Origin of the sequence: Rhodanobacter sp. FW104-R8, from assembly GCF_001617365.1 — a bacterium.
Classification (GTDB): Bacteria; Pseudomonadota; Gammaproteobacteria; order Xanthomonadales; family Rhodanobacteraceae; genus Rhodanobacter.
On record NZ_LVJR01000019.1, the window covers coordinates 1 to 57,671 of the forward strand.

A 57,671-nucleotide genomic window follows, 5' to 3' on the forward strand; every position below is an offset into this window, starting at 1 on the left:
GTGCTCCTGGCTGGATCCTGCGGCTGGGACGACTGTACGGCGGCGCCGGACGACACGCGGGGTGCGTCGTCCGGCAAAAACGCGATTATCGCGCAAACCCCGCGGGGTCGCGAACCGGTTGCGTCCCGGTGAAGGCGGTGTGCAGGGCCGCGGGGGCGCCGGCAGGCGGCATCGACGGGTACACTGCGCCGACATTCACGGCGACTTCGCCGCACAGGATGGATCCGATGGCCACCGCACGCAAACGCCTTTGATGACATGCAGCATTCGATGATTTCGATGGGCCTGGCCGCGGTCTCGCTGCGCGACCTCGCGCTGGTGCAGGCGGTGCATCGCCACGGCAGTTTCAACAGTGCGGCGCGGGCGATGCATATCAGCCCCTCCGGGCTGTCGCACCAGGTGCAGAAGGTGGAGCAGGCGCTGGGCGCGCCGCTGTTCGAGCGCGGCGGCCGGAAGATCGTGCCGACCGCAGGCGGCCAGCGGCTGCTGCAGCAGATCGACGCGGTACTGTCTTCCGCCGAACACCTGCAGCAGGTCGCCCGCGCCGGCGAGGTCGCCTTCGGCGGCGAGCTGCGCCTGGGCGTGCCGGCATCGCTGGGGCCGTACCTGCTGCCGCACCTGATCGCGCCGTTTCCGCAGCATTTTCCCGGGGCGCGGCTGGGCATCTCCGAAGGCAAGCCGCGTGGCCTGCTGCGTCGTCTGGGCGAGGGTGAACTCGACGCGGTGCTGGCACCGCCGGCACCGGCGGTCAGCGGGATCGCATCACGTCCGCTGTTCTTCGAGCCGTGGGAACTGATGCTGCGCGCCGACCATCCGCTGGCCGGCCAGGACAGCATCGCGCTGGACCGGCTTGACCCGGCCGAGGCCACGCTGATGGCGGAAAGCCACGCCGACGGCCTGCAGGGCGGGGGCAGCGAGCACGGCCACGTGCAGGACGTCAGCCTGGAAAGCCTGGCTGCCCTGGTCAGCCTGCGCGGCGGCTATGCGCTGGTGCCGGCGCTGGCGCACGAGCGGCTGGCCTCGATGCCGAACATCGCGCTGGCGAAACTCAACGGGCAGGCAAGCGGCCGCGAGATCGCGCTGTACTGGCGCGATGCCTCGCCGTGGCACGACGACCTGCAGGCCTTCGCCGAGCTGCTGCGCAAGCTGGCGCGGCAGCGGCGGGGGCTGCGCGTGGCCGCTGCGAAGGCGAAGGCGGCTTCGCCCTGACGGCACCTCGGGACCGACAGGGCGGGCCGCCGCTACGGCAGGCGCCGGAAGCGCTGCGCGCGATGCGTTGCGATGGTCAGAGTTCCAGATGCGCCCGCAGCGCCACGAAGCGCGCGGGCCCGCGATCGCGGTTGTAGCCGGGGTTGTGCACCAGTTGCAGGTCGGGGCTCAGGGTGAGGTACCTGCCGATCGAGAAGTTGTAGTAGACCTCGAGCAGCCGCTCCCTGCCGTAGCGGAGCGCGCCGTCGCCCAGCACGAACCCGCTGCCGCCCAGCGCGAGGTATTCGCGATGCCCTGGCGAGAGCTCGTTGAGCGCCACACCGACGCCGAGACGGTCGCCGGGCCGGTTCCAGTGCGCGCCCGACAACTGGAAGCCGCCGCTCAGGGTGCGGTCGACCTCGGTGAAGGCGAACGATTCGGTGCGGCCGTCGTTCCAGCCGGCGCGCATGAACAGGCCGGTGTCGCCGTGGTCGGCCAGCGGCAGCTCGCCGTTGAGGCCGAAGCCGTACTTGCGACGGCCGGGGCGGTCGTCGGCCGCGATGTCGGGCACGCTGCCGCTGGCCCGCGCCGTGTCGATGGCCTGCCGGTATACGCCCATCGAGGCGGTGTTGCGGAAGGCCAGCAGGCGCAGCGCCCAGCCATCCGGATCGGGTTGCACGGTCAGTTCGGCCTGCTCGCCGCGGGCCCGGTGCAACGACGACACCAGGCGCTGGCCGTTGGCGTGCAAGGGCATCCGGTAGATGCCGTAGCGCAGGCTCCAGCCGGCATCCACCCAGGCCAGCATCACGCCGTCGGTATAGCCGCGGGTATCGGCGGCGAAATCCCAGGCGGTGTCGTTGAACAGCGTCCAGTTCATGAACTGGGTGCGCGTGCTGCCGGCGTAGCGGTTCTTGTCGAAGTCGTCGCCGACGGCCATCTTGCCGGCCTTGACCTCGACCCGCCGCACGGCTTCTTCACCGGGCAGCTGGTCCTGGGCGCGCTCCACCGCCGAGGTGGCGTCGCCCAACGGCAGCGTCCAGCGCAGGAAGCGGCGGGCCACATAGGGACCCTTGCCCAGGCCGGTGGTGCCGGCGCGGATCACGTCGCCGTTGGTCAGGCCGCCCAGGCCGGTGGCGTCGCTGACGCCGGCGCCCTTGAACATTTCCACATCGAAGTAGAACTGCAGGCGCGCGGGCAGGGCCACGCCGAAGTAGACGCCGAAGGTGTCCGAGCGCCGGGTGTCGCTGCGGGCGTGCAGGCTCAGCGGGCCGGCATAGGGCGAATGCAGCGAAGACTGGTGCTGGTCGACGAAGGTGTATTGCGCGCCCAGCCACTGGGGCACGAACAGGGGCGCGTCGCCGGCGTGGGCGAGCGTGGCGGCCAGCGCCAGCGGTGCGGCGAGGAGGTAACGGGTGAAGCGCATGGTCTCGTTCCGTGCAGGGGCACGGAGCGAGCGGGTCAGACCGGTCCGGCCCCGCTCACGGCCGTGCCGTGATGGTATGGCTGCGGTGGGCATGGCGACGCTGGCGCGTCGGGCTGCCGCCGCGACTACTGGCGGGATCGTCGTTCATCTGGGTTGCGGATATCCGGTGGGGCCTCCCGGGCGGAGGCGCGCGCATGATCGGCGCACGCGACCGGGGTGTCAATGCCGGTGGCGTGTGCCGATGGGTGTTCGTCACGAGCCGCGCGAGGCCCGCTTGCGGTCGTTTTCGGTGAGGTGCTTCTTGCGCAGGCGGATTTCCTTCGGGGTGACCTCGACCAGCTCGTCGTCGTCGATGAAGTCCAGCGCCTGCTCCAGCGAGAACTTGATCGCCGGGGTCAGCTGGATTGCATCGTCCTTGCCCGAGGCGCGCATGTTGGTCAGCGGCTTGGGCTTGATCACGTTCACCGTGAGGTCGTTGTCCTTGGCGTGGATGCCGACCAGCTGGCCTTCATACACGTTGTCACCCTCGGCCGCGAACAGCTTGCCGCGATCCTGCAGCGGCCCCAGCGAATACGCGGGGGTGGTGCCGCCGGCGTTGGCGATCATCACACCATTGAGGCGCTTGGCGATCTGGCCCTCTTCCTTCGGACCGTAGTGGTCGAACACGTGGAACAGCAGGCCCGAACCCTGGGTCAGGGTCTTGAACTGGTTCTGGAAGCCGATCAGGCCACGCGCCGGAATCTCGTAATCCAGGCGCACGCGGCCCTTGCCGTCGGATTCCATGTTCTTCAGCTGGCCCTTGCGCACGCCGAGCCTTTCCATCACCGCGCCCTGGTGCACTTCCTCCACGTCGACCACCAGTTGCTCGATCGGCTCCATCTTCTGGCCGTCGATCTCCTTGATGATCACTTCCGGGCGCGACACGGCCAGCTCGTAGCCTTCACGGCGCATGTTCTCGATCAGCACCGACAGATGCAGCTCGCCGCGGCCGGAGACCAGGAACTTGTCGGCGTCGGAGCCTTGCTCGACCTTCAGCGCCACGTTGTGCACCTGCTCGCGATCCAGACGCTCACGCAGCTGGCGGCTGGTCAGGAACTTGCCGCCGGACAGATCCTTATTGCCGGCGAACGGCGAGTTGTTGACCTGGAAGGTCATCGAGATAGTCGGCTCGTCCACGGTCAGCGCGGGCAATGCTTCAGGTGTATCCAGCGCGGTGACGGTGTCGGAGATGGTGAGGTCGGCGATGCCCGAGATCGCGACGATGTCGCCGGCCTCGGCGCTGTCCTGCTCGATCCGCTCCAGACCGAGGAAGCCCAGCACCTGCATCACCTTGCCCTGGCGCTTCTTGCCATGGCGATCGATCACGGCGACCGGCATGCCCTTCTTCAAGGTGCCGCGCTGGATGCGGCCGATGCCGATCACGCCGACGAAGCTGTTGTAATCGAGCTGGCTGATGCGCATCTGGAACGGGCCATCCGGATCGACGTCCGGCTTGCTCACGTGCTGCATGATCGCTTCGTACAGCGGGGTCATGTCGCCTTCGCGCACGTCGTCGTTGAGGCCGGCATAGCCGTTCAGCGCCGAGGCGTAGACGATCGGGAAATCCATCTGCTCGGGGGTGGCGCCCAGGCGATCGAACAGATCCCACACCTGCTCGACGACCCACTCGGGACGGGCGCCGGGGCGGTCGACCTTGTTGATCACCACGATCGGCTTGAAGCCCATCGCGAACGCCTTCTGCGTCACGAAGCGGGTCTGGGGCATCGGGCCGTCCATCGCGTCGACCAGGATCAGCACCGAGTCCACCATCGACAGCACGCGCTCCACCTCGCCGCCGAAGTCGGCGTGGCCGGGGGTGTCGACGATGTTGATGCGGTTGCCCTGCCAGGTGATCGCGGTGTTCTTGGCCAGAATGGTGATGCCGCGTTCCTTTTCCTGGTCGTTCGAGTCCATCACGCGCTCGGCCAGCACGGTGCGCTCGTTGAGCGTGCCGGACTGCTTGAGCAGGCAATCGACGAGGGTGGTCTTGCCGTGGTCGACGTGGGCGACGATGGCGATATTGCGCAGTTTTTCGATGGACATGGGATTGACTCGGGCGACTCGGAGGCCGTCACGCAGGTTTTTGAAGGGCGAATTGACCGATTATACGGACTTGTGTGACAACTTGCCCGTCATTTCTTCGGTCCGTTCATCCCGCCTGCAGCCCGCGATCCGCGGACGCCGCCGTGGCTACACCACGCCGAGGAGATAGTACGCGGCGATCACCACCAGCACCGCCAGGGTCTTGACCACGGTGATGGCGAAGATGTCCTTGTAGGACTGCCGGTGGGTCAGTCCGGTCACCGCCAGCAGGGTGATCACGGCGCCGTTGTGCGGCAGGGTGTCCATGCCGCCGGAGGCCATCGCCGCGACCCGATGCAGCACCTCCATCGGGATGCCGGCGGCGTGCGCGTTGGCGATGAAGGTCTCGGCCATCGCCCCCAGCGCGATGCTCATGCCGCCGGAGGCCGAGCCGGTGATGCCGGCCAGCGCGGTGACGGTGACCGCCTCGTTGAGCAGCGGGTTCGGGATCGTGTGCAGCGCATCGGCGACCAGCTTGAAGCCGGGCAGGGCGGCGATCACCGCGCCGAAGCCGTATTCCGAGGCCGTGTTCATCGAGGCCAGCAGCGCGCCGCCGACCGCCGCCTGGCTGCCGGCGGCGAGATGTGCGGTCACCGCCCGCCAGGCGAACGCCAGCACGCACAGAATGCCGGCCAGCAGCGCGCCCTCGACCGCCCAGATCGCAGCGACCTTGGACACCTCCTGCACCACCGGCTTCGCGCTGCCGACCACGCTGGGCAGGAACGATTGCGTTTCGCCGTAGAGGCGCGGGATCAGCTCGGTGAACAGCTTGTTGCACACGCCCACCAGCACCAGCGGCAACAGCGCGACCAGCGGGTGCGCCAGCCGGCCGCCCTCGAACGGGGCCGGCTCGTTGACCAGGTCGTCGCCGTAGCCTTCGCCGGCCGCGGCGGCCTGGCGCCGGCGCCAGTCCAGATAGCCCAGGCCCGCGATCAGGATGAATACCGCGCCGATCGTGCCCAGCCACGGCGCGGCCCAGGTGTTGGTGCCGAAGAACGACGTGGGGATGATGTTCTGGATCTGCGGCGTGCCCGGCAGCGAATCCATGGTGAAGGTGAACGCGCCCAGCGCGATGGTGCCGGGGATCAACCGCTTCGGAATATCGGACTGGCGGAACAGTTCCGCGGCGAACGGGTACACCGCGAACACCACCACGAACAGCGACACGCCGCCATAGGTCAGCAGCGCGCACACCAGCACGATCGACAGGATCGCCCGGCTGCGTCCGACCAGGCCGATGGTGGCCGCCACGATGGCCTTGGAAAAGCCGGACAGCTCGATCAGCTTGCCGAACACCGCGCCCAGCATGAATACCGGGAAGTACAGCTTGAGGAAGCCGACCATCCTGTCCATGAACAGGCCGGTGAACATCGGTGCCACCAGCGACGGATCGGTCAGCAGCACCGCGCCCAGCGCGGCGAGCGGCGCGAACAGGATGACGCTGTACCCGCGATAGGCCGCGAACATCAGAAAACACAGTGCGGCCAGCACGATCAGAAATGCCATCCGTGAATCTCCCCCGAAGTGAGCCAGATCCGCGACGATGGTCGGGACATTGGCCCGAGTATCCGCACCGCCGCCGGCCGCCGGCACTGTACGAAGGTACAAGTGCCGGCCCCCCGATGGGTATCTAAGCTCGTTCCGTCAGCATCCGTTGCCGGTGGCCGCGTCCACTGCCGGTCACACCACAGGAAAGGGGAAGGGGAAACCATGAAGCGCACGTACCTGAGTCTGGCGATCGGCCTAGCCACCGGGCTGCTGTCCGCGGCACCGTTGCATGCGCAGCAGGCCACCGACACCGGCGGCAAGGCGGCGAAGACCACCAGCGTCAAGCAGCTCGACCAGATCACGGTCACCGCACGCAAGCGCGAGGAGACGCTGCAGGACGTGCCGATCGCGGTCAGCGCCTTCACCGCGCAGGCGCTGGAAAGGCAGAACGTGCAGAACCTGGCCGACCTGCAGGGCAAGGTGCCTTCGCTGCAGATCTACGCCGCCCGCGGCTCCAACACCACGCTCACCGCCTACATCCGCGGCGTCGGCCAGGCCGACCCGACCTGGGGCTTCGACCCGGGCGTGGGCATCTATCTGGACGACGTCTACCTGGCGCGTCCGCAGGGCGCGGTGCTGGACGTGTTCGACGTCAGCCGCATCGAGGTGCTGCGCGGCCCGCAGGGCACGTTGTACGGCAAGAACACCATCGGCGGCGCGATCAAATACGTCGCCAACCCGCTGCCGGTGAAGACCGAGGGCTCGGTGGAGGCGACCGTGGGCACGCATGGCGAAAAGGACGTCAAGGCCAGCCTCGGCGGCGCCAGCGCGGACCAGGTGTGGCGCGGGCGCATCGCCTACGCCAGCGGGCACAACGACGGTTTCGGCAAGGACATCCTCACCGGCAGCCGCAACGGCAACAAGAACAGCAATGCCGCACGCGCCACGTTCGGCTTCTTTCCGTCCAGCCAGTTCAACGTGCAGCTGTCGGTCGACGGCGTGCGCGACAACTCCAACCCGCGCGGCGCCAAGATGCTCACGGTGAACAAGCTCGACCCGGCCTACAAGCCGCTGTCGAGCGATTTCGACACCCGCAGCGGCTTCGCCCAGGTCAACCACACCAAGCTGTACGGCACCGCGCTGACGATGAACTGGATCGCCAGCCCGAACTGGTCGCTGAAATCCGTGACCGCCGTGCGCGGCTCCTCGACCGACACCAACATCGACTTCGACACGCTGCCGGAGAAGATCGCCGACGTGAACGCGGTCTACAAGGATCATCAGTTCAGCCAGGAATTCCAGGCCAACTACGACGCCGGCGGCAGCCTGCACGGCGTGTTCGGCGCGTACTACTTCGACGGCCATGCCGACGGCGAGATCCACAACATCTTCCTCGGTTCGCCACCGTACTCCACGCTGCACCTGTCGCAGTACGGCAGCACCGGCGGGCGCATGGGCACCAAGAGCTATGCGGGCTACGGCGATTTCACCTGGGACATCAACCCCAGCTGGAGCCTGGACGTGGGCCTGCGCTACACCCACGAGACCAAGACCGCGCTGATCCAGAACTTCGGCTTCTCGGACGAGACCTTCACCACGCGCACCAGCACGCTGGCCAACTTCAGCGGCTCGCACGCGACCAGCAACGTCTCGCCGAAGGTTTCGCTGGACTGGAGCGTGAACGACCAGGTGAGGCTCTACGCCAGCTACTCGGAGGGCTTCCACTCCGGCGGCTACAACATCCGCGCCAATTGCGTGGCGGTGCCCAGCTCGTGTCGCCCGATCGACGACGAGAAGGTGCAGTCGTTCGAGCTGGGCAGCAAGATGACCTTCCTGGACGGCGCGCTGATGATGAACACGGCGCTGTTCCACAACCTCTACACCAACATCCAGCTGTCGGTATTCAGTTCCTACACGCTGCCCAACGGCAGCCAGGGCTTCTTCGGCGACTTCACCAACGCCGGCAAGGGCCACATCGACGGCCTGGAGGAGGAGTTTGCCTGGAAGCCGGCCGAGAACTGGACCCTGCGCGGCAACGTCGCCTACCTGCACACCAAGTACACCGAGTACATGACCCGCGGCGTCAACATCGCCGACCAGCAGAAGTTCACCAACGCGCCGAAGTGGTCCGGCGGCCTGTCGCTGGAGAACACCACGCCGCTGGCCAGCGGCGGCAGCGTCACCGCGCGGGTGAACTACACCTACCAGAGCATGGTGTACCCGGAAACCACGCTGTCGCCGCTGATCGCCCAGCCCGCGTATGGCCTGTGGAACGCCGGCGTCATCTGGCAGGTCAACCAGCCCTGGTCGCTCAGCCTGCAGGGCACCAACCTGGCCAACAAGTCCTACCGCACCACCGGCTACAATGTCGGCGCGCTGGGCATCTACACAGGCTTCTACGGCGCCCCGCGGATGGTCATGCTGAGTGTGAAGTACCGGTTCTGACGATGGCGTTTCCCCATGCCCCGCGGGAGTCGCCGGTGGGCTCCCGCGGGGAGTTTTGGTCCGGATCCTGCCGGGGCCGGTCCGGCTACCATCGCGGTTCCGGCCGGGCCTGGTGGCGGCATGAGGCCGGCTGCCGGACGCCGGGCCGCCAGCGGAGAGAATCCATGCGCAAGACCCTCGGTTTCCTGACCCTGCTGCTCGCGGCTACGCTGGCCCGGGCCGCCGCTGCGCCGCCGCTGTCCAGGCTGAAGATCGATGCTTCGCGCACTGCCGTGGTCGGCCTTTCCTCCGGCGCGTACATGGCCGGCCAGGCGCAGCTGGCGTACCCGGAGCTGTTCCCGAACGCGGCCATCGTGGCCGGCGGTCCGTACGGCTGCGCCGGCGGCAAGCTGGACGTGGCGCTGGGCAGCTGCATGAAGGGCGTGCCGGCGCCGGATGTCGGCGCGCTGGTGGCCAGCGCCGGCAGGCGCTCCGCCAGCGGCGAGATCGGCGCGCTGAAGAACTTGGCCCACGCCCGCGTCTACCTGCTGCACGGCAAGGACGACGTGCTGGTGGCGCCCGCGGTGGCCGAGGCGGGCGCGCAGTTCTACCGGCAGCTGCGCAACGGCGTGCCGGGATTGAAGGGCATGCAGGTGCATGACGACGGCCAGCGCGCGTTCGCGCACAACCTGCCGGTGGCCGCCGGCGGCGACGACTGCGGCAAGTCGGTGCCGCCCTACCTGGGCCACTGCGGCTTCGACGCGGCGGGCGAGATCTTCGCGCAGATGTTCGGCAAGCCGCCGCGCGCGGCGGGCAGCGCGCAGGGTGAACTGCGCCGCTTCGACCAGGATGCGCTGCGCCCCGGCGGCGCCGATGCATTCCTGGCCGACACCGGCTACGTCTACCTGCCGCCGGCCTGCCTCGCCGGCAAGCCCTGCGGCGTGGTGGTGGTGTTCCACGGCTGCAGGCAGAACGCCGCCGCGGTGGGCGAGGCCTTCGTCGAGGACGCCGGCTTCAACCGCTGGGCCGACGTCTACGCCGTGGCGGTGCTATATCCTCAGACCCGCGCAAGTTTCGCGCCCTTGAATCCGCAGGCATGCTGGGACTGGTGGGGATATTCCGGAGCCGACTACGACAGCCGCCAGGGTGTGCAGCTGCGCTGGCTGGTGAACGCGGTGCGGGCGCTGGGAATGCCAGCGGGGCATTGATGGCGGGGCGCCGCCGTCCGCGTCTTTGTCCGACTGTAGGAGCGCACCCTGTGTGCGATGCTCTTGCTTCATTCGGAGCCAAGGGTTTCAGAGCAAAGAGCTTTCGTCCTCCTGCGGAGGCCGAAAGCTCTTTGCTCCGGACCATCGGCGAAGCGACAAGCGCATCGCGGTTGCAGCCGCACCCAGAAGCCCAGGCACCATGCTGAGCACCACCCTCATCGCCATCGCCGCGCTGTGCTGGCTGGGCCTGCTGTTCGGCGTGGCGCTGCTCGGCGAGCGCCGGCCGCACATCTTCGAGAAGCGCTGGGCGATCGTGTACGCGTTGTCGCTGGCGATCCACTGCACTTCGTGGACGTTCTACGGCACCGTGACCCAGGCCAGCCGTTCGGGCTGGTGGCTGCCGCCGACCTTCGTCGGGGCGATCCTGATGTACCTGTTCGCGCTGGGCTTCCTGCGCCGGATGGTGCGGCTGGTGCGCGAGTACAACGCCGGTTCGCTGGCCGACCTGATCGCGGTGCGGCTGGGGCGGCACCCGGGACTGGCGGCGCTGGTCACCGCGGTGGTGGTGATCGGCATCGTGCCCTACATCGCGCTGCAGCTGAAGGCGGTGGCGATGAGCTACGGCATCCTCAGCCGCGGCCAACTGGCGGAATCCAGTCCTTGGCAGGACAGCGCACTGTACGTGGCGCTGCTGATGGCGCTGTTCGCGATGCTGTTCGGCACCCGGCGCGCCTCAACCATGGCGCACAACCGCGGGCTGGTGCTGGCGATGGCGTTCGAGTCGCTGTTTAAGCTGGGCGCGATGCTGGCGCTGGGCACGCTGCTGTTCGCTGCGTTGCCGGCGGGACTGCCGGCGAACGTGCCGGCGCCGCCGGACAGCAGCGGCTTCCCGGCGCTGATCCTGCTCGGTGCGCTGGCGATGTTCACCATGCCGCACCAGTTCTATGCCGGCATCGTGGAGTGCCGCGAGGATGGCCAGTTGCGTACCGCGCGCTGGCTGTTTCCGTTGTACCTGCTGCTGATCTCGCTGCCGATCCTGCCGCTGGCGCGGCTGGGCGACGCGTGGCTGGGCGCGAGCGGCGTGTCGTCGGACATGTACGTGCTGGCGCTGCCGCTGGCGCGCGGCGAGCATGGGCTGGCGCTGGTCGCTTTCCTCGGCGGCCTGAGCGCCGCCACCAGCATGGTGGTGATCGCCACGCTGACCCTGAGCCTGATGGTGGTCAACCATTTCATCGCGCCGCTGCGGGTGCGCTCGGGCTGGGGTCGCGACGAGCACGGCGACCTGCGCGGCGAGCTGCTGAACCATCGACGCGTGGCGATCCTGGTGGTGATCCTGCTGGCATGGGCGTACAGCCGGCTGCTGGCGGGCAACGAGGCGCTGGCCGACATCGGCGCGATCTCGTTCTCCGCGCTGGCCGGGCTGGCTCCGGCGCTGCTGGCCGCGGTGTACCGGCCGCAACTGGGCTCGCGCGCGGTGATGGCCGGGCTGGCCGCCGGCACACTGGTATGGATGTACGCGGTGCTGCCGGCATTGCTGTCGTCGGTGCCGGCCTGGCTGCACGACGGCCCGTTCGGCCTGCACTGGCTGGCGCCGGACGGCCTGCTCGGGCTGGGCAACTGGAACCGGCTCGGTCGCGCCGTGGTGGTGAGCCTGCTGGTCAACGTCGCGGTGATGCTGGCGATGGCCGGCTCGCGCTATGGCAGGGGCGCGCGCGCGGTCAGCGTGGGCGACGTCGGCCTGGTCGAGCTGCGCGCGCTGGCGGCGCGCTTCCTGCCGCCGGAGCGGGTCGGGCACCTGTTCGCCAGCGCGCCCGCGGCGGGGCCGGCCGGAAGCGCGCGGGTCGCCGAGGTCGAGCACGAGCTGGCCGCGGTGATCGGTGCCGCCTCCGCGCGCTTGCTGCTGGAAGTGGTGCACCGGCAGGGCCGCGACGATCTCGATACGGTGGTTGCCATCGTGGGCGAGGCGGCGCAGGACCTGCGTTTCAACCAGCGCGTGCTGGAGGCGGCGCTGGAGAACATGAGCCAGGGCATCTGCGTGGTCGACGCCGAACTGCGGCTGGTGGCCTGGAACACGCCGTACGCGCGGCTGTTCGACTATCCGCCGGAGATGTTGCAGGTGGGCCGGCCAGTGGCCGAGCTGACGCGCCACAACATCGACGCCGGCCTGCTCGGCCCTGGCGAGGTGGAGCAGCGCGTGCAGCGCCGGCTGGCGCACATGCGCGAGGGTACCCGGCACCTGTCCGAGCGACGCTTCCCCGACGGCACCATCGTCGAGATCCGCGGCAATCCGATGCCCGGCGGCGGCTTCGTCGCCACCTTTACCGACGTCACCGCGTTCCGCCAGGCCGAGGCGGCGCTGAAGCGCGTCAACGAGACGCTGGAACTGCGCGTGGAGAAACGCACCCGCGAGCTGGCCGCGGTCTCGGCCGAGGCGCAGGCGGCGAACGAGGCGAAGAGCCGCTTCCTCGCCGCGGTCAGCCACGACCTGATGCAGCCGCTGCACGCGGCGCAGCTGTTCGCCCACTCGCTCACCGAAAGCGGCGCCGACGCGGCCAAGGTGCGGCATCTCAACGGCGCGCTGGCCGCCACCGAGGGCCTGCTCACCGGGCTGCTCGACGTGGCCCGGCTCGAAGGCGGCCGCCTGCATCCGCAGCCGCGCGCGTTCGCGCTGGCCGAGGTGCTGGATCCGCTGGCCGCCGAGTTCCGCGCCATCGCGATCGATCGCGGCGTGCGGCTGGACGTGGTCGGCACGCGCGCCTGGGTGCGCTCCGATCCGCAACTGCTGCGCCGCGTGCTGCAGAACTTCCTGTCCAACGCGTTGCGCTACGGCGAACGCGGCCGCGTGCTGCTCGGTGCACGCCGGCGCGGCGCGCAGCTGCGCGTCGAGGTGTGGGACACCGGCCCGGGTGTCGCGCCGGAGGAGCAGCGGCTGATCTTCCAGGAGTTCCGCCGCGGCAGCGCCGCGGGCGGGCAGGGCCTGGGCCTGGGCCTGTCGATCGCCCAGCGGATGGCCGACCTGCTCGGCCACCCGCTGGGCCTGCGCTCCTGGCCCGGCCGCGGCAGCGTGTTTCATATCGACGTGCCGGTCGCGCCGGCCGTGGCGCGATCCGCGCCGCCCGCGCCCGCACAACGGCCGCTGCCCGCCGGCCGCGCCCTGCTGCTCGACAACGAACCGGCCGCGCTGGCCGCGCTCGGCAGCCTGCTGGCCGGCTGGGGCTGGCACGTCCACGCAGCCCGCAACGCCGAGCAGGCGCTGGCCGCGCCGTGGCGGCCCGACCTGCACATCCTCGATTTCCATCTCGATGGCGGGCAGACCGGGCTGGACGTATGGCATCTGTTGCGCGCCCGGTATGCCGATGTGCCTGCCGTGATGCTCACCGCCGACCGCGACGGTGAACTGCGCCAGCGCCTGCTCGAGGCCGGAGTGGGCGTGCTGTACAAGCCGCTGAAGCCGTTGGCGCTGCGGCAGGTGCTGCAGCGGGTGATCGCAGGAGCGGCGCGGGCTTGACCGGCGCTCCGGATGCCGGCGGCACTTCCGGTCGCCCGTGTCGATCCCGCATCATTCCGTCAGGGCGGTCGCAGCGACGACGCCCATTTTCCGACGGGAATTCCGATGCGGCAGACATGCCTGATGATGCAGGTTGATACACCCCGGGGCGCATGCGGCGCCGTTGCCGCGGGTACGGCAGCGGGAAGTCCGGAGCAGTGAGCCAGCCGATGCCGCACGACATGCCTACCGATCACGCCGCCGCTCCAGGACGCGCGGGCCGTGGCGTCTTCGTCATCCTGCTCGCGCTGTACGTCCTGATCCTTTACCCGATCCTGCGGGCGAACCGCTATTACATGGACGACCTGAAGCGGGCCCTGGTCGGCCACACCGGCTGGGATTCCAATGGCAGGCCGCTGACGACCCTGCTGATGAAGCTGCTGCAGTGCTACGACTCCGCGCTGGTCGACCTCTCCCCGCTGATCCAGATCGGCGCCGTGGCGGTGCTCGCCTGGGCCGGCGTGCTGGTCGCGCGCCGCTATGCCATCCGCTCGCCGTGGGTGGCCGCGCTGGTGGCGTTTCCGCTGGGCGCGCAGCCGTTCTACCTGGAGAATCTTTCCTACAAGTTCGATGCCCTGAGCATGAGCATGGCGATGCTGCTGGCGCTGTTGCCGCTCATCGCGCTGAAGGACGATCGCCGGGGATGGTGGTTGGGCGTGCTGGCGATTTTCGCCAGCCTCTGCTTCTACCAGGCCGCCATCAATGCCTGCCTGATCTTCGTGCTGCTGGAGGTGGTGCTCGCCCAACTGCACGGGGTGGAGCTGCGGCGATGGACCCGCCAGCTGCTGGCGCGGGCGGGGCAGGTCGGCCTCGCCATGCTGGTCTACCAGCTGCTCGTCGGCATCCACATCCACGGCTGGGTGCAGCAGAAGGCCGAGCGGATCCGCGGTCTGCACGACCTGCCGGTGATCAAGGGCAACATCGTCGATTTCTACGGTTTCATCGGCGGCAGCTTCAACCGCCACTGGTGGATGTATTTCGCCCCGGTCCTGGTGTTGCTGGCGTTGCTTCCCGTCGCGATCGGCCTGCGTTATGCGTTGCGGGTTCGCCGCACGCATCCGGCCTGGGTCGGCGCGACCCTGTTCGCGACCAGCTTCGCGCTGCCGCTGGCGGCGCTGCTCTGCGTTGCGGGCCCCATGCTGGTATTGCTCAAGCCGGAGATCGAGCCTCGCGTGCTGGTGGGCGCCGGTGCGCTGCTGGCGGCGGCGCTGATCGTGATGCAGGCGGCGCTGCGGCAGTGGTGCCGCTCGCCGCGGTGGGCCATGGCCGTCGCCGGCATGCTCGCCCTCGGCATGTGTTCCATTGCCAGCGCCTACGGCAATGCGCTGGGCGAGCAGAAAAACTACGAGGAGCGGATCGCCGCGCGGCTGGCCGACGACCTTGCCGAGCTGGGTGCCGCCGGGCCGCTGCACGCCTACCTGCTCGACGGCACGGCGGGATACGCGCCGCCTGCGGCGCACGTCGTGGAGCAATTCCCGCTGGTTCGCGCGCTGGTGCCCATCTATCTTTCCGTGGACGATGTGTTCGCCAGCCACAATTTCCTCATGTATTACATCCCCGGGCTGGCGGATATGCGCTACCGGACCGACCCCGCGGCGACACAGCGGGTGACCGCGATCCTGGCGGAAGCCTGCGCGGTGCCGGTGGCGCGCCGTACCAGCGCCTACACCCTGCGCCTGGTGGACGATACCGTGGTGGTGACATTCGGCTCCGCGCTTGCGCAGCGTTGTGCCGACGGCACGGGCACCGCGCCGGGCGCCGGTACGAGCCTGCCGGCCCGGATGTAGCGGGCGAGCGGCGGCGGCGCGGCGCGATGCAGGGCCACCGGCGCGGTGCCGCGCTCAGGCCTCCCGCGGCGGAGTCTCCAGGTCCAGCGAGCGCAGCGCCATCCCGGCCTGCGTCCGGTTGCGCACCTTCAGCTTCTCGAAGATGGCGGTGACATGCGCCTTCACCGTGCGTTCCTGGATGCCCAGGCGGTCGGCGATCTGCTTGTTGAGCAGGCCTTCGGCGAGCAGGGCCAACACGCGCGACTGCTGTTCGGTGAGGCGGGCGAGGCGGTGGGCGAGGTCGGTGTCGGCCGGGTCGGCGGGCAGGGCGGCGACGGCGTCGGCGAGGCCGGGCGGCAGCCAGCTGCCGCAGTCGAGCACGCTCCTGATCGCCCCGCCGATCTCGGCCGGGCTGGCACTCTTGGGGATGAAGCCGGCGGCGCCATGGTCGAGCACGCGGCGCACGATCCGCGGGTCGTCGTGGGCGGAGACCACCAGCACGGCCACGCCGGGATGCTGGCCGCGCAGCGCGGCCAGCCCGGACAGGCCCCGGCTGCCGGGCATGTGCAGGTCGAGCAGGACCAGGTCGGTATCCGGTTCGGCGGCCAGCGCGTCGAGCACGCCGGACAGGTCGGCGGCTTCCTGCACGCGGCAGCCGGGCAGGTTCTCGCCGGCCGCCAGGCGCAGCGCGGCGCGGAACAGCGGGTGGTCATCGGCGATCAGCAGGGTGGTCATCCCGCCGAAGTTAACCGGCCGCGGCGGCCGCGTCGAGTTCGGCGCACGGACTTTCGTACGATGGCGGCTGCCGATGCGCTTGCTATGGTGGCCGGATGAAGAACTCCGCCCGCATTTCGTCGCTGCTGTTCTTGCCCGTGCTGGTATCCGTCATGCTGTCGGCCTGTGCCGGCCAAGGGATGAGGAAGGAATCTGCCATGCGTGAGCTCGATTACGGCGAGGTGCGGATGACCGAGCATCGCGGCCACGACGATCTGCTGAGCGCGGGACTGGGCCTGGCGGGACTGGCCGGCCTGCCGTCGCCGTTCGCCAACCCGCTGGATCCCGCCCCCGGGGAATTGCGCCGGCGCGCGATCCAGACCAGTTGGAAGGGCATCGCCGACCTCGGGCCGCTGGGCGGCTACGGCAGCGTGTATGGCGCCGTGCCGGACGTGCCGGGGCGCGAGTACCAGGCGTTCGCGCGCATCCCCGGTGCGCGCTCGCCGCACCGCGTGCTGCTGCAGCTGCCGGACGGTTTCGACCGGCAGAAACGCTGCCTGGTAGTGACCGCCTCGTCCGGCTCGCGCGGCATCTACGGCGCGATCGCGCTGGCCGGTGCCTGGGGCCTGCCGCACGGCTGCGCGGTGGCGTACACCGACAAGGGCACCGGCGCGGGTTACTTCGATTACGCCGACGACAGCGGCGTGGCGCTGGACGGCCGTCGCGCGAAACGCGGCGAGGCGGAACTGGAGTTCCAGCCGCCGCCGGCAGCGCCGGGCGCGGGCATCGCGGTCAAGCACGCGCATTCGGGCGACAACCCGGAGGGTGACTGGGGCCGGCACGTGATCCAGGCGGCGCAGTTCGGGCTGGCGATGCTCGACCGCGCCTTCCCCGCCGAGGCGCCGTTCACGCCGCAGAACACGAAGATCATCGCTGCCGGCATCTCCAACGGCGGCGGCGCCGTGCTGCAGGCGGCGGGACTGGACCAGGAACACTTCTTCGCCGGCGTGGTGGCGCTGGAACCGAACGTGCACGTGCCGGGCCGCGGCCGCGCGCTGTACGACTACGCCACCGAGGCGGCGATCTGGCTGCCGTGCGCATTGAGCGCGGAGGATTTTGCCGCAGTGCCGCTGGCCCGCGGACCCCGCGGCGTGCCGCTGCCGGCCTGGCTGATCCGCTGCGCCAGCCTGCGCGCGCAGGGCAAGCTCGGCGGCAACACCTTGCCTGCCCAAGCCGCGCAGGCGCGGCAATACCTGCACGTGCGCGGCTGGACCGACGAAGCGATGCACACCGCGGCCAGCACGACCGCCTTCGACCTGTGGCGGGTGATCGCCGCGGGCTACGCCTCGGCCTACCTGCGCCGCGGCGCCGCCGACATGCCGTGCGGCTTCCGTTACGCGGCGATCGGTCCCGCCGGCCAGCCTGGTGCAGCCGATCCGGCAACGCGGGCGAGCTGGTGGGCGGATGGCTCGGGCATTCCGCCGGGCAACGGCATCGGCCTGTTCGGCGGCATGAATGTCTCGGCCGACCCCACCCTGATCGGCAGCGAGTGCCTGCGCGGGCTGTGGACCGGCGACAACCACGAATCGCAGATGCTGCATGCCGCTGTCGCGGCCACCGCGGCGAGGCTGCCGCGCCGCGACCTGCCGCTGTGGGTGCTGCACGGCGCCGGCGACGGCCTGCTGCCCACCGCGTTCAGTTCCGAACCGTACGTGGCGTGGCTGCGCGACGAGGGGCGCCACCCGATCTACTGGAAGGTGCCGCACGCGCAGCATTTCGACGCCTTCCTCGTGCTGCCCGGTTTCGGCGAGCACTACGTGCCGCTGTTGCCGTACGGCTATGCGGCGCTGGACCGGTTGTGGGCGCATCTGTACGAAGGCGCGGCGTGGCCGCTCGATGCACCGACGCCGGCGGCACGGCCGCGTGGTGCCGGCCCGCTGGAGCGCACCACGCTGGGCCTGTAGGAGCGCACCCTGTGCGCGAATGCTTTCCGTCACGTGACGAAGAGCATCGCGCGCGACCGAAGGAAGTCCCTTGTGGACAGGGTGCGCTCCTACAGGTGCGCTGGGTTATTCTTGGCAGCCCTCGTGCCCGTGTCGTGGCGCGAAGCAGCTTTCAAACCCAAGGATTCGCGATGACCATCAACGTCACCTTCACCACCAACCGCGGCCCGATCCACCTGCGCCTGCATGAAGACAGGGCGCCGGTGACGGTGGCCAGCTTCGTCAACCTGGCCCGTCGCGGCTACTACGATGGCCTGTCGTTCCACCGCGTGATCGCCGATTTCATGATCCAGGGCGGTTGCCCCGAGGGCAGCGGCCGCGGCGGTCCGGGCTACAAGTTCGAGGACGAGTTCAACCCGTCGCTGCGCCATGACAAGCCGGGCGTGCTGTCGATGGCGAATGCCGGCCCGCGTACCAACGGCAGCCAGTTCTTCATCACCCACGGTCCGACGCCGTGGCTGGACGGCAAGCACAGCGTGTTCGGCGAAGTGGTCGACGCGGCCGACATGGACGTGGTCAACGCGATCCGGCAGGGCGACACGATCGGGAAGGTCACCGTCGAGGGCGATGTCGACGCGTTGCTGGCGGCGCAGGCCGACCGCGTGGCGGAATGGAACGCGGTGCTCGATCGGCGCGGCTGAATTCTTGCCATGGATGCACAGGAAACCGCCGGTCCCAGCCGGCGGTTTCTTTTTGTGCGCGGACGTCATGACAAATGCGGTTTCGCGTGTCTATGATCGGCAGGCGACGCGCCCATTCACTTGATGAAGGAGAACGACCATGTCATTCCTCGACAGTCTGCTCGGAGGACAGGGGCAACAGGCCGGCGGGACGGGTTCGCTGATTGGCGTGGCGGGCCAGTTGCTGCAGCAGGCCGGCGGGGTGCAGGGCCTGGCCAGCATGCTGCAGCAGCACGGGCTGGGCGATGCCGTGCAGTCGTGGATCGGCACCGGCGCCAATCAGCCGGTTTCCGGCGAGCAGCTCGGCCAGGCGTTGCAGAGTGGCGGCATGGGCTCGGTTGTGCAGGAGGCCGCCAGCAAGCTCGGCGTCGATCCCAGCGTGGTGCTCAACGGGCTGTCGCAGGTGCTGCCGCATGCGGTCGATCACCTGACGCCGGATGGCCAGGCTCCGGCTGCCGGCCAGCAGGGCGGCGGTTTCGATCTCGGCATGCTTGAAGGCCTTGCCGGCAAGCTGATCGGTGGCAGGGCCTGAAACAGCCGGCCTGAAACCGGAGCGGTTCACGAAAAGAAAACGGCGGGAGTCACCCCGCCGTTTTCTTTTTTGCACGGCTTGCCGAGGCGGACGCTCGCGCCCCGGCTGCCGACGACGGTCAGTGGACCACGAAGTGCACGACCAGCAGCAGGATGACGGCGCCCACGATGGACATCAGGAAGCCGGCCGTATGGAACTTGGAATCGGGCGGCGGCGCGCTGATCATCCTGCCGATCAGGCCGCCGATGACCGAACCTACGATGCCGACGATGGCCGTCAGCCAGAAGCCGAGGTGTATGTCGGCATGGAAGATGTGGACGAGGAGAAACTTGCCGATCAGACCGACGAAGAAGCCAACGATGATGGACCATATCAGGTGGAACATGGACATCTACCTCCCGGGTTGTTGTTGACTCGACCAATTCCACCAGCGACCGTGTGCACGATGGTGCGGCGGCGACCGCATCATGCATGGATTTGGCCGAATGGCGCCATAGGCACTTGATGTCGCAAGGTTTTGCGGCTCGCTGGATGCCGTAGCGCCGCATGCTAAAATTCGCGGGTTTGCAGACCGCACCCCCTGACGTCGAGGAACCCATGCCCCATCTCGCCCAGCGCGTCGGCCGCGCCAAACCCAGCGCGATCATGGTGATTGCCGAGAAGGCGAAGCAGCTCAAGGCCGCGGGCCGCGACATCATCAGCTTCTCCATCGGCGTGCCGAATTTCCTGCCGGGCGAGCACGTGTACGCCGCCGCGCGCGAGTCGCTGTCGCACGACTCCGGCCAGTACGGCAGCAACCGCGGTGCCGAGGCCTTGCTGGATGCGTTCCTCAAGCACATCGAGGCGCTGGGCTTCACCGGCTACACCAGGATGAACCTGTCGATCGGCATCGGCGCCAAGCAGGTGCTGTACAACCTGGCCGAGGCGCTGCTGGACGAGGGCGACGAGATCTGCTTCGCCGCGCCGTACTGGACCACCTACCGCGACATCGCCGACATCGTGGGCGCGAAGGCCAACGTGATGCACTGCGGGCCGGAGCAGAACTACAAGCTCACCCCGGCCCAGCTCGATGCCGCGCTGGCGCGCAAGCCGAAGGTGTTCCTGTTCAACAACCCGTCCAACCCCACCGGCATGGTCTATACCGCGGGGGAGATCGCCGCGCTGGCCGACGTGCTGGCGAAGCACCCGGACACCTGGGTGATCACCGACGACATCTACAACTCGATGGTGTTCGACGGCATCGGCTACCACAACTTCGTGTTCGCCCGGCCCGAACTGCGCGAGCGGGTGATCTTCGTCGACTCGGTGTCCAAGACCTACGGCATGCCGGGTTGGCGCGTGGGCCTGGTGGCCGGCCCCGAGGCGGTGGCCAAGGCCATCACCACGCTCAATTCCAACCACATCACCAGCCTGCCGGAAGTGATCACGGCGGCGGCAGTGGCCGCGTTCAGCGGACCGCAGGACATCCTGCGGGCGAAGTGCGCCGAGTTCGCCGGCAAGCGCGACATCGTGGTCGCCGCGCTCGAGGCGATCCCCGGCGTGGTCTGCCCGCGGCCGCAGGGTGCGTTCTATGCGTTCCCCGACGTTTCCGTGGCGTTCGGCAAGAGCCATGGCGGCACGAGGATCCACAACGACGTGGAGTTCTGCGCCGCGCTGCTGGAAGCCAAGGGCGTCGCCTGCGTGCCGGGCTCCGCCTTCGGCGAGCCGCGCGCGATGCGCATTTCCTACACCTGCCCGACCGCACAATTGCAGCCGGGCCTGCAACGCATCCAGCAGTTCTTCGCCGAGCTGAGCTGAATACATCACCTGCAGGAGCGCACCTTGTGCGCGATGGCTCTTCGCTACGTGACGAAAAGCATCGCGCACAGGGTGCGCCCCTACATAAAATGAACATCCCAAGAAGGAGTCACTGTCCATGAAAGCCCCCGTTCGAGTTGCCGTCACCGGCGCCGCCGGCCAGATCGGTTACGCCTTGCTGTTCCGTATTGCCGCCGGCGACATGCTGGGCCCGGACCAGCCGGTGATCCTGCACCTGTTGGAAATCACCCCGGCGCTGCCGTCGCTGCAGGGCGTGGTGATGGAACTGAACGACTGCGCGTTTCCGACCCTGGCCGGCGTGGTCGCCACCGACGACGCCAACGTCGCGTTCAAGGACGTCGACTACGCGCTGCTGGTCGGTGCCCGTCCGCGCGGACCCGGCATGGAGCGCAAGGATCTGCTGGAGGCGAACGGTGCGATCTTCGGCCCGCAGGGCAAGGCGCTGAACGCGCATGCCAAGCGCGACGTGAGGGTGCTGGTGGTGGGCAACCCGGCCAACACCAATGCGCTGATCGCCCAGCAGAACGCCCCGGACCTGGATCCGAAGTGCTTCACCGCGATGGTCCGCCTCGACCACAACCGCGCCAAGAGCCAGCTCGCCGAGAAGACCGGCAAGCACAACACCGACGTGAAGAAGATGACGATCTGGGGCAACCACAGCTCCACCCAGTATCCGGACCTGTACCACGCCACCGTGGGCGGCAAGCCGGCGCTGTCGCTGGTCGACCAGGCCTGGTACGAGAGCGACTTCATCCCCACCGTGCAGCAGCGCGGCGCGGCGATCATCAAGGCGCGCGGCGCTTCATCGGCGGCGTCGGCGGCGTCGGCCGCGATCGACCACATGCGCACCTGGGCGCTGGGCACGGAAGAGGGTGACTGGGCCTCGATGGGCATCCCGTCGGACGGCTCCTACGGCATCGCGCCGGGCGTGATCTACGGCTACCCGGTGACCGTGAAGAACGGCAAGTACGCCATCGTGCAGGGACTGGAGATCAACGCGTTCTCGCGCGCCCGCATGGACGCCACCGACAAGGAGCTGCGCGAAGAGCGCGCCGGCGTCGAGCACCTGTTCGCGAAGAAGTAAGCCGCCCTTCCCGGAACCGGAAGGCGATCGACGGGCCGGCCTTGCCGGCCCGTCGTCGTTTGCGCCCGCGTGACGCGAAGTAGGGGTACGGCCGTCACGCAGCTTGTACATGCCTTCTTGCTTAAATCGCCGCGATTGCAGGGGCCCGCCGGCGTTTCCGGGCAGACGCCGGAACAGCGGGGTGTCGTGATGGCGGCCGGGCGGCGGAAGGTACGGGAATGGCTGCGACTATCCTGGTATGCGGCAGGCTGTTCGACGGCATCGGCGACGCGCTCACCGGCCCGGTCGAGATACGCATCGAAGACGGTCGCATCGTCGAGCGGGGCGCGTCGACAGGGCATCCGTCGGGTGCCCGCGTGGTGGACCTCTCCGACCGCACGGTCATGCCGGGGTTCATCGACACCCACGTCCATCTCTGCATCGACGGCCTCAACCTGCGCCAGCAGACCCTGCAGTGTCCGGCGACCAAGGCGTTGGGCGGCTTGCATCTGGCGCAGCAGTACATGCGCTGCGGATTCACCACGCTGCGCGACATGGGCACGCTCGATGCGGAATGGCCCACGGTCAACCTGCGCGACGCCATCGACGGCGGACTGGTGCATGGCCCGCGGCTGGTCGTCGCCGCGCACATGATCAGCGCCACCGGCGGGCATGCCGACATGCAGGGAGCGTTCCCGTGCCGCTGTCACCTGGGCCTGTCGAAGGTGGCCGACTCGCCGGGCAGGATCCGCGAACTGGTGCGCATGGAGCATGCCTTCGGCGGCGACTGGATCAAGACCATGAACACGGGCGGCTACATGAGCTTCGGCGACGACCCGGCGCGGGTGACCTGGTTCGAAGAAGAAATGCAGTGCCTGGCGGAGGCGGCGCACCAGCTGGGCTTGCCGGTGGCGGTGCACACCGGGGCAGCCGAGGGATGCAGGCAGGCGCTGCGGGCCGGTGCGCGCAGCCTGGAGCATTGCTACCTGATCGACGACGAGGGCATCCGGATGGCCGAGAAGAACGGAGCCTTCCTGGTGCCGACCATGCAGATGACGCGCGAGGACAAGGCCTTGCTGGAAGCGCACCGGCTTCCCGCACAGGCGACCTGGAAGTTCAGCCGCGATGTGGACGCCATCGAGACCGCACAGCGGCGGATGGCGAACAGCCACGCGAAGATCGCCTACGGCACGGATTGCGGCATGTTCCCCTTCAGCCACGGCATCCTCGAGTTCCAGGCGATGGTGGCCGCCGGGTTGTCCCCGCTGCGCGCGTTGAAGGCGGCCACCAGCGTCGCGGCCGAACTGCTGCAGCGGAACGACATCGGCGTGATCGAACCCGGTCGGCAGGCGGACATCGTGGCGATGCCCGGTGACCCGGTTGCCGACATCGCGGCCACGGCGAACGTGGACTTCGTGATGCGCGCCGGTCGTATCTACCGGCATGGAACCTACGATCCCCTCCGGTGACGCCGAAGGCCGGATGCGCGCCGGCAGCCAGCCGCTCGACCAGCCCTGCTGGTTCCCGCCACCGCGAGGTCACTATCATGAAGGCGCGGAGCGCGACCCGGAGTTCACCATGCTGAGCAGTTATCCGTTGACCGGCAACCATGCACAGGCGACTGCCGGTGCCGCACCGGCCCTCACGTCGCGGTTCGGTGATCGCGCCCGCGGACTTGCGCCGGTGCGGCCGGGGCCGGGCGGGCGCGCTGCATGAACGAGACGCTGCTGTTCGCGCTGCTGGACCTGACCGGAACCTTCGTGTTCGCGTTGAGCGGCGCCACGGCGGCGAAACAGCGCAACCTCGACCTGTTCGGCATCATCGCCCTGGCCTTCCTCGTGGCCTGCGGCGGCGGCATCGTCCGTGACCTGTGCATCGGGGCGATTCCGCCGACGGGTCTGTCCGTCTGGCGCTACATGGCGGTATCGATCCTGGCCGTGCTGGCGGTCATCGGTGCCTATCCGTGGGTGGCGCGCCTCGCGCATCCGGTACGGTTCTTCGACGGCCTTGGCATGGGCTTCTTCGCGGTCGCCGGCGCGCACAAGGCCTTGCTCCACGGGCAGAACGTGGAAACCGCCGTATTGCTGGGCATGGTCACTGCCGTCGGTGGCGGCGTGATGCGCGACGTATTGCTGAACCGGGTGCCATTGATCCTGCAGAAGGAGATCTACGCCTCGGCGGCCCTGCTGGGTGCAGGCTTCGAGGTCGCCGGCGAACACTTCGGCTGGTCGACGCAATGGGTGCCCTGGGTGGGGATTCTGCTCAGCAGCGGGTTGCGCCAGCTGTCGCTGCAATACGGCTGGCAGTTGCCCACGTTCCCTTCCAGGCGGGGACACCAACCTCCCGATTGACCCGCCGGCGGGGACGGCTTCGCGGGTACGACGCTTCGACCATGGTCGACTGCCGTGCCACGGCGGGTCTGGTACAGACTGTGGCATCGAGACCGCGGGAGCGCGCGCATGCGTTACGAGGATTTCTACCGGCAGTCGGTCGAGGCGCCGGAGCAGTTCTGGGCCGAGCAGGCCCGGTTGATCCACTGGGATACGCCGCCGCGGCAGATCCTCGACCAGTCGAACCCGCCGTTCCGTCGCTGGTTCGTCGGCGGCACCACCAACCTCTGCTACAACGCGGTCGACCGGCACCTGGCCGAACGCGCGGAGCAACTGGCGCTGGTGGCGGTTTCCAGCGAGACCGACATCACGCGCGAGTTCACCTACCGCCAGCTGCATCGCGAGGTAAACGCGTTCGCCGCCGTGCTGCAGTCGCTGGACGTGGGCAAGGGCGACCGCGTGGTGATCTACCTGCCGAACATCGCCGAGGCGGTGTTCGCGATGCTGGCCTGCGCGCGCATCGGCGCGATCCATTCGGTGGTGTTCGGCGGCTTCGCCGCGCACAACCTGGCGTTGCGCATCGACGACGCGCAGCCGAAGCTGCTGGTCTGCGCCGATGCCGGCATGCGCGCGGGCAAGGTGATTCCGTACAAGCCGCTGGTCGACGCGGCGCTGAACGAGGCCTCGGCGCCGCCGCCGCACGTGCTGATCGTCGACCGCAAGCTCGATCCGCAGATGACCCGGGTGGCCGGGCGCGACCTCGACTACGCCGAGCTGCGCGCGCGCCACGAGGATGCCGAGGTGCCGGTGGCGTGGCTGGAGTCGAACGAGCCGAGCTATCTGCTGTACACCTCCGGCACCACCGGCAAGCCGAAGGGCGTGCAGCGCGACGTGGGCGGTTACGCGGTGGCGATGGCGCTGTCGATCCGCCAGGTGTTCGACATCGCGCCGGGGCAGGTGATGTTCGCCACCTCGGACGTGGGCTGGGCGGTGGGGCATTCCTACAACGTCTACGGTCCGCTGATCGGCGGTGCCACCAGTTTGTTGTACGAGGGCCTGCCGACGCGGCCGGATGCGGGCATCTGGTGGCGGCTGTGCGAGCAGTACGGCGTGCGCACGATGTTCTCCTCGCCTACCGCGATCCGCGTGCTGAAGAAGCAGGATGAGAGCTGGCTGAAGAAGTACGACCTGTCGAAGCTGAAATGGCTGTTCCTCGCCGGGGAGCCGCTGGACGAGCCGACCGCGCAGTGGATCACCGGCGCGCTCGGCGTGCCGGTGATCGACAACTACTGGCAGACCGAGACGGGCTGGCCGGCGATCACCCTGATGCCGGGGCTGGAGCTGAAGACGGTGAAGTTCGGCTCGCCCGGCCTGCCGGCGCCGGGCTACCGGATGAAGGTGATCGACGAGAACACCGGCAAGGAAGTCGCGGCCGGAACCAAGGGCGTGCTGGTGTTCCAGCCGCCGCTGCCGCCGGGTTGCCTGACGACCGTGTGGCGCGACGACGACCGCTACGTGCACAGCTACTTCAGCCACTTCCGCGAGCTGCTGTACAGCTCGCTGGACTGGGCCGTGCGCGACGAGGACGGCTACACGTTCGTGCTCGGCCGTACCGACGACGTGATCAACGTGGCCGGCCATCGCCTGGGCACGCGCGAGATCGAGGAATCGGTGGCCAGCCACCCGGCAGTGGCCGAGGCGGCGGTGATCGGCGTGAGGGATGAATTGAAAGGGCAGGTGCCGATCGTGTTCGCCACGCTCAAGCAGGACGCCGGCGACGGCGCCGGCGCGGTGGCGAAGGCGATGCAGCAGCGCGTAGTCGACCAGCTCGGCGGCGTGGCGAAACCGTCGCGCGTCTACGTGGTGAATGCCTTGCCGAAGACCCGTTCCGGCAAGCTGCTGCGCCGCTCGCTGCAGGCGCTGGCGGAGCAGCGCGATCCGGGGGATCTGTCCACGCTGGATGATCCGGGCGCGCTGGACGATATCCGCCGTGCGCTGGAGCGTGGCCCCGACCAGGGTAGCTGATCCGTTGTAGGGCGGGCACGGCCCGCCGCTCTTGCTTGCCCGACGATAGTCGCAGCGCATCGAAAAGCCGGCGGGCGGTGCCCGCCCTACGAAGCTCTTCGCGTCGATCGACGTTAGAGCCATCGCGCACAGGGTGCGCTCCTACACCCGTTTTTTTGCGGTCAGGCTGCCACCGCTTGCTTTTCCGGTTTCGCGGCGGCCACCGGGCTGCGGATCAGGTGGTCGAACGCGCCCAGCGCGGCGGTGGAGCCGGCGCCCATCGCGATCACGATCTGCTTGTACGGCACCGTGGTGGCGTCGCCGGCGGCGAACACGCCGGGCAGCGAGGTCTGGCCGCGTGCGTCGATGACGATCTCGCCGCGCGGGGACAGTTCCAGCGTGCCCTTCAGCCATTCGGTGTTCGGCAGCAGGCCGATCTGCACGAAGATGCCTTCCAGTTCGAGGCTGTGCATCACGCCATCGACGCGATCCTTGTAGACCAGGCCGGTGACTTTCTGCCCGTCGCCCAGCACCTCGGTGCTCTGCGCGCTGACGACCACGTCGACGTTGGGAAGACTGCGCAGCTTGCGCTGCAGCACCTCGTCCGCGCGCAGCTTGCCGTCGAACTCGACCAGGGTGACGTGGGCCACGATGCCGGCCAGGTCGATCGCGGCCTCCACGCCGGAGTTGCCGCCGCCGATCACCGCCACGCGCTTGCCCTTGAACAGCGGGCCGTCGCAGTGCGGGCAATAGGCCACGCCCTTGTTGCGGTACTCGTCTTCGCCGGGCACGCCCATCTGCCGCCAGCGTGCGCCGGTGGAAAGGATCACGGTTTTCGATTTCAGGGTGGCGCCGTTGGCCAGCCGGACCTCGACCAGGCCGCCGGTGGCGTCGCTGGCCGGCACCAGCTTCTCGGCGCTCTGCAGGTTCATGACGTCGACGTCGTATTCCTTGACGTGCTGCTCCAGTGCCGCGCCCATCTTCGGGCCGTCGGTGGCGGTGACCGAGATGAAGTTCTCGATCGCCATGGTGTCCAGCACCTGGCCGCCGAAGCGTTCGGCCGCCACGCCGGTGCGTATGCCCTTGCGCGCGGCGTAGATCGCCGCCGCGGCGCCGGCCGGGCCGCCGCCGACGACGAGCACGTCGAACGCGTCCTTGGCCTCGATCTTCTCGGCCTCGCGCTGCGCGGCACCGGTGTCGAGCCTGGCCAGGATCTGCTCCAGGCTCATGCGGCCCTGGTCGAACACCTCGCCGTTGAGGAACACGGTGGGCACCGACATCACTTGGCGTGTTTCGACTTCGTCCTGGTACAGCGCGCCGTCGATGGCGACGTGCCGGATTTTCGGGTTCAGCACGCTCATCAGGTTCAGCGCCTGCACTACGTCCGGACAGTTCTGGCAGGACAGCGAGAAATAGGTCTCGAAGCGGAACACGCCATCAGGGGCGGGGCCGTCGAGGTTCTTCACCTGCTCGATCACGTCGGCCGCGGCCTTGGACGGATGGCCACCGACCTGCAGCAGGGCCAGCACGAGCGAGGTGAATTCATGGCCCAGCGGAATGCCGGCGAAGCGCACGCTGATGTCGCTGCCGACGCGGTTGATCGCGAACGAGGGCTTGCGCGCGTCGTCGTCGCGGCGGACCAGGCTGATCCGGTCGGACAGCGCCGCGATTTCCTCGAGCAGCTCGTTCAGTTCGGCGGACTTGGCGCTGTCATCCAGGGACGCAACGATCTCGATCGGCTGCGTGACCTTTTCCAGATAGGCCTTCAACTGGGTCTTGAGGTTGGCATCCAACATGGCGGGCTCCGTGGGTTTCTTCGGGGTGTGCGTGGCGAGCACCCGGGCGGACCCGGGCGTCGCTTCATGCTTGTGTTTCGGTAGTGCGGGCCCGGAAGAACTCCGGGCCCGTGGCGCATGGCGCGGTACCGCTCAGATCTTGCCGACCAAGTCCAGCGACGGGGCCAGGGTCTTCTCGCCTTCCTTCCACTTGGCCGGGCAGACCTCGCCCGGATGGGCGGCGACGTACTGCGCGGCCTTGACCTTGCGCAGCAGCTCGGAGGCGTCGCGGCCGATGCCGCCGGCATTGATCTCGACGATCTGGATCTTGCCTGCCGGGTCGATCACGAAGGTGCCGCGGTCGGCCAGGCCGGCTTCCTCGATCATCACCTCGAAGTTGCGGCTGATCGTGCCGGTGGGGTCGCCGACCATGGTGTACTGGATCTTCTTCACCGCGTCGGAGGTGTCGTGCCAGGCCTTGTGGGCGAAGTGAGTGTCGGTGGACACCGAGTAGATCTCCACGCCCAGCTTCTGGAACTCGGCGTAGTTGTCGGCCAGGTCTTCGAGTTCCGTCGGGCAGACGAAGGTGAAGTCGGCCGGGTAGAAGAACACGACCGACCACTTGCCCTTCAGGTTGGCGTCGGTGACTTCGATGAAGTTGCCGGCCTTGAGGGCCTGGGCCTTGAACGGTTTCACTTCGGTGTTGATCAGGGACATCGTTGCTTGCTTCCCGTGGTGGTTGGAGGATGGAGGAATGCTACGGCCTGCGATTTCATAAATCTAATTGATTGTCGGCATGGTTGCGATTGGTCGTGGCTATCGTTCGGCCATCCATGATGGTGAGGCCGGGCGGGGCAGCTTCAAGGCCCCGCCGCCCGGCCGCGCCACGTGCAAGGAGTTACGGCGCGGCCGCGAGCCGCTCGCGCAGCTGGTGGTCGACCACCGTGGCGGTGACGATGTCGCTGCCCACGTTCACCGTGGTGCGCATCATGTCGAGGATGCGGTCGACGCCGATGATGATGCCGATGCCTTCGGGCGGGATGCCGAACGTGGCCAGCAGGCCGGCGATCATCGGCAGCGAGCCGCCCGGGATGCCGGCCACGGCCACCGCGCTGAGCACCGACAGCAGCATCAGGATGGCCTGGTGGCTCAGGGTGAGTTCCACGCCGAACGCCTGCGCCACGAACAGCACCACGCAGCCCTCGAACAGGGCGGTGCCGCTCATGTTCATGGTCGCACCCAGCGGCAGCACGAAGCCGGCCGTGCTGGGGGCGAGCTTCAGCTCGTCATGCGCCACCGCCAGCGAGGCGGGCAGGCAGGCGTTGCTGGAACTGGTCGAGAACGCGGTAATCAGCAGCGGCCGGATTTGCCGGAAATACTCCAGTGGCGAACGCCCGGCCAGGAAGCGCAGCCACAGCGACATGGTGCCGAACAGGTGCAGCGCCAGCGCCACGGTGCAGCCGGCCACGAACACCGACAGCGCCAGCAGCACGTCCACGCCGACCTTGACGATCACGCTGTAGATCATCGCCGGCACCGCGTAGGGAGCCAGTTCCAGCGCGAAGCCGACGATCTTCGTCATCAGGTCGGTGATGGTGTCCAGGGCGGCCTGCACCCGCCGGCGTTCCTTCTCCCCGAGCTGGGTGGCGGCCGCGCCGGCCAGGATCGCGAACACGATCAGCGGCAGCACGTCGCCCAGTGCGTCGCGGCTGGGGCCGGCCACCGCGCCGAGCAGGTTGCGCGGCATGAACATCTCTACCAGCGTGCCGAAACTCATGCCGGGCTGGGCCGCCTTCCTGTCGATCGACTGCTGCGCGCTGCCGCCGTATTCCTGCATAAGCTGGATGCGCGCCTGCTCGTCGAGGTGGTGGCCCGGCTGCACCGTGTTCATCATCGCCAGGCCGATCGCCACGGCGATGCCCATATTGAGGAAGAACAGCAGGAAGGTCCGGCCGGCCAGCGGGCCGAGCCGGTCCAGCCGGCCGAGCTGGGCCACGCCGGAGGCCAGCGAGGTGAACACCAGCGGGATCACCACGAAGAACAGCATGCGCAGGAAGATCTGCCCGAACGGGTCGAACACCGCGCCGGACACCTTTTGCATCAGTGCCAGCGTGGGCGGGTGCAGTTGGCCGATGCCCAGCGTGGCCACGGCGGCCACCACGCCGATCACCAGGCCCCAGAGGATGCGTTTTGCGAGAGGAGTCGATGTGCTCATCCGGCTGAATGTACGGGGTGGCGGCGGATTCGTCACGCAGGAACTTGCGCCGCGGCACGAACCCAGCCGGGCCGATGCCGTGGCGACCCCGTCGCGCATGGCGGAAGGTCCAATCCCGGCCGCGGACTGGCATGGGCTAAAATGGGCGCTTTGATGGAGGCCACATGACACAGCCAGCATCTCCCGGCGCACGTTTTCGCGCAGCCCTCGCCGCCGAACAGCCCCTGCAGGTCATGGGCGCGATCACTGCCTATGCCGGCCTGATGGCCAAGCGGGTCGGCTACAAGGCGCTGTACCTGTCCGGCGGCGGCGTGGCCGCCAATTCGCTGGGCATGCCCGACCTGGGCATCAGCACGATGGAAGACGTGCTCACCGACGCCCGCCGCATCGTGGACGCCACCCAGCTGCCGCTGCTGGTCGACATCGACACCGGCTGGGGCGGCGCGTTCAACATCGCGCGCACGATCCGTTCCTTCGTCAACGTCGGCGTGGCCGCGGTGCACATCGAAGACCAGGTCGGGCAGAAGCGCTGCGGCCATCGCCCTGGCAAGGAAGTGGTGCCGAAGGAGGAGATGGTCGACCGCGTGAAGGCGGCGGTGGACGCGCGCACCGATCCCGGCTTCGTGATCATGGCGCGCACCGACGCGGCGGCGAAGGAAGGCATCGACGCGGCGATCGAGCGCGCGGTGGCCTACGTGGAGGCCGGCGCCGACATGATCTTCCCCGAGGCGATGAAGACGCTGGACGACTACCGCAGGTTCAAGGCCGCGGTGAAGGTGCCGATCCTCGCCAACCTCACCGAGTTCGGCTCCACCCCGTTCTTCACCACCGACGAGCTGCGCTCGGCGAACGTGGACATCGCGCTGTACTGCTGCGGCGCCTATCGCGCGATGAACAAGGCCGCGCTCAACTTCTACGAGACCGTGCGCCGCGAAGGCACGCAGAAGAACATCATCGACACCCTGCAGACGCGCGAGCAGCTGTACGACTTCCTCGGCTATCACGCCTACGAGGACAAGCTCGACACGCTGTTTTCCCACAAGAGCTGACACGCTGCCGCTGTAGGAGCGCACCTTGTGCGCGAAAGCTCTTGGCGAAAAGCGTCATCGCGCACAGGGTGCGCTCCTACACGCTCCGTTTCCCACCGTTCGAAACCCCTGCATCACAGGAGACACCCGATGAGCGAGCAAGCCATACCCAAGGCCAAGAAATCCGTCGCCCTGTCCGGCGTGGCCGCGGGCAACACCGCGTTGTGCACGGTCGGCCGCAGCGGCAACGACCTGCATTACCGCGGCTACGACATCCACGATCTCGCCGCCAAGGGCTGCTTCGAGGAAGTGGCCTACCTGCTGGTGCACGGCGTGCTGCCGAACTGGACCGAGCTGCAGAACTACAAAGCCAAGCTGAAGCGCCTGCGCGGACTGCCGGCGCCGGTGAAGGCGGCTATGGAACTGCTGCCGGCTGCCACCCACCCGATGGACGTGCTGCGCACCGGCTGCTCGGTGCTCGGCACCGTGCTGCCGGAGAAGGACGACCACAACGTCACCGGCGCACGCGACATCGCCGACCGCCTGATGGCCAGCTTCGGCTCGATGCTGCTGTATTGGTACCACTTCAGCCACAACGGCAAGCGCATCGAGACCGAGACCGACGACGACTCGATCGCCGCGCACTTCCTGCACCTGCTGCATGGACGCAAGCCGAGCGACCTGCACGCGCAGTCGCTGGACAAGTCGCTGGTGCTGTACGCCGAGCACGAGTTCAATGCCTCGACCTTCGCCGCCCGCGTCATCGCCGGCACCGGTTCGGACATCTACTCGGCGATCACCGGGGCGATCGGTGCGCTGCGCGGCCCGAAGCACGGCGGTGCGAACGAGGTGGCGATGGAGATCATCGCGCGCTACCGCAGCGCCAATGATGCGGAAGCCGACATCCGTGCCCGCGTCGAGCGCAAGGAGATCATCATCGGCTTCGGCCACCCGGTGTATACCGTGTCCGACCCGCGCAACGAGATCATCAAGGAAGTCTCGCGCAAGCTTTGCACCGACGGCGGCAACCCGACCCTGTTCGACGTTTCCGAACGGATCGAGAAGGTGATGGGCGAGCTCAAGAAGATGTTCCCGAACCTCGACTGGTTCTCGGCCAGCGCGTACCACATGATGGGCGTGCCCACCGCGATGTTCACGCCGCTGTTCGTGATCGCACGCACCTCCGGCTGGAGCGCGCACGTGATCGAACAGCGCCAGGACGGCAAGATCATCCGCCCCAGCGCGAACTACACCGGCCCGGAAGACCAGGCCTACGTGCCGATCGACAAGCGCTGATCGCACGCCTCGAGACGCGAAGGAAAAGGGAGCCGGATGGCTCCCTTTTCCATGCGGCCGTCGCCGTCGCCGGCCATCCGCTCAGCCCCCGGGCAGGGCGGGGCCGTCGTGCGGCGCCGTTCCGCGAGGAGCAGATTTCGACCGTCGCCACTGCACCAGCCAGCCGCCGCCGCAGATGCCGATCACCGCTAGCGCATCCAGGCCGTACTTCGCCCAGCCGCGGGCGCCGAACCAGCCGCTGAGCAGAGGGTCGTGGGTGATCATGCGCCCGGCGGTGATCGCGATCGCGGCGGCGCCGACGTACATGATGATCGGGAAGCGGTCGATCAGCTTCAGGATCAGGGTCGAGCCCCAGACCACCAGCGGCACGCTGATCAGCAGGCCAAGGATGACTAGGACGAGGTGGCCCTTCGACGCGCCGGCGATCGCCAGCACGTTGTCCATGCCCATCAGCGCGTCGGCGGCGATGATCGTGCGCAATGCCGCCCAGAACGTGTTGCCGGCCTTGATGTCGGGGCTCTGCCCGTCACCGTGGCTCAGCAGTTTCCAGGCGATCGGCAGCAGCAGCACGCCGCCCGCCAGCATCAGTCCCGGCAGCTTGAGCAGGTAGACGACGACGGCGGTGAGCACGAAACGAACCGCGACGGCGCCGAACGTGCCCCAGAACACGGCCTTCCTCTGCAGTTCCCTGGGCAGGCGGACGGCGGCCATGGCGATGACGATGGCATTGTCGCCGGCGAGAACGAGGTCGAGCAGGATGATGGCCAGCAGGCCGGAGAGAAAGTCGGGACTGGTGAATTCCATGGGCGTTTCCATGCGCGTCGGACATTGCAGTAGCTGCGGACGCGCGCGGCCCGCAGCCACCGCAAAAGTCTCGTTCGCAGCATGGCTGCCGAGGTGACCGGAGCGAAGCATCGCCCGTGTTGACGATCACCACACCGGGGCAGGCGAAGCCGCCGCGGGAACTACTCCCTTTTGGGGGGTGTGTTGCCGAATTGTCGGGGGCGGCGCGATCGCGGTCAAGCGACGGGGTGCATGCCGGTCGGCTAAAATGGCGGTTTTCCCCTGCCGCGAGATCCGCCATGAGTGCGCACGATATCCGCTCCGCCGTCCGTCCCGATCCCGACCAGCCGCTGGTCGACATCGCCGACTACGTGGTCGATTACCAGATCGACTCGAAGGAAGCCTACGACACCGCGCGCTACATGCTGCTGGACTCGCTGGGCACCGCGATGCTGGCGATGAAGTTCCCCGAGTGCGTCAAGCACCTCGGGCCGCTGGTGCCGGGTGCCACGCTGCCGGGCGGTGCGCGCGTGCCGGGCACCAGCCACGAGCTGGATCCGGTGCAGGCGGCATTCGCGATCGGTACCCAGATCCGCTGGCTCGATTTCAACGACACCTGGCTGGCGGCCGAATGGGGCCACCCATCGGACAACCTCGGCAGCATCCTGGCGTTGGGCGACTACCTCAGCCGCAAGGCGGAGCGCGAGGGCGGCCAGCCGCTGACCGTGCGCGACGTGCTCGGCTACGCCATCAAGGCGCACGAGATCCAGGGCTGCTATGCGCTGCTGAACAGTTTCAACCGGGTCGGCCAGGACCACGTGATCCTGGTGCGGCTGGCTTCCACCGCGGTGGCCACGGCGATGCTCGGCGGCGGCAAGGAGCAGATCGTCACCGCGGTATCGCACAGTTGGATCGACAACGGCGCGCTGCGCACCTACCGCCACGCGCCGAACACCGGCCCGCGCAAGAGCTGGGCCGCCGGCGACGCCTGCCGCCGCGCGGTGACCCACGCGATCAACGCGGTCTACCGCGGCGTGGTCGGCTATCCGTCGGCGCTGTCGGCGAAGACCTGGGGCTTCTACGACGTGGCGTTCAAGGGCAAGCCGTTCGAGTTCGAGCGTCCGTTCGGCAGCTACGTGATGGAGAACGTGCTGTTCAAGATCAGCTACCCGGCCGAGTTCCACGCGCAGACCGCGGTGGAGTGCGCGATGAAGCTGCATGGCGAAGTGGCCGGCAGGCTCGACCAGGTCGAGAAGATCGTGATCGAGACGCAGGAGGCCGGCTGCCGCATCATCGACAAGACCGGTCCGCTGGCGAACTACGCCGATCGCGACCACTGCATCCAGTACATGGTGGCGGTGCCGCTGATCTTCGGCCGGCTGGTGGCCAGCGACTACAACGACGACGTGGCCGCCGATCCGCGCATCGACGCGTTGCGCGACAGGATGACGGTAGTCGAGAACCCGCAATTCACCCGGGACTACTTCGATCCCGCCAGGCGCTACATCGGCAACTCGGTGCAGGTGTTCTTCAAGGACGGCAGCAGCACCGAGAAGGTGTCGATCGACTACCCGATCGGCCACCGCAAGCGTCGCGCCGAAGGCATCCCGGTGCTGCTGCGGAAGTTCGAGGCGGCCATGCGCGGCCAGCTTCCGGCGCACCAGGTCAAGGCGATCATGGCGGCGGTCGAGAATCCGGCGCAGTTGGACGCCATGCCGCTGCAGCAGTTCTTCGGGCTCTTCACATTGTAAAGACGGTGTGAGTGGATAATTAACGGCAAGGCAGCCGCCACATGTCGGCTGTTGCCTTGCCAATCCGCTTCCACCTGGGGATCCAGCGTCAATGCAGGGGCTGTATGCGACACCAGCTTCCATACGCGGATCGATCACGTGCAAGCCACTGAACTTTCCTGAACAAAGCCTCACCAGAATGGTGTGGCAACGATGTTAAAGCACTACCCACTTAACGATTTTGCTACACTCTCCGCCGCTTGTTGCAGGAAAACACCAAGCAGGGGCTGCAAGAGTCCTGAATGAAGTAGTTCAGTTCTGACGTGCGACTTCCGGTTGGGGTTGAACGGATGCGAAATCTAATAAACGAGGAGACACCTGATGAAACGTAAGGGCTTGTATTTTCTGATCGCGCTGGCCCTGGGCGGCGTAGGTGCCGTTCATGCGCAGGACACCGCTGCTCCCGCCGGTACCACCGCTGCCACGTCTTCCTATGACGGCCGTTGGTATATCGCGCCGACCGTGGGCGGTTACTACAACGACACCGATCGCAATACCAACAGCCGCCAGTTCTATTACGGCCTGGGCGTAGGTCGTTTCATCGCGCCGAATGTCTCGATTGACGGGTTCATTGACCGCACCAAGCGCAATCGTGATTCCCGCGTCGGTGGCGGCAGCTGGTCCAACAACAACGTCGGCGCAGCCGTGCGTTACTACATGGGTGACTGGAACGCTTGGCGTCCGTACCTGCTCGCCGGCGTGATGGGCAGCAACCATCACAACTCCGGTGACAAGGGCTGGTCGCCGGCTGCCGAGCTGGGCGGCGGCGTGTCGAAGACGATCACCGACAGCTCGGATTTCCGTGCCGAAGCCGGCTACCGTTACGACTGGGACGACAAGTCCCAGCCGGCGAAGAGCGGCTACGGCGACTGGTTCCTGGGCTTCAGCATCGTTTCGCGTTTCGGCGCACCGGCAGCAGCTCCGGCTCCGGTAGCGGCCACCCCGCCGCCGGCTGACTGCTCGACCATGGACAGCGACCACGACGGCGTCAACGATTGCGACGACAAGTGCCCGGGCACGCCCGCCGGCACCATCGTCGGCCCGGACGGTTGCCCGCAGAAGGTCGTGATCGACCTGCGCGGCGTGAACTTCAAGTACGATCGCCCGAAGAAGGGCGAGACCGATATCTCGAAGTCGCTGGCCGAGCCGAGCGCCGATTCGATCGCCGTGCTGAACCAGGCCATCGACACCCTGCAGCGCTACCCGCAGGTGAAGGTGACGGTTGCCGGTTACACCGACGCGAAGGGTACCGATGCCTACAACCAGAGCCTGTCGGAGCGTCGTGCGAAGATCGTGTACGACTACCTGACCAGCCACGGCATCGCTGCCAGCCGCCTGGAGGGCCCGATCGGCCACGGCAAGAACGACCCGATCGGTGACAACGCCACCGACGCCGGCCGTGCGCAGAACCGCCGTACGGAACTGCAGGTCAAGCAGTAACCGGACCGCGCGACACAGCAATGAAAAAACCCGGCTTCGGCCGGGTTTTTTTTGGCTGCTCCCCTGTGGCCGCGGTGCGTCTTGTTGTCGCATCGTGGCCCCGGCCTATACCCTAGCGCGATGTCTCGTCCGTCTTTCCGCCCCGCACCTCCTGCCGCCGCCGCGCCGCCGCCGCGGCACGGGTTGGCACGCGTGTTGTCCAAGCTGGGCGCGTGCTCGCGCAGCCAGGCCGAGCAGTGGGTTCGCGACGGTCGCGTCAGCGTGGATGGCCGGGTGGTTCGCGATCCCCACCATCCGACCTTGATCGATCGGCAAAAGGTGGCCGTCGACGGCCAGGTGGTGAAGTCCGCCGAATGTGTCTATGTCGCCTTCAACAAGCCGCGCGGGCTGGTCGTCAGCGCGTCCGACGAGCAGGGGCGCGCCACCGTCTACACCGCGTTGGCTGCCGCCGGCTTGCCATGGCTGGGACCGGTGGGCCGGCTGGACAAGGCCAGCGAGGGCCTGTTGCTGTTGAGCAACGACACCGGCTGGGCGGCCGCCATCACCGACCCGGCCACGCACCTGGACAAGACCTATCACGTGCAGGTGGCGGGCAAGCCGGACGCATCGGTCCTGGCGGCGATGCTGGCAGGCGCGGAGGACGCCGGCGACTGGTTGAGGGCGCGCCATGTGTCGCTGCTGCGCACGGGCGAGAAGAACGCCTGGCTGGAGGTGGTGCTGGACGAGGGGCGCAACCGGCACATCCGCCGGTTGCTGGGCGCACTGGGTTTCGACGTGCTGCGCCTGGTCCGGGTGGCGATCGGGCCGCTTGTGTTGGGCGAACTGGCGAAAGGGCAGTGGCGTCAACTGAGTGAGGGTGAAGTGAGAGCGCTCGACGCCCGCCACGTCTTGTAGGGCGGGCACCACCCGCCGCTCTGGCCGTCAAAAGCCGGCGGGCAGTGCCCGCCCTACAAGACGTGGCGTGCTGTCAATTGCCTATCACGCCCAGCTTCCGGCCTACCCTGGTGAACGCGTCGATGGCCCGGTCGAGATGCTCGCGGGTGTGCGCCGCGCTCATCTGCGTGCGGATGCGCGCCTGGCCCTGCGGCACCACCGGGTAGAAGAAGCCGGTGACATAGATGCCTTCCTGCAGCAGGGCGCTGGCCATGGCCTGCGCCTTCGGAGCGTCGTAGATCATCACCGGCACGATCGGGTGCATGCCCGGCTTGATGTCGAAACCGGCCCGCGTCATGCCTTCGCGGAAATGGCGCGTGTTTTCCTTGAGCCTGTCGCGCAGGTCGCCGGCGCTGGCCAGCATGTCGAACACCTTGATCGCGGCGGCGACCACGTGCGGCGGCAGCGAGTTGGAGAACAGGTACGGGCGCGAGCGCTGGCGCAGCAGCTCGATCACTTCCTTGCGGCCGGTGGTGAAACCGCCCAGCGCACCGCCGAGTGCCTTGCCCAGGGTGCCGGTGAAGATGTCGATCTTGTCCATCACGCCGTTGACCTCGGCCGAGCCGCGGCCGGTGTCGCCGAGGAAGCCGGTGCAGTGGCACTCGTCGATGTGCACCATGGCGTTGTACTTTGCGGCCAGTGCGGTGATCTGGTCGAGTTTGGCGATGAAGCCGTCCATCGAGAACGCGCCGTCGCTGGTGATCAGCTTGGTGCGCGCGCCGGCCGCGTCGGCCGCCTTGAGCTGGGCCTCCAGGTCGGCCATGTCGCTGTTGGCATAGCGGAAGCGCCTGGCCTTGCACAGGCGGATGCCATCGATGATCGAGGCGTGGTTCAGCGCGTCGGAGATCACCGCATCCTCCTCGCCCAGCAGTGGCTCGAACAGGCCGCCGTTGGCGTCGAAGCAGGCGGCGTAGAGGATGGTGTCCTCGGTGCCGAAGAACGCGGCGATCTTCGCCTCCAACTGCTTGTGCAGGTCCTGCGTGCCGCAGATGAAGCGCACGCTGGCCATGCCGAAGCCGTGCGTGTCCAGCGCGTCCTTGGCGGCCTGGATCACTTCGGGGTGATCGGCCAACCCCAGGTAGTTGTTGGCGCAGAAATTCAGCACCTTGCGGCCGCCTTCCAGCTCGATCTCGGCGGACTGCGGCGAAGTGATGATGCGCTCGGCCTTGAACAGGCCATGTTCGCGGATGGCGTCGAGTTCGCTGGCGTAGCGCGCCTTGGCGGAGTAGGTCATGGCAGGGTTCCGGGCCTCGGGAAAAACCCATTGTAGCGGCCTGCCGCGGGCAGGGGACGAGCGGCCGGCCCCGCTCCCGTCGCTGCGTCAGTGCAAGCCGAAATCCACGCGCGTCGTTTTGCCCTTGTCCTCGATGCCCTTGGCGTCGAGCTTTGGTGCCTGCAGCGTCATCCGCTTGTCGTCCAGCTTGCCCTTCAGCCACGCCTGCACGGCCAGCGCACGGCGTTCGGCCAGCTTTTTCATGGCCTCGGCATCGACCGCCATGTTGGTTTCCAGCAACTGGTGCATTTCCTCCGGCGGCTGCGACTTGGTCAGGCCGATGATGTTCTTCGGCTTCGGGAACTTGGCTCGCTTGTACACCCGCACCAGGTAATGCTGGTATTCGTCGGGGGTGAGCTGGAGCGTGGCCGGATCCTCGTGCTTGCCGTCGTCGTCGGCCTTGGCCTGGCGCACCAGGTCGTCGACCATCACCTTGCGCAGGCCGTTCTCGTCGACACTGGGGTCGATGCGGCCCGAGATGTCCAGGGCCAGCGATGGCTTGGACTGCAGGAATGCCACCAGTTGCTCCAGCCGCGACCTGGCTCCGGCATCGAGCACGGCCGAGCCCGGCGCGAATTCCACGTAGCCCAGGTCGGGCTTGTTGCCGCCGCCGATCGACGCCAGCAGGCGGAACGGCGAAGTCACGGCGCGGGTGATCAGGTTCACGAACGCATGCCAGACCAAGCTGCCCATGCTGAACTGCGGATCGTCCAGCGAACCGGACACCGGGATGTTCAGGTCGATGTTGCCGTCCGTGTCCTTCAGCAGTGCCACCGCGAGCTTCACCGGCAGGTGGCTCGCGCCGGTGCCTTCGATGCGGTCGCCGAAGGTCAGCTGGGTGATGAAGATATGGTTGTTCGCGGCCAGCTTGCGCTGGTCGAGCTGGTAGTGCACGTCGACGTTGAGCTTGCCGCTGGTGATCGGGTAGCCCGCGTATTTGCCCGAATAAGGCGACAGGTGCGAGAGTTCGACGCCGTCGGCCTTCGCCTTGATGTCGAGGAAGGCCACCGGCGTCAGCGGGTTGATGGTGCCGTTGATGTCCACCGGGGAGTTTTCGTCGAGCTTGCCCTGCAGTACCAGCTCCGCCGGCGGCGTGCCGCCGGTGGTGCCGAAGGCGCCGATCTTGCCGGTGAGGCCGGTGACGTTCGCGGTGTAGTTCGGCTTGATGAAGTTGTCGGTGTAGTTCAGTTCGCCGCGGGCGAGGGTGATCTGGCCGATGTGGATTTCCGCGGCCGGGCCCGCGTTCGGCGCCGCGGCCACCGCGGCGGCCGGCGCGGTCGTCGTCGCGGGGGCCGGCCGGGGCTTGGCCGGGGTTGCCGCGGCTCCCTGTTCGCGGGTCACCGATACCGGGGCCGCCGCGGGATTCGCGACGACGTCCTGCAGGTTCAGGCGACCGTTCGCGTTGATGATCACGCGGGTGTAGAAGTCGCTCAGCGCGATGCCGCCGATGTCGGCGCGCGGCGCGCCCTGGCCCAGCCGGATGGCCATGCCCGAGGCGGTCAGCGAGTGCCAGCGCAGGAAATCGTCGCCGGTCAGCTTGTCCTGGATGCGGACCCGGCCGAACGTGGCCTGGCCGCGGTAGTCCACCCAGGCCGGAGCCTTGCCACGGTCGCTGTAGCGCACGCGCCCATCCAAGCTGAGCAGGGCGCTGGCGATGTGCACGTTCAGCGGCACGCTGATCAGCGACTGCAGCGGCGCGATGTCCACGCCGGTGGCCTTCAGGTGCAGGTCGGCCTCCAGCGGCCGCGGCTTCACGCTGCCTTCGACGCCGTAGTCGCCCTTGCCCAGCTTGCCGGTCAGCGCCAGCTTCAGGGGCTTGCGCAGGTCGTCGGACAGCCCGTCGATGCTGTAGTGGTCGGCATGCACCATCAGCGGCATCGGCCGGTCGGCGGCGAGATCCTTGAACGTCACGTCGCTGTCCTGCAGTTGCAGGTTCGCCACGCTCCAGCGCCACGCCGGTGCCGCTGCGGCCGTGCCGCCTTTCGCCGGCGCCGGCGGCGCGCCCATCAGCGCGGCCAGGTCGATCGTGCCGTTGCGCTGGCGCTGCAGGTCCAGCTTCAACCCGTCGACGAGCACGCTGTCGAGGCGGGCCTCGCGGCTGAGGAGATCGAGGATGGCGATCTTCAGCTGCAGCGATTTCCAGGCCAGCGGCGTGGCCTGGCCGTCGCGCCGTTTCAGGGCCAGACCGTTCACCGCGAGGGCGGCCGGTTCCAGGTGCAGGTTCACTGCCTTGCCCCATTCGGCCCGCAACTGGCCATCGGCATCCAGCGTGCCGCCGGCGACGGTCGCCTTCAGCTGCGGCAGCGCCAGCGGCTGCAGTTGCGCCAGCTGCACGCCCTGCAGCTTGAGCTTGCCGTTGAAGCGCGCGGCGGCGAGATCGAGACCGCCGTTGCCGGCGACGCCGCCGCCGTTGAGCTGGCCGGCGATGTCGAGCGCGGCTGCCGGCGCCGCCACGGTAGACAGCCCGCGCAGCGTGCCGTGCAGGTTCTCCAGTTGCAGCGTGCCGGGCGCATCGCCGCTGGAGCCGAGGTCGACGTAGTCGAAACGGCTGGCGCTCAGGCTCAGCGTGTCGATCCTTACCTCGGTGGGCCGACCGGCCGGCCCGGGTGGGGCGGGTGCGGCAAGCGAATCGAAGTTGCTGTGGCCGCCGGCGGTGCGGTGGTAGTGCAGGGTGGCCTTGTCCAGCGAGATCGCGCCCAGGTGGTAGCGCGACTGCAGCGGCTGCACGTCGACCAGTTCGGCGGTGCCGCGCTCCAGTTCCAGCAACGCCACGCCGTCGGGATTGTTCAGCGCGAAATCGTCCAGGGCCAGGCCGCCGCCCAGGCGCAACTGGTTGCCGCCCTGGGCCACCACGAAATGCAGTTCCAGCTTGCCGGACAGCTGGCCGCGGGGCACCGCGACCGGCAGCGGCGTCGGCGCGTAGGCGAGGTACTTCGGCAGGTCCAGGTGGTCGATCTGGAACGTCATCACCGATTCGCGGCTGTTCGCGAACGGCTTGGTCTGGCCCTCGATGCGCAACGGGCTGCCGTCCACGCGCATCGCCAGCAGCGGCTGCACGAACAGGTCGGTATCGGCCGGCAGGTTCGCCAGGAACGGAACTCCCACCTCGATCCGGTCGACGCGGTGGCTGGTTTTCAGCACCTGGTCGTCGAACGCGATGTCGCCGCCGTGCACGCTGATGTTGGCGAGCGCGAAGCGCGCCGGCTTCGCGTTCGGGTCGGACGGACGGGAGAATCGCTCGACCATGTCCGAGAAATTGAAGCGCTGCGGCCCGGTACGTACCAGGCGGATCCGCGGCCGTTGCACGGCCAGCTCGTCCAGTACCGGCGCCAGCCGGAACAGCGAGGTCCATGATGCGTTGATGGTGAGCCGGTCCACGTCCACGAACGGCGAGTGGCCGTCGGCGTCGGCGATGTGCAATTGGTCCAGGTCCAGTCGCAGCGTGTACGGGTTGAGGTGCGCAGCACCGATCGTCACCGTGCGCCCCAGTGCCGCACCGAGCCGTGTCTGCAATTGCGAGCGGATGATCGGCGGCGCCGCGAAGAAGCCCAGCAGGCCGAACACCAGCAGCACGATCGCGGCGATCAGCAGGTTGCGGCGCAGGCGGTGCGAGCGGTACAGCCTCTCGGCGCGTTCCCGCACGGCGACCCAGCGTGGCCCGGCGAGAAAATGACGATCGATCATGGACAACCCCCATGGGCACCCGGCCCAGTGGCGCGGAATGCGCCATGCCGGCTGTCGGCCATCCCGCCCGGATCGGCGCAGTGTACGGAGAAGCCCGGGATGGGTGAAGGATCGGCCGACGCCTGCGTCAGCAGCGGTTAGGGTGGCCCGGCGACATTCACGAAACGGGCATCGCCGCTCCGTGAATTCGAGGTGCGCCCGCGCTCAGCCCCAGGAGCAGACCACCTTGCCGCACTTGCCCGCGTCCATCAGGTCGAAGCCCTTCTGGAAGTCGTCGATGCGGATCTGGTGGGTGAGCACCTTCTGCAGCGGGAACCCGGTCAGCACCATCTGGGTCATCTTGTACCAGGTCTCGTACATGCGCCGGCCGTAGATGCCCTGCAGGGTGAGGCCCTTGAAGATCACCTTGTCCCAGTCGATGCCGGCGCCCTTGGGCTGGATGCCGAGCAGGGCGATCTTGCCGCCGTGGTACATGCAGTCGAGCATGTCGTTGAACGCGCGCGGGTTGCCGCTCATCTCCAGGCCCACGTCGAAGCCTTCCATGTGCAGGTCCTTCATCACGTCCCGGAGCGACTGGTTGGTGACGTTGACCACCCGCGTGGCGCCCATCTCGGCGGCCAGCTTCAGGCGGTAGTCGTTGACGTCGGTGACCACCACGTTGCGTGCGCCCACGTGCTTGGCGATGCCGGCGGCGATGATGCCGATCGGGCCGGCGCCGGTGATCAGCACGTCCTCGCCGATCAGGTCGAACTCCAGCGCGCAGTGCGCGGCGTTGCCGTAGGGGTCGAAAAACGCGGCCAGCTCGGACGGGATCTGGTCGGGGATCGGCCACAGGTTCGAGGCCGGCATGGTCATGTACTCGGCGAACGCGCCGTTGCGGTTCACGCCGATGCCGATGGTGTTCGGGCACAGGTGCTGGCGGCCGGCGCGGCAGTTGCGGCAGTGGCCGCATACGATGTGGCCCTCGGCCGAGACGCGGTCGCCGACCTTGTAGCCGGTCACGCCCGGGCCGATCTCCACGATGCGGCCGACGAACTCGTGGCCGATGGTCAGGCCGGGCTTGATCGTGCGCTGGCTCCACTCGTCCCACTTGTAGATGTGCAGGTCGGTGCCGCAGATCGCGGTCTTCTCGATCTTGATCAGCACCTCGTTCGGGCCGACCTCGGGCAGCGGCACGTCTTCCATCCAGATGCCCTGCTCGGGCTTGCGCTTGACCAGGGCTTTCATCGTCTGCGGCATGGGAATTTCCGTGGGAAGAGGGCGGGGAAACGGCCATTATAGGAGGCGGGGCAGGCTGCCGCCTTCGTGCAGTGCAGCGTTGCCGCGCCGGCTGCTTCAATCTAAGGTTGCAAATTTCTTCGACCAGCTGCAGGAGAAACGCATGCGCTTCAAGACGACAGGCCTCACGACGACCGCAGCTGCCGATCCGAGGCTGCTGTTGCCCGCCGTCGTTTCCTCGCTGCGTCGCCGATGGGTGGCGCTGCTGGCCGTCGCGCTGTTGGCGGTGCCGGCGGTATCGCCGGCGCTGGCTACCGATCGGGCCGCGTCGGCGCCGCTGCAGTTCCGCATCGCCGAAGGGCGCATCGAGAATGCGTTCTATCAGGATGGCGACATCGCCGCCCACCTCTTGCTCAGCTCCGGCAACAAGCCGCGCGTGCTGGTGGCGTTCCCGGCCGGCGACAGCGGCGCGGGCGTGTGGTTCGAGCCGACCGTCGCGCCGGTGCGCTGGACGCTGGGCGAGGTGAAGGGGGAACACCGCATGGTCGACGGCCACGCCTGGAACGGCATCGTCGCCGAGGCCAGCGTCGCGGCCGATGAGCTGGTGCTGAAGGACGCGGTGCTGGGCAGCGTCCGCGTGCTGCGCGACTACCAGCTCGGCCAGGGCTATCCGCCACAGACCGCCGCGGTGCCGCAGCTGTCGGAGCGCTCCGCCCAATGGCGGCGCAATCGGCTGGACGGCGCGCCGGGCTATGCCATTGCGCTGAGCACGGACAACGGCCGCTTTCAGCGCGATGGCAGCCGCATCCTGCTGCGCCCGAACCGCGCGGGCGAGCCGCTGCACCTGCGCATCGAGGCGAGCACCGGCGAGACCCCATTGACGCCGTTCACCAACCTGCTCAACGAGCATGCGCGGGCCGACGTGCGCAGCCGCCAGGCGTTGCAGTTCCTCAGCTACCGCGAGAAGTTCCTCGCCGGCTCCTGGCGCTTCGATACCTATTTCGGCCGCGACACGCTGATGTCGCTGCGCCTGCTGATGCCGGTGCTGCAGCCGGCCGCGGTCGACGCCGGCATCGCCTCGGTGCTGGCGCGGCTCTCGCCCGACGGTCAGGTCGCGCATGAGGAAGGCATCGGCGAATTCGCGGTGCTGCAGCATCTCAAGGAACAGGGCAAGCCGTCGGCCAAGCCCATCTACGACTATGTGATGGTCGACGACGACTACATGCTGCCGCCGGTCGCCGCCGCGTGGCTGCTGGAAGACCCACGCGGCCGCGCTGGCGCCCGTGCGTTCCTGGCCGGCAAGGTCGACGGGCAACGCCATGGCGATGCGCTGGCGCGCAACCTGCTGTTCGTCGCCGCCAGCAGCGAAGCCTTCGCGCGCAAGCCGGTGTACGCGAACCTGATCGCGCTCAAGCCGAACAGCCCGGTGGGGCAGTGGCGCGACAGCAACGAGGGCATCGGCCGCGGTCGTTATCCCTACGACGTCAACACGGTCTGGATGCCTGCCGCGTTGCGCGCGATCGGCGAATTCCTCGATGCCGGCCTGCTGGACGATTACACCACGCCGGCGCAGCGCGAACGCCTGCGCTCGGCTGCATCGGGCGCCGGCGGCTGGGAACAGCACGCCAGTGCCCTGTTCGCGGTGCATCTGCCCAGGGAGCGCGCCGCGCAGCAGGTGCGTGACTATGCCAGACAGATCGGTGTGCCGGACGCGCCGGCCCTGAAGGCGCTGGACGACTCCGCCCTCGAATTTCCCGCCATTTCGCTGGACGCCCAGGGCCACCCGGTCCCGGTACTGCACTCGGACGAGGGTTTTCGCCTGCTGTTCGGCCGGCCGGATGCGGCCGTGCTGGATCGCGACGTCGGCAATCTGATGCGGCCGTTCCCGGCCGGCCTGATGACCGATGCGGGGATGCTGGTCGCCAATCCCGCCTACGCCGGTCGCGACGTATGGTCGCGCTTCGGCAACAACGCCTACCACGGCACCGTGATCTGGGCCTGGCAGCAGGCGGTGATGGCGGCCGGCCTGCGACGCCAGCTCGCCCGCAGCGATCTGCCTGCGACCACCCGTACCCATCTGGCCGAGGCGCAAGCGCGTCTGTGGCGGGCCATCTGCGCCGCCGATGCGGTGCGCACCTCGGAGTTGTGGTCGTGGTCGTATGTCGGCGGGCATTACCGGATCGAGCCGTTCGGCGCCGAGGGCGCGCACGAGGACGAATCCAACGCCGCCCAGCTGTGGAGCACCGTATTCCTGGCGCTGCCGCCGCCGGAAATCGCGGCGGGCGCGGCCGCAGAGAAGCCCTGCCGGTGATTCTTCCCGACACCGGCGCCGCAGTGGCCGAAGGGCACCGGCCATGATCGGTGGCGGGTCCGTCCGTGCGATACGCGGTCCAAGTGGGCCATCCACAGCGTGACGCCATCCCCGCGACGCTGTGCAGTGCAGCGTTGCCGGGCCGGTCGCTTCGTTCTAAGGTCGCAAGTTTATGCGATCACCCAAAGGGGAAAAACGAATGCGCTTGAAGACGATGGGCCTGGCGGTGGCGATGATGCTGGCCCCGGCGGCACAGGCCGATGAAGGCATGTGGATGCCTTCCCAGTTGCCGGATATCGCCAGGCAACTGCGCAGCGCCGGTTTCCGCGGCATCCCGGCCGACCTGGCCGATCTCACCAGGGCGCCGCTCAATGCGGTGGTCAAGGTCGGCGGCGCCACCGGCGCCTTCGTCAGCGACCAGGGCCTGGTGCTGACCAACCACCACGTCGCGTTCGGGGTGATCCAGTACAACAGCAACGCGCAGCGCAACCTGATCGAGCAGGGCTACGTGGCGGCCGACCGCGGCGAGGAGCTGCCGGCCAACCCGGACTTCCGCCTGCGCGTCACCGTCGGCTTCGACCAGGTCACCGACCAGGTGCTGGCCCATGCCCGCGGCAAGACCGGGCGCGCCTACTACGACGCGGTGGACGCGGCGAGCAAGGCGCTGGTCGCCGCGTGCGAGCACGAGGACGGCATGCGCTGCAGCGTCGCCACCATGTTCTACGGTCGCGACTTCTACCTGGTGAAGCAGCTGGAGCTGCGCGACGTGCGGCTGGTCTACGCGCCGCCGCGCGCGATCGGCAACTACGGCGACGAGGTGGACAACTTCGTGTGGCCGCGCCATAGCGGCGACTTCACCGTGCTGCGCGCCTACGTCGGTCCGGACGGCAAGCCGGCGGATTACTCGAAGGACAACCGGCCGTACACGCCGCCGGCGCACCTGCAGATCGCCCGCGAAGGCGTCAACGCCGGCGACTACGTGATGCTGGCCGGCTATCCCGGCATCACCTACCGCCACCGCAGCGCCGCCGAGTTCGCCGACCAGGTGCAATGGCGCCTGCCCGCGTCGGTGGCGGCGATGAAGCAACTGCAGGACGTGATCGAGGACGCCGGCGAGAAGGACGCACAGGCGAAGGTCCGCTACGCCTCGCAGCTGCAGTCGCTGAAGAACGGCATCAAACGCTTCAGCGGCGAGCTGGACGGCCTGCAGCGCAGCGATGCAGTTGCGGTGCGGCAGCAGGACGAGGCAGCGATGCTGGCCTGGCTGGACGGCCAGGGCACGGCGAAGGCGCTGCGCCCGCAGATCAACGCGGCGATGGCGCTGATCGCCGGCGGCAACGCCACCCGCGAGCGCGACCTGCTGCTCGGCCTGATCCAGTCGCAGACCCAGCTGCTGCGCTCGGCGCTGCGCCTGCAGCGGCTGGCGCACGAGCGCGCCAAACCCGACGCCGAACGCGAGAACGGCTACCAGCAGCGCGACGAGGAACTGATCGTCAGCGGCCTGCGCCAGGTCCAGCGTCGCTACGATCCGGTCGTCGAGAAGCGCCTGCTGGGCGCGCTGCTGGCCCGCTACCAGCAGCTGCCCGCCGCGCAGCATGTGGCCGAGTTCGATGCCGCGTTCGGCCGCACTGCGGCCGAGCTGGCGGCCACGCTGGATCGCGTCTACGCCACCACCCGGCTGGGTGACGAGGCGCAGCGCCTGCGCTGGATGGACGCCGATGCCGCGGCATTGGCCGCTACCGACGACAGCCTGCTGCAACTGGCGGCGAAGCTGCAGCCGGCGCTGCTGCGCATCGACGACGAGCGCAAGGCGCGCGAAGGCGAGTTGCTTCGCCTGCGCCCGGCCTACATGCAGGCGCTGATCGCCTATCGCCAGCAGCAGAATCGCGCGGTCTACCCGGATGCGAATTCCACCCTGCGCGTGAGCTACGGCAAGGTCACGCCATTGCGAGCACGCGACGCGGTCGGCTACGAGCCGCTGACCAGCACCGCCGGCATCGTCGAGAAGAACACCGGCACGGCGCCGTTCGATGCGCCCAAGCCGCTGCTCGACGCAATCGCCAAGGGTGACTACGCCGGCTACCTGGACCCGAAGTCCGGCACCATGCCGGTGAACTTCCTCAGCAACCTCGACACCACCGGCGGCAACTCCGGCTCGCCGGTGCTCAACGCCAAGGGCGAACTGGTCGGCCTCAACTTCGACAGCAACTGGGAAGCGGTCAGCGCGAGCTGGATGTTCGACCCGCGCTACAAGCGCGCGATCCACGTCGACCTGCGCTACATGCGCTGGCTGATGGACAAGGTCTATCCCGCGCCGTGGCTGCTGCAGGAACTGGGCGTGCCGGCGCGCTGAATGTCGCAGGCATGACTTGCGGCATATGCCGCGGTCGCCCGGCTCGGGCATAAGTCGCAAGTTATTGCGTCACCGTTGCCGGCCTCCCACGGCCGGCTTTCATCAGGAGATTCCCGTGCGTCGTCTATTGCTCGCTGCCGCCGTATCCATCGGCCTCATCTCGTCCGCCCATGCCGTCGAAGGCATGTGGCAGCCCGCCCAACTGCCGGGCATTGCCGCCACGCTGCAGCAGCACGGCCTGAAGCTGGACCCGAAGACACTGACTGACCTCACCGCCTATCCGATGGGCGCGATCGTGAGCCTGGGCGGCTGCACCGCCTCGTTCGTCTCACCGGAAGGCCTGGTCGTGAGCAACCATCACTGCGTCTACGGTGCGCTGCAGCTGAACTCCACGCCGGAAAACAACCTGATCGAGAAGGGTTTCCTGGCGAAGACCAAGGCGGATGAACTCTCCGCCGGTCCGTCCTCGCGCATCTTCGTCACCGAGGAAATCCGCGACGTCACCAAGGCGATCACTGCCAGGCTCAATGACGGCATGAGCGGCGCCGAGCGCTACAAGGCGATCGAGCAGGCGATCAAGCAACAGGTGAGGGACTGCGAGACGGAAGGCTACCGCTGCGACGTCTACACCTTCCACGGCGGCTACAGCTACCAGCTGATCAAGCAGCTGGAGATCAAGGACGTGCGCCTGGTCTACGCGCCGCCGGAATCCATCGGCAAGTTCGGCGGCGACGTCGACAACTGGATGTGGCCGCGCCACACCGGCGACTTCGGCTACCTGCGCGCCTACGTCTCGAAGGACGGCAAGTCCGCCGCCTTCTCCAAGGACAACGTGCCGTACCGGCCGAAGCATGTGCTGAAAGTGAACCCGCATGGCGTGGAGCAGGGCGACTACGTGATGGTGGTCGGCTACCCGGGCCGCACCAACCGCTACCGCCTCGCTGACGAGGTGCAGAGCTCGATCGACTGGGTCTACCCGACCCAGATCAAGGTGTACGAGGACACGCTCAACATCATCAACACCGCCGGCAAGGCCGATCCCAAGGTGGCGGTGAAGTACGCCAGCATGGTCGCCGGCCTCAACAACTACCTGAAGAACTTCGGCGGCCAGCTCGAAGGCCTGCATCGCGCCGACGCGGTCGCGGTGAAGCGTGCCCAGGAAGCGCAGTTGGAAGCGTGGCTGAAGCAGCAGGGCGGCGCCGAAAACACCGCGCTGGCGGCCGATGTCGGCCAGCTGCGCCAGCAGATCGCCGCCGACCAGGCGAACCGCGAGCGCGATCTGGCCATCAGCCTGGTCAGCCGCGCGCAGTTGTTCGGCAGCGCGGTGCGCTTGGTGCACCTGGCGAAGGAGCGGCCCAAGGCCGACCTCGAGCGCGACGCCGGTTATCAGCAGCGCGACTGGGTGCGCATCGAAGGCGGCCTGAAGCAGATGGACCGCCGCTACGATCCGGGCGTCGACCAGCAGTTCATGGTCTATGGCTTGCAGCGCTACGTGGCGTTGCCGCAGGCGCAGCGCCTGCCTGCGCTGGACGCGTGGCTCGATGGGGCGAAGACCGAGGCCCAGCTGAAGCAGAAGGTGGCCGCGCTGTATGCCGGCAGCCAGCTCGGCAACGTCGACGCGCGCATGAAGTGGTTCGAGGCCGACAGCAAGGCGATCGACGCCAGCAGCGACAGCATGCTCAAGCTCGCCCGCGCGGTGCAGCCGCAGCTCAAGCAGCTCGAGGACGCCCAGGATGCCCGCGCCGGCGAGATGAGCAAGCTGCGCCCGCGCTACATGCAGGCGATGATCGCGTGGAAGGATGCGCAGCACCTGCCGGTCTACCCGGACGCCAACAGCTCGCTGCGCGTCACCTTCGGCAACGTGCAGGGCGTGGCGCCGCGCGACGGCGTCAGCTACGCGCCATTCACCACGGCGCAGGGCATCGTCGAAAAGGACACCGGCGTGGAGCCGTTCAACTCGCCCAAGGCCGAGCTGGCCGCGATCAAGGCGAAGGCGTTCGACAGCTATGCGTCGCCGAAGCTGGGCACGCTGCCGGTCAACTTCCTGGCCGACCTGGACATCACCGGCGGCAACTCCGGCTCGCCGGCGATGGACGCGAACGGCCAGCTGGTCGGCCTGGCGTTCGACGGCAACTGGGAGTCGGTCAGCGGCGACTGGCTGTTCAACCCGCAGCTCAACCGCTCGATCCAGGTCGACGTGCGCTACATGCTGTGGGTGATGCACCACCTCGACCACGCCGACAACCTGCTCAAGGAAATGGGCGTGCCGGCGAAGTAAGCCGCTCGTTCGCGCGACCACGAAGGCCCGCGCCGGCGACGCGGGCCTTCGCATATGCGGGCGTAGGAGCGCACCCTGTGCGCGAATGCTTTTAGTCAGGTTACGAAGAGCATTCGCGCACAGGGTGCGCTCCTACACGGTGGCGTTGCACCATTTACACTGGCCCGATGCCGCTCGACACCCGTCCCCTCGCCATCTTCCTGATGGGCCCCACCGCCTCCGGCAAGACCGCCCTGGCGTGCGAGCTGAGCGAGCGGTTTCCGCTGGACCTGGTCAGCGTCGACTCGGCGCTGGTCTACCGCGGCATGGACATCGGCACGGCGAAGCCCGATCCGGCGACCCTGGCGCGTTATCCACACGCGTTGGTTGACATCCGCGATCCCGGCCAGCCGTATTCGGCGGCGGATTTCCGCGCCGACGCGCTGCCGGTGATGCAGCGCATCAGCGCACGGGGCAGGGTGCCGCTGCTGGTCGGCGGTACCGGGCTGTACTTTCGCGCGTTGCAGCAGGGGCTGTCCGATTTGCCGGAGGCCGACCCGGCGACCCGCGCACGACTGGCTGCCGAGGCAGGGCAACTCGGCTGGCCGGCCATGCATGTGCGGCTGGCGCGCCTCGACCCGGTCGCCGCCGGCCGGATCGGTTGCAACGACGTGCAACGCCTGCAGCGCGCACTGGAAGTGATCGAACTGACCGGCCGGCCGCTGTCCGAACTGCAACGCGGCGGCGCGGCAATGCACTTCCCGTGGCGCGTGCTGAAGCTGGCGCTGCTGCCGGCCGACCGGCAGGTTTTGCACGATCGTATCGCCCGGCGCTTCGACGCCATGCTGGCGGAAGGCTTCCTGGACGAGGTGCGCGCGCTGCGCGCGCGCGGCGACCTGCACGCCGACCTGCCCGCGATCCGCGCGGTCGGCTACCGGCAGGCGTGGGAGCATCTGGATGGCCAGACCGACGCGGCCGGGTTCCGCGACCGCGCCATCTTCGCCACCCGCCAGCTGGCCAAGCGGCAGATCACCTGGTTGCGCAGCGAGGTCGGTGCCCGGCTGTTCGACCCGGACCAGCCCGGCCTGGCCGCCTGCGGCGCCACCGCGGTGCAGCTGTTTCTGGGCCAACCGGGCCTGCCAAGCCTGCCAGCGTGACCCCGCGCACTTGCGCGGCGCGAAAATCTCCTTTCATCAATCATTTGAAAGCAGCTAACATCCCGTTACATGTTGGGCCGGGGCGCCATCGGCGTTTTTTCTCCGGTCTGTCCGAGGCAAGGGGAGAACAAGAAATGTCCAAGGGGCAGTCGTTGCAAGACCCGTTTCTGAATGCATTGCGGCGTGAACGCGTGCCGGTAGCCATCTATCTGGTCAACGGCATCAAGTTGCAGGGGACGGTGGAATCGTTCGACCAGTTCGTGGTGCTGTTGCGCAACCAGGTGAGCCAGATGGTCTACAAGCACGCCATCTCCACCGTGGTGCCCAGCCGCAACGTGCGTATCGGCAATGGCCACGAGGGCCACGAAGGCCACGACCATAACGCCGACGCGCTGTCCGCCTCCACCGACGCGGACGCTTGATAGACGGGGTGTCAGCCCGCATGAAGTGGGTCTGCTACCGAAGGACCGTGCCCACTCGTGTTTGACCGACAGAAGAAAGGCGACCGCGCCGTGCTGGTGCTGCCGCATACCCGCGGCGAAGGTGACACGGCGCGGCGCGCGGCGGAGTTCACCGAGCTGGTGAAGTCCGCCGGTGCCGAGGTGCTCGGCGTAGTCAGCGCCCGCGTCGAGGATCCCAACCCGCGTTACTACATCGGCACCGGCAAGGCCGACGAGGTGGCCGAGGCCGCGCGCGCGCTGGAGGCCGACCTGGTGCTGGTCGACCACGTACTGACCCCGGTGCAGGAACGCAACCTGGAAAAACACCTGGGCATCCGCGTGGTCGACCGCGCCGGCCTGATCCTGGACATCTTCGCCCAGCGCGCCCGCTCGCACGAGGGCAAGCTGGAAGTGGAACTGGCCCAGTTGAAGCACCTGGCCACCCGGCTGGTACGCGGCTGGACCCACCTGGACGCCCAGCGCGGCGGCGCCATCGGCAACCGCGGCCCGGGCGAAACCCAGCTGGAAACCGACCGCCGCCTGCTCGGCGAGCGCGTCAAGATGCTCACCAAGCGGCTGGAGAAGGTGCAGACCCAGCGCGGCCAGCAGCGTCGTGCGCGCTTGCGCAACACGGTGCCGCGGGTCGCCCTGGTCGGCTATACCAACGCCGGCAAGTCCACCCTGTTCAACGCGCTGACCACCGGCGACGTCTACGCCGCCGACCAGTTGTTCGCTACGCTCGACCCCACCGTGCGCAAGCTGGAGGATCTCAGCTGCGGCCCGGCCGTGCTGGCCGACACCGTCGGTTTCATCCGCGAGCTGCCGCATGACCTGGTCGCCGCGTTCCGCGCCACCCTGGCCGAGGCGCGCGACGCCGACCTGCTGCTGCACGTCAGCGACGCCGCCGACGAGGAACGCGAGCGGCTGCACCACATCGTGGACAATGTGCTGGAGGAGATCGACGCCGGCGACGTGCCGCAGCTGCACGTGATGAACAAGATCGACCTGGCCAGCGCGGAACCGCGGATCGAGCGCGACGGCAACGGCAAGCCGGTGCGGGTCTGGCTGTCCGCCGCCACCGGTGCCGGGCTGGGCCTGCTGCGGCAGGCGCTGGGCGAGCTGCTCGGCGGCGAGCGGGTGCAGTCGGCGCTGCAGCTACCGCTGTCGGCCGGCCGCCTGCATGCGCGGCTGAAGGCCGCCGGCGCGATCCGCAACGAGACGGTGGACGAGCACGGTTGGCAATTGCACATCGACGCGCCGCGCAGCGTGATCGCTCCGATCAGCGGCGGCGACGCAGCCGAGACCCGGCTGCTGCGACAGCTGCTGGCCGTGGCGGAATGACGCCCCGGCGCGAGCCGCGCTCTGCTAGAATCCCCGATGTTTGCGCGGCTGCGGAAGGCGGCCCGCGCGGCACCCGACAGCTCAGGCTGGATCTTGTGTACAACCCGGTGCAACGCGTGTTCCGGCCGTGGTTGCCGGCCTCCCGACGGCCCCAAGGAGACTGACTCGTGGCATGGAATGAACCCGGCAACAACGGGCAACGTGATCCGTGGAACAGGAATCGCCAGGGCGGCAAGTCGCCGCTGGACGACCTGCTCAACAACGCCAGGAAGCACCTGGGCAAGCTGGGGCAGGGCCCCGGCAGCATCCTCACCGGCGTGGTGGTGCTGCTCATCGTCGGCCTGCTGTTCAGCAGCTACACCATCATCGGCGCGCGCCAGGCCGGCGTGGTGCTGCGCTTCGGCGAGTACTCGCGCACCTTGCCGCCGGGCTTCCACCTGAAGCTGCCGCAGCCGATCGAATCGGTCACCAAGGTCGAGGCCACGCGGATCCGCTCGGTCACCGACAAGGTGGCGATGCTGACCAAGGACGAAAACATCATCACGATCGACTTCACCGTGCAGTACCAGGTGGACGATTCGCGCAAGTACCTGTTCTCGCTGAACGACCCGGACGGCACCATCGGGGCTGCCGCCGAGGCCGCCGTGCGCTCGGTGATCGGCAGCAGCGACATGGACCAGATCCTGTCCGCCGCCGGCGCCAGCCTGGTCACCCAGGCGCAGGAAACCCTGCAGAAGACCCTGGATACCTACGACTCCGGCCTGCGCGTCACCGAGGTCAGCTTCCAGAACGTGGCGCCGCCGAACGAGGTGAAGGACGCGTTCGACGACGTCAACAACGCCCGCGAAGACAAGCAGAGCATCGAGAACGCCGCCCTGGCCTACGCCAGCAAGGTGGTTCCGGTGGCGCGCGGCGATGCCGCGCGCATCGCCGCCGAGGCAGAGGGTTACAAGGCCGAGCGAGTCGCCCGCGCCACCGGCGACGCCACGCGCTTCGACCTGCTGCTGAAACAGTACAAGGCTGCGCCGGAAGTGACCCGCAAGCGGCTGTGGCTGGAAACGATGGAACAGGTGATGGCGAAGAACCCCAAGGTGATCGACGGCTCCGGCGGCCGCAACATCATCAACCTGCCGGCGCTGCATGGCTCGCCGGCGGCGGCGCAGCCTGACGCGGGCACCGTCGGTGCGGCGGTGTCGCCACCGACCGGCAATACGGCCGGCAAGGGGACGCAGCCATGATGAGGATCGGTTCCGCCATCGTCGCGCTCGTCATCGTCCTGCTCGGCCTGAACAGCATGTTCGTGGTCGGCGAAGGGCACAGCGCGCTGCTGCTGCAGTTCGGCCGCATCGTGCGCACCGACTACCAGCCGGGCCTGCACTTCAAGCTGCCGGTGATGCAGCAGGTGATGCACTTCGACAAGCGCATCCTGTCGCTGGACGCGCCGCCGGAGCGCTACTTCACCTCGGAGAAGAAGAGCGTCAACGTCGACTTCTACGTGAAGTGGCGCGTGGCCGACAACGCCGCGTACTACCGCGCCACCGGCGGCGACCAGCTGCAGGCGGCGCAGCGGCTCACCCCGATCGTGAAGGACGCGCTGCGCTTCGAGTTCAACGCGCGCACCTTGCCTGACCTGATCTCCGGCGGACGCAAGGACATCACTGAACGGGTGCGTGTGCAGACCGACGCCTCGGCGCGCAAGAACCTCGGCATCGCCGTGGTCGACGTGCGCATCAAGCGCATCGACCTGCCGAACGAGGTCAGCGAATCGGTGTACAAGCGCATGCGCGCCGAACGCCTGCAGCTGGCCAACGAACTGCGCTTCACCGGCCAGGAAGCGGCCGAGAAGATCCAGGCCGACGCCGACCGCCAGGGCCAGGTATTGAGGGCCGACGCCCAGCGCGACGCGGCCAAGGTGAAGGGCGAGGGCGACGCACAGGCGGCGGTGATCTACGCCCAGGCGTACGGCCAGGATCCGGAATTCTTCGCGTTCTATCGCAGCCTGGCCGCCTATCGCACCTCGTTCGAGGACGGCAAGGGCGTGCTGGTCATGAAGCCCGACGACGAGTTCCTGCGCTACTTCGGGCAGCCTGCGCCGAAGCGCTGAGTCGATGACGATGCACCAGCTCGTCGCCGCGTCTTGCCTGCTGCTGGTGCTCGGAGGCCTGCTGCCGTTCGCGGCGCCCGAAGGCTGGCGGGCGATGGCGCACGAGGCGCTGAAACTGCCGCCGCGTAAGCTGCGGCAGCTCGGCGCCGGCGCGATGGCGGCCGGCCTGATGCCGTTGCGGTTTTTCCATTGATACGCGCGACCCCTTTGCGGGGCGCCACCAACCTGATCGAGAACATCTCGGAGTAATGCAGCATGGGCAAGTCAGTAGTCATTCTGGGTGCGCAGTGGGGCGACGAGGGCAAGGGCAAGATCGTCGACCTGCTGACCGAGCGGGTCAGCGCGGTGGCGCGTTTCCAGGGCGGCCACAACGCCGGCCACACGCTGGTGATCAAGGGCAAGAAGACCGTGCTGCACCTGATCCCCTCGGGCATCCTGCGCGATGATGCGCTGTGCCTGATCGGCAACGGCGTGGTGCTCTCGCCCGAGGCGCTGATCAATGAGGTCGCCGAACTCGAAGCCAACGGCGTCGAGGTGCGTTCACGCGTGAAGATCAGCCCGGCCACGCCGCTGATCATGCCGTACCACATCGCGGTGGATAAGGCGCGCGAGATCGCCGCCGGCGGCAAGGCCATCGGCACCACCGGCCGCGGCATCGGCCCGGCCTACGAGGACAAGGTGGCCCGCCGCTCGATCCGCGTGGCCGACCTGATGTACCCGCACGAGCTGCCGGCGCTGCTGAAGACCGCGGTGGACTACCACAATTTCATCCTCACCCAGTGGCTGAAGGCCGAGCCGGTCGACTACGACGCCGTGCTCAAGGACGCGCTGGCCTGGGGCGAGTACATCCGCCCGCTGGTCGACGACGTCGCCACCATCCTGCACGACGTGCGCCGCGACGGCGGCAACATCCTGTACGAGGGCGCGCAGGGCGCGCTGCTCGACATCGACCACGGCACCTATCCGTACGTCACCTCGTCCAACACCACCATCGGCGGTGCGCTCGCCGGCACCGGCGTGGGCGCGGGCGACATCGACTACGTGCTGGGCATCTGCAAGGCCTACGCCACCCGCGTCGGCAGCGGTCCGTTCCCCACCGAACTCAACGACGAGATGGGCGAGCGCCTGCGCAAGGTCGGCAACGAGTTCGGCGCCAGCACCGGCCGCCCGCGCCGCTGCGGCTGGATCGACCTGGTCGCGCTCAAGCGCGCCACCCAGATCAACGGCATCAACGGCCTGGCCATCACCAAGCTCGACGTGCTCGACGGCCTGGACACGGTCAAGGTGTGCATCGCCTACGAATACCGCGGCAAGCGCCGCGAGCTGGCCCCGCTCGATGCGGACGGCTGGGACGAGTGCAAGCCGGTCTACCTGGAATTCCCCGGCTGGCAGGAATCCACCGCCGGCATCCGCGACTGGAACCAGCTGCCGCCCGCCGCCCGCGCCTACCTGCGCGCGGTCGAGGAACTCTCCGGCTGCCGCCTGGCCCTGGTCGCCACCGGCGCGGATCGCGACGACACCATCGTGCTGGACGATCCGTTCGCCTGATCGCCGCCACGCCGTTGCGCCACGCCGACAGGCCTCGCACCATGCGGGGCCTGTCCGTTTCCGGGGACCGGCCTCCCGCTACCTCGCGGCATCGCTTTCGTGGCGCCCGCCGCGCTCGCCCACCGGCAGGCTGAGCGTCTCCTTGACCTCTTCCATCACGATGTAGCTTTTCGAATCGCGCACGTTCGGCAAGGTCAGCAAGGTATTGCCGAGCAGCTTGCGGTACGAGGCCATGCCCGAGATGCGCGCCTTGATCAGGTAGTCGAACGCGCCGGAGACGAGGTGGCATTCCAGCACATTGGGCAGGCGCAGCGCGGCGTTGCGGAACTCCTCGAAGATATCGCCCGACTTGTAGGCCAGGCTGATTTCCACGAACACCAGCAGGCCGGCGCCGACCAGGTGCGGGTCGAGCCGCG

41 protein-coding genes (1 of these 41 running past the window's edge) are annotated in these 57,671 nt (G+C 68.2%); 28 read left to right on the forward strand and 13 right to left on the reverse strand.

Features of this window, described 5'->3' with window-relative positions:
* Positions 1 to 258: 258 nt before the first annotated feature.
* Positions 259 to 1,209 (forward strand): LysR family transcriptional regulator, encoded by a 951-nt coding sequence (locus tag RHOFW104R8_RS04785; RefSeq protein WP_068091628.1) that lies wholly within the window; start codon positions 259 to 261, stop codon positions 1,207 to 1,209.
* A 76-nt stretch (positions 1,210 to 1,285) separates the two neighbouring features.
* Here RHOFW104R8_RS04785 and RHOFW104R8_RS04790 read toward each other — a convergent pair whose 3' ends face one another.
* The 3 genes from RHOFW104R8_RS04790 to RHOFW104R8_RS04800 all read right to left on the reverse strand — a co-directional run bounded on the left by RHOFW104R8_RS04790 (position 1,286) and on the right by RHOFW104R8_RS04800 (position 6,238).
* Positions 1,286 to 2,611, reverse strand: coding sequence for a carbohydrate porin (locus RHOFW104R8_RS04790; protein ID WP_068091620.1), 1,326 nt, complete (start codon positions 2,609 to 2,611; stop codon positions 1,286 to 1,288).
* 252 nt (positions 2,612 to 2,863) lie between these two features.
* Positions 2,864 to 4,693, reverse strand: a complete 1,830-nt coding sequence (gene typA / locus RHOFW104R8_RS04795) for a translational GTPase TypA (protein WP_068091617.1) — start codon at positions 4,691 to 4,693, stop codon at positions 2,864 to 2,866.
* Positions 4,694 to 4,840: 147 nt separating this feature from the next.
* Positions 4,841 to 6,238: a GntP family permease gene (locus RHOFW104R8_RS04800; protein WP_068091614.1), complete on the reverse strand. Its 1,398-nt coding sequence runs from the start codon at positions 6,236 to 6,238 to the stop codon at positions 4,841 to 4,843.
* A gap of 204 nt (positions 6,239 to 6,442) precedes the next feature.
* On the opposite strand from RHOFW104R8_RS04800, the gene RHOFW104R8_RS04805 reads away from it, so the two are divergent.
* The 4 genes from RHOFW104R8_RS04805 (at position 6,443) to RHOFW104R8_RS04820 (ending at position 15,186) form a co-directional block, all read left to right on the forward strand.
* On the forward strand, positions 6,443 to 8,665 hold the full coding sequence (locus RHOFW104R8_RS04805) for a TonB-dependent receptor (RefSeq protein ID WP_068091611.1): 2,223 nt from the start codon (positions 6,443 to 6,445) through the stop codon (positions 8,663 to 8,665).
* Positions 8,666 to 8,829: 164 nt separating this feature from the next.
* The gene (locus RHOFW104R8_RS04810; RefSeq protein ID WP_068091608.1) at positions 8,830 to 9,852 is read left to right on the forward strand and encodes a PHB depolymerase family esterase; all 1,023 of its coding nucleotides are present in this window, start codon (positions 8,830 to 8,832) and stop codon (positions 9,850 to 9,852) included.
* A 199-nt stretch (positions 9,853 to 10,051) separates the two neighbouring features.
* Positions 10,052 to 13,360, forward strand: coding sequence for a PAS-domain containing protein (locus tag RHOFW104R8_RS04815; protein WP_068091605.1), 3,309 nt, complete (start codon positions 10,052 to 10,054; stop codon positions 13,358 to 13,360).
* Positions 13,361 to 13,581: 221 nt separating this feature from the next.
* Positions 13,582 to 15,186, forward strand: a complete 1,605-nt coding sequence (locus tag RHOFW104R8_RS04820; RefSeq protein ID WP_161487751.1) for a glucosyltransferase domain-containing protein — start codon at positions 13,582 to 13,584, stop codon at positions 15,184 to 15,186.
* Positions 15,187 to 15,240: 54 nt separating this feature from the next.
* Here RHOFW104R8_RS04820 and RHOFW104R8_RS04825 read toward each other — a convergent pair whose 3' ends face one another.
* Positions 15,241 to 15,900 carry a response regulator transcription factor gene (locus RHOFW104R8_RS04825; RefSeq protein WP_068091599.1) on the reverse strand — a complete coding sequence of 220 codons (660 nt, stop codon included), beginning with the start codon at positions 15,898 to 15,900 and terminating at the stop codon, positions 15,241 to 15,243.
* 152 nt (positions 15,901 to 16,052) lie between these two features.
* On the opposite strand from RHOFW104R8_RS04825, the gene RHOFW104R8_RS04830 reads away from it, so the two are divergent.
* The 3 genes from RHOFW104R8_RS04830 (at position 16,053) to RHOFW104R8_RS04840 (ending at position 19,094) form a co-directional block, all read left to right on the forward strand.
* A complete protein-coding gene (locus tag RHOFW104R8_RS04830) occupies positions 16,053 to 17,843 on the forward strand; it encodes a 3-hydroxybutyrate oligomer hydrolase family protein (protein WP_082823540.1) in 1,791 nt (596 codons plus the stop codon).
* 170 nt (positions 17,844 to 18,013) lie between these two features.
* Complete coding sequence (locus tag RHOFW104R8_RS04835) at positions 18,014 to 18,523, forward strand: peptidylprolyl isomerase (RefSeq protein ID WP_068091598.1); 510 nt, start codon at positions 18,014 to 18,016, stop codon at positions 18,521 to 18,523.
* A 139-nt stretch (positions 18,524 to 18,662) separates the two neighbouring features.
* Positions 18,663 to 19,094 (forward strand): YidB family protein, encoded by a 432-nt coding sequence (locus RHOFW104R8_RS04840; protein ID WP_068091596.1) that lies wholly within the window; start codon positions 18,663 to 18,665, stop codon positions 19,092 to 19,094.
* Between the two features lie 118 nt (positions 19,095 to 19,212).
* Here RHOFW104R8_RS04840 and RHOFW104R8_RS04845 read toward each other — a convergent pair whose 3' ends face one another.
* Positions 19,213 to 19,479, reverse strand: coding sequence for a GlsB/YeaQ/YmgE family stress response membrane protein (locus RHOFW104R8_RS04845; RefSeq protein ID WP_068091594.1), 267 nt, complete (start codon positions 19,477 to 19,479; stop codon positions 19,213 to 19,215).
* Positions 19,480 to 19,691: 212 nt separating this feature from the next.
* Between RHOFW104R8_RS04845 and RHOFW104R8_RS04850 the strand changes: the two genes are divergently transcribed.
* The 5 genes from RHOFW104R8_RS04850 to prpE all read left to right on the forward strand — a co-directional run bounded on the left by RHOFW104R8_RS04850 (position 19,692) and on the right by prpE (position 26,330).
* Positions 19,692 to 20,891 (forward strand): pyridoxal phosphate-dependent aminotransferase, encoded by a 1,200-nt coding sequence (locus RHOFW104R8_RS04850; protein WP_068091592.1) that lies wholly within the window; start codon positions 19,692 to 19,694, stop codon positions 20,889 to 20,891.
* Between the two features lie 118 nt (positions 20,892 to 21,009).
* The gene (locus RHOFW104R8_RS04855) at positions 21,010 to 21,996 is read left to right on the forward strand and encodes a malate dehydrogenase (RefSeq protein ID WP_068091589.1); all 987 of its coding nucleotides are present in this window, start codon (positions 21,010 to 21,012) and stop codon (positions 21,994 to 21,996) included.
* Between the two features lie 218 nt (positions 21,997 to 22,214).
* Positions 22,215 to 23,444, forward strand: a complete 1,230-nt coding sequence (locus RHOFW104R8_RS04860; protein WP_068091586.1) for an amidohydrolase family protein — start codon at positions 22,215 to 22,217, stop codon at positions 23,442 to 23,444.
* 243 nt (positions 23,445 to 23,687) lie between these two features.
* A complete protein-coding gene (locus tag RHOFW104R8_RS04865) occupies positions 23,688 to 24,326 on the forward strand; it encodes a trimeric intracellular cation channel family protein (RefSeq protein ID WP_068091583.1) in 639 nt (212 codons plus the stop codon).
* A 108-nt stretch (positions 24,327 to 24,434) separates the two neighbouring features.
* Entirely contained in the window at positions 24,435 to 26,330 is a 1,896-nt protein-coding gene (prpE, locus tag RHOFW104R8_RS04870; RefSeq protein ID WP_068091580.1) for a propionate--CoA ligase, read from the forward strand.
* Positions 26,331 to 26,491: 161 nt separating this feature from the next.
* On the opposite strand, the gene ahpF is transcribed toward prpE, so the two are convergent.
* The 3 genes from ahpF to RHOFW104R8_RS04885 form a co-directional block, all read right to left on the reverse strand.
* Entirely contained in the window at positions 26,492 to 28,105 is a 1,614-nt protein-coding gene (ahpF, locus tag RHOFW104R8_RS04875; protein ID WP_068091710.1) for an alkyl hydroperoxide reductase subunit F, read from the reverse strand.
* Positions 28,106 to 28,237: 132 nt separating this feature from the next.
* On the reverse strand, positions 28,238 to 28,801 hold the full coding sequence (gene ahpC, locus RHOFW104R8_RS04880; protein WP_068091578.1) for an alkyl hydroperoxide reductase subunit C: 564 nt from the start codon (positions 28,799 to 28,801) through the stop codon (positions 28,238 to 28,240).
* Between the two features lie 181 nt (positions 28,802 to 28,982).
* Positions 28,983 to 30,299, reverse strand: a complete 1,317-nt coding sequence (locus RHOFW104R8_RS04885; RefSeq protein ID WP_082823534.1) for a dicarboxylate/amino acid:cation symporter — start codon at positions 30,297 to 30,299, stop codon at positions 28,983 to 28,985.
* A 164-nt stretch (positions 30,300 to 30,463) separates the two neighbouring features.
* Here RHOFW104R8_RS04885 and prpB point away from each other — a divergent pair, with 164 nt between their 5' ends.
* Both prpB and prpC read left to right on the forward strand, forming a co-directional pair.
* The gene (gene prpB, locus RHOFW104R8_RS04890; RefSeq protein WP_068091573.1) at positions 30,464 to 31,348 is read left to right on the forward strand and encodes a methylisocitrate lyase; all 885 of its coding nucleotides are present in this window, start codon (positions 30,464 to 30,466) and stop codon (positions 31,346 to 31,348) included.
* A gap of 129 nt (positions 31,349 to 31,477) precedes the next feature.
* Positions 31,478 to 32,623 (forward strand): 2-methylcitrate synthase, encoded by a 1,146-nt coding sequence (gene prpC / locus RHOFW104R8_RS04895; protein WP_068091570.1) that lies wholly within the window; start codon positions 31,478 to 31,480, stop codon positions 32,621 to 32,623.
* Positions 32,624 to 32,704: 81 nt separating this feature from the next.
* On the opposite strand, the gene RHOFW104R8_RS04900 is transcribed toward prpC, so the two are convergent.
* Positions 32,705 to 33,427 carry a TerC family protein gene (locus tag RHOFW104R8_RS04900; protein WP_068091567.1) on the reverse strand — a complete coding sequence of 241 codons (723 nt, stop codon included), beginning with the start codon at positions 33,425 to 33,427 and terminating at the stop codon, positions 32,705 to 32,707.
* 278 nt (positions 33,428 to 33,705) lie between these two features.
* Here RHOFW104R8_RS04900 and RHOFW104R8_RS04905 point away from each other — a divergent pair, with 278 nt between their 5' ends.
* The 3 genes from RHOFW104R8_RS04905 to RHOFW104R8_RS04915 all read left to right on the forward strand — a co-directional run bounded on the left by RHOFW104R8_RS04905 (position 33,706) and on the right by RHOFW104R8_RS04915 (position 37,530).
* A complete protein-coding gene (locus tag RHOFW104R8_RS04905) occupies positions 33,706 to 35,157 on the forward strand; it encodes a bifunctional 2-methylcitrate dehydratase/aconitate hydratase (RefSeq protein WP_068091564.1) in 1,452 nt (483 codons plus the stop codon).
* Positions 35,158 to 35,517: 360 nt separating this feature from the next.
* A complete protein-coding gene (locus tag RHOFW104R8_RS04910; RefSeq protein ID WP_068091561.1) occupies positions 35,518 to 36,636 on the forward strand; it encodes an OmpA family protein in 1,119 nt (372 codons plus the stop codon).
* Positions 36,637 to 36,756: 120 nt separating this feature from the next.
* Positions 36,757 to 37,530 carry a pseudouridine synthase gene (locus tag RHOFW104R8_RS04915; protein ID WP_068091559.1) on the forward strand — a complete coding sequence of 258 codons (774 nt, stop codon included), beginning with the start codon at positions 36,757 to 36,759 and terminating at the stop codon, positions 37,528 to 37,530.
* Positions 37,531 to 37,603: 73 nt separating this feature from the next.
* On the opposite strand, the gene kbl is transcribed toward RHOFW104R8_RS04915, so the two are convergent.
* The 3 genes from kbl to tdh form a co-directional block, all read right to left on the reverse strand.
* Entirely contained in the window at positions 37,604 to 38,803 is a 1,200-nt protein-coding gene (gene kbl, locus RHOFW104R8_RS04920) for a glycine C-acetyltransferase (protein WP_068091556.1), read from the reverse strand.
* 87 nt (positions 38,804 to 38,890) lie between these two features.
* The gene (locus tag RHOFW104R8_RS04925) at positions 38,891 to 42,526 is read right to left on the reverse strand and encodes a DUF748 domain-containing protein (RefSeq protein WP_068091553.1); all 3,636 of its coding nucleotides are present in this window, start codon (positions 42,524 to 42,526) and stop codon (positions 38,891 to 38,893) included.
* A 204-nt stretch (positions 42,527 to 42,730) separates the two neighbouring features.
* Positions 42,731 to 43,765: an L-threonine 3-dehydrogenase gene (tdh, locus tag RHOFW104R8_RS04930; protein ID WP_201028717.1), complete on the reverse strand. Its 1,035-nt coding sequence runs from the start codon at positions 43,763 to 43,765 to the stop codon at positions 42,731 to 42,733.
* A 142-nt stretch (positions 43,766 to 43,907) separates the two neighbouring features.
* On the opposite strand from tdh, the gene RHOFW104R8_RS04935 reads away from it, so the two are divergent.
* The 10 genes from RHOFW104R8_RS04935 to RHOFW104R8_RS04980 all read left to right on the forward strand — a co-directional run bounded on the left by RHOFW104R8_RS04935 (position 43,908) and on the right by RHOFW104R8_RS04980 (position 57,255).
* Positions 43,908 to 46,055: a hypothetical protein gene (locus RHOFW104R8_RS04935; RefSeq protein WP_235604322.1), complete on the forward strand. Its 2,148-nt coding sequence runs from the start codon at positions 43,908 to 43,910 to the stop codon at positions 46,053 to 46,055.
* Positions 46,056 to 46,254: 199 nt separating this feature from the next.
* Positions 46,255 to 48,408, forward strand: coding sequence for a S46 family peptidase (locus tag RHOFW104R8_RS04940; RefSeq protein WP_082823535.1), 2,154 nt, complete (start codon positions 46,255 to 46,257; stop codon positions 48,406 to 48,408).
* Between the two features lie 115 nt (positions 48,409 to 48,523).
* Positions 48,524 to 50,686: a S46 family peptidase gene (locus RHOFW104R8_RS04945; RefSeq protein WP_068091547.1), complete on the forward strand. Its 2,163-nt coding sequence runs from the start codon at positions 48,524 to 48,526 to the stop codon at positions 50,684 to 50,686.
* Positions 50,687 to 50,853: 167 nt separating this feature from the next.
* On the forward strand, positions 50,854 to 51,822 hold the full coding sequence (gene miaA, locus RHOFW104R8_RS04950; RefSeq protein WP_068091544.1) for a tRNA (adenosine(37)-N6)-dimethylallyltransferase MiaA: 969 nt from the start codon (positions 50,854 to 50,856) through the stop codon (positions 51,820 to 51,822).
* A gap of 134 nt (positions 51,823 to 51,956) precedes the next feature.
* Positions 51,957 to 52,244 carry an RNA chaperone Hfq gene (hfq, locus tag RHOFW104R8_RS04955; RefSeq protein WP_063089731.1) on the forward strand — a complete coding sequence of 96 codons (288 nt, stop codon included), beginning with the start codon at positions 51,957 to 51,959 and terminating at the stop codon, positions 52,242 to 52,244.
* Between the two features lie 57 nt (positions 52,245 to 52,301).
* Entirely contained in the window at positions 52,302 to 53,603 is a 1,302-nt protein-coding gene (hflX, locus tag RHOFW104R8_RS04960; protein WP_068091541.1) for a ribosome rescue GTPase HflX, read from the forward strand.
* Positions 53,604 to 53,770: 167 nt separating this feature from the next.
* Positions 53,771 to 54,841, forward strand: a complete 1,071-nt coding sequence (hflK, locus tag RHOFW104R8_RS04965; RefSeq protein ID WP_068091538.1) for an FtsH protease activity modulator HflK — start codon at positions 53,771 to 53,773, stop codon at positions 54,839 to 54,841.
* Positions 54,838 to 55,707, forward strand: a complete 870-nt coding sequence (hflC, locus tag RHOFW104R8_RS04970) for a protease modulator HflC (RefSeq protein WP_407071429.1) — start codon at positions 54,838 to 54,840, stop codon at positions 55,705 to 55,707. The genes hflK and hflC overlap by 4 nt, the downstream gene beginning before the upstream one ends.
* Positions 55,708 to 55,717: 10 nt before the next feature.
* Positions 55,718 to 55,900, forward strand: a complete 183-nt coding sequence (locus RHOFW104R8_RS04975) for a DUF2065 domain-containing protein (RefSeq protein WP_068091702.1) — start codon at positions 55,718 to 55,720, stop codon at positions 55,898 to 55,900.
* A 62-nt stretch (positions 55,901 to 55,962) separates the two neighbouring features.
* Positions 55,963 to 57,255 (forward strand): adenylosuccinate synthase, encoded by a 1,293-nt coding sequence (locus tag RHOFW104R8_RS04980; RefSeq protein WP_068091533.1) that lies wholly within the window; start codon positions 55,963 to 55,965, stop codon positions 57,253 to 57,255.
* A 78-nt stretch (positions 57,256 to 57,333) separates the two neighbouring features.
* On the opposite strand, the gene RHOFW104R8_RS04985 is transcribed toward RHOFW104R8_RS04980, so the two are convergent.
* A protein-coding gene (locus RHOFW104R8_RS04985; RefSeq protein WP_068091532.1) for a winged helix-turn-helix transcriptional regulator crosses the window boundary here: on the reverse strand, positions 57,334 to 57,671 show its 3' portion. The gene runs 175 nt beyond the window's last position; 338 of the gene's 513 nt are visible here — the last part of the coding sequence; the start codon falls outside the window, past its right edge — the gene reads right to left on this strand; the stop codon is at positions 57,334 to 57,336.

What these genes read in the sequence shown, in the direction of transcription:
- RHOFW104R8_RS04800 (WP_068091614.1), bottom strand. Translation starts at nt 6,238, where the DNA reads ATGGCATTTCTGATCGTGCTGGCCGCACTGTGTTTTCTGATGTTCGCG.
- RHOFW104R8_RS04820 (WP_161487751.1), top strand. Translation starts at nt 13,582, where the DNA reads ATGCCTACCGATCACGCCGCCGCTCCAGGACGCGCGGGCCGTGGCGTC.
- prpB (WP_068091573.1), top strand. Translation starts at nt 30,464, where the DNA reads ATGACACAGCCAGCATCTCCCGGCGCACGTTTTCGCGCAGCCCTCGCC.
- RHOFW104R8_RS04915 (WP_068091559.1), top strand. Translation starts at nt 36,757, where the DNA reads ATGTCTCGTCCGTCTTTCCGCCCCGCACCTCCTGCCGCCGCCGCGCCG.
- tdh (WP_201028717.1), bottom strand. Translation starts at nt 43,765, where the DNA reads ATGCCGCAGACGATGAAAGCCCTGGTCAAGCGCAAGCCCGAGCAGGGC.
- RHOFW104R8_RS04910 (WP_068091561.1), top strand. Translation starts at nt 35,518, where the DNA reads ATGAAACGTAAGGGCTTGTATTTTCTGATCGCGCTGGCCCTGGGCGGC.
- RHOFW104R8_RS04865 (WP_068091583.1), top strand. Translation starts at nt 23,688, where the DNA reads ATGAACGAGACGCTGCTGTTCGCGCTGCTGGACCTGACCGGAACCTTC.
- RHOFW104R8_RS04805 (WP_068091611.1), top strand. Translation starts at nt 6,443, where the DNA reads ATGAAGCGCACGTACCTGAGTCTGGCGATCGGCCTAGCCACCGGGCTG.
- hflC (WP_407071429.1), top strand. Translation starts at nt 54,838, where the DNA reads ATGATGAGGATCGGTTCCGCCATCGTCGCGCTCGTCATCGTCCTGCTC.
- hfq (WP_063089731.1), top strand. Translation starts at nt 51,957, where the DNA reads ATGTCCAAGGGGCAGTCGTTGCAAGACCCGTTTCTGAATGCATTGCGG.
- RHOFW104R8_RS04860 (WP_068091586.1), top strand. Translation starts at nt 22,215, where the DNA reads ATGGCTGCGACTATCCTGGTATGCGGCAGGCTGTTCGACGGCATCGGC.
- ahpF (WP_068091710.1), bottom strand. Translation starts at nt 28,105, where the DNA reads ATGTTGGATGCCAACCTCAAGACCCAGTTGAAGGCCTATCTGGAAAAG.
- kbl (WP_068091556.1), bottom strand. Translation starts at nt 38,803, where the DNA reads ATGACCTACTCCGCCAAGGCGCGCTACGCCAGCGAACTCGACGCCATC.
- RHOFW104R8_RS04975 (WP_068091702.1), top strand. Translation starts at nt 55,718, where the DNA reads ATGCACCAGCTCGTCGCCGCGTCTTGCCTGCTGCTGGTGCTCGGAGGC.
- RHOFW104R8_RS04980 (WP_068091533.1), top strand. Translation starts at nt 55,963, where the DNA reads ATGGGCAAGTCAGTAGTCATTCTGGGTGCGCAGTGGGGCGACGAGGGC.
- RHOFW104R8_RS04785 (WP_068091628.1), top strand. Translation starts at nt 259, where the DNA reads ATGCAGCATTCGATGATTTCGATGGGCCTGGCCGCGGTCTCGCTGCGC.
- RHOFW104R8_RS04835 (WP_068091598.1), top strand. Translation starts at nt 18,014, where the DNA reads ATGACCATCAACGTCACCTTCACCACCAACCGCGGCCCGATCCACCTG.
- RHOFW104R8_RS04940 (WP_082823535.1), top strand. Translation starts at nt 46,255, where the DNA reads ATGCGCTTGAAGACGATGGGCCTGGCGGTGGCGATGATGCTGGCCCCG.
- RHOFW104R8_RS04905 (WP_068091564.1), top strand. Translation starts at nt 33,706, where the DNA reads ATGAGTGCGCACGATATCCGCTCCGCCGTCCGTCCCGATCCCGACCAG.
- RHOFW104R8_RS04815 (WP_068091605.1), top strand. Translation starts at nt 10,052, where the DNA reads ATGCTGAGCACCACCCTCATCGCCATCGCCGCGCTGTGCTGGCTGGGC.
- prpE (WP_068091580.1), top strand. Translation starts at nt 24,435, where the DNA reads ATGCGTTACGAGGATTTCTACCGGCAGTCGGTCGAGGCGCCGGAGCAG.
- RHOFW104R8_RS04790 (WP_068091620.1), bottom strand. Translation starts at nt 2,611, where the DNA reads ATGCGCTTCACCCGTTACCTCCTCGCCGCACCGCTGGCGCTGGCCGCC.
- RHOFW104R8_RS04935 (WP_235604322.1), top strand. Translation starts at nt 43,908, where the DNA reads ATGCGCTTCAAGACGACAGGCCTCACGACGACCGCAGCTGCCGATCCG.
- RHOFW104R8_RS04850 (WP_068091592.1), top strand. Translation starts at nt 19,692, where the DNA reads ATGCCCCATCTCGCCCAGCGCGTCGGCCGCGCCAAACCCAGCGCGATC.
- RHOFW104R8_RS04885 (WP_082823534.1), bottom strand. Translation starts at nt 30,299, where the DNA reads ATGAGCACATCGACTCCTCTCGCAAAACGCATCCTCTGGGGCCTGGTG.
- RHOFW104R8_RS04825 (WP_068091599.1), bottom strand. Translation starts at nt 15,900, where the DNA reads ATGACCACCCTGCTGATCGCCGATGACCACCCGCTGTTCCGCGCCGCG.
- RHOFW104R8_RS04855 (WP_068091589.1), top strand. Translation starts at nt 21,010, where the DNA reads ATGAAAGCCCCCGTTCGAGTTGCCGTCACCGGCGCCGCCGGCCAGATC.
- typA (WP_068091617.1), bottom strand. Translation starts at nt 4,693, where the DNA reads ATGTCCATCGAAAAACTGCGCAATATCGCCATCGTCGCCCACGTCGAC.
- RHOFW104R8_RS04810 (WP_068091608.1), top strand. Translation starts at nt 8,830, where the DNA reads ATGCGCAAGACCCTCGGTTTCCTGACCCTGCTGCTCGCGGCTACGCTG.
- RHOFW104R8_RS04845 (WP_068091594.1), bottom strand. Translation starts at nt 19,479, where the DNA reads ATGTTCCACCTGATATGGTCCATCATCGTTGGCTTCTTCGTCGGTCTG.
- RHOFW104R8_RS04925 (WP_068091553.1), bottom strand. Translation starts at nt 42,526, where the DNA reads ATGATCGATCGTCATTTTCTCGCCGGGCCACGCTGGGTCGCCGTGCGG.
- RHOFW104R8_RS04840 (WP_068091596.1), top strand. Translation starts at nt 18,663, where the DNA reads ATGTCATTCCTCGACAGTCTGCTCGGAGGACAGGGGCAACAGGCCGGC.
- RHOFW104R8_RS04830 (WP_082823540.1), top strand. Translation starts at nt 16,053, where the DNA reads ATGCTGTCGGCCTGTGCCGGCCAAGGGATGAGGAAGGAATCTGCCATG.
- ahpC (WP_068091578.1), bottom strand. Translation starts at nt 28,801, where the DNA reads ATGTCCCTGATCAACACCGAAGTGAAACCGTTCAAGGCCCAGGCCCTC.
- prpC (WP_068091570.1), top strand. Translation starts at nt 31,478, where the DNA reads ATGAGCGAGCAAGCCATACCCAAGGCCAAGAAATCCGTCGCCCTGTCC.
- RHOFW104R8_RS04900 (WP_068091567.1), bottom strand. Translation starts at nt 33,427, where the DNA reads ATGGAATTCACCAGTCCCGACTTTCTCTCCGGCCTGCTGGCCATCATC.
- miaA (WP_068091544.1), top strand. Translation starts at nt 50,854, where the DNA reads ATGCCGCTCGACACCCGTCCCCTCGCCATCTTCCTGATGGGCCCCACC.